The 55,862-nt window shown below is 59.9% G+C and carries 44 protein-coding genes, 1 rRNA gene and 1 other annotated feature; of the genes, 13 read left to right on the top strand and 32 right to left on the bottom strand.

The window, feature by feature from the left end; translation table 11 throughout:
* Positions 1 to 101 precede the first annotated feature (101 nt).
* The 10 genes from pglX to F8C90_RS06265 all read right to left on the bottom strand — a co-directional run bounded on the left by pglX (position 102) and on the right by F8C90_RS06265 (position 11,676).
* On the bottom strand, positions 102 to 2,171 hold the full coding sequence (pglX, locus tag F8C90_RS06310; protein ID WP_158049618.1) for a BREX-1 system adenine-specific DNA-methyltransferase PglX: 2,070 nt from the start codon (positions 2,169 to 2,171) through the stop codon (positions 102 to 104).
* A 12-nt stretch (positions 2,172 to 2,183) separates the two neighbouring features.
* Complete coding sequence (brxC, locus tag F8C90_RS06305; protein WP_158049617.1) at positions 2,184 to 5,945, bottom strand: BREX system P-loop protein BrxC; 3,762 nt, start codon at positions 5,943 to 5,945, stop codon at positions 2,184 to 2,186.
* Between the two features lie 9 nt (positions 5,946 to 5,954).
* Entirely contained in the window at positions 5,955 to 6,683 is a 729-nt protein-coding gene (locus tag F8C90_RS06300) for a DUF1788 domain-containing protein (RefSeq protein WP_158049615.1), read from the bottom strand.
* Complete coding sequence (locus F8C90_RS06295; RefSeq protein WP_246155827.1) at positions 6,684 to 7,262, bottom strand: DUF1819 family protein; 579 nt, start codon at positions 7,260 to 7,262, stop codon at positions 6,684 to 6,686.
* A 335-nt stretch (positions 7,263 to 7,597) separates the two neighbouring features.
* On the bottom strand, positions 7,598 to 7,801 hold the full coding sequence (locus F8C90_RS06290; RefSeq protein ID WP_158049612.1) for a cold-shock protein: 204 nt from the start codon (positions 7,799 to 7,801) through the stop codon (positions 7,598 to 7,600).
* A 197-nt stretch (positions 7,802 to 7,998) separates the two neighbouring features.
* Entirely contained in the window at positions 7,999 to 8,400 is a 402-nt protein-coding gene (locus F8C90_RS06285; protein ID WP_158049610.1) for a hypothetical protein, read from the bottom strand.
* Positions 8,401 to 8,439: 39 nt separating this feature from the next.
* Positions 8,440 to 9,519 carry a Holliday junction branch migration DNA helicase RuvB gene (ruvB, locus tag F8C90_RS06280; protein WP_158049608.1) on the bottom strand — a complete coding sequence of 360 codons (1,080 nt, stop codon included), beginning with the start codon at positions 9,517 to 9,519 and terminating at the stop codon, positions 8,440 to 8,442.
* Between the two features lie 14 nt (positions 9,520 to 9,533).
* Positions 9,534 to 10,130, bottom strand: coding sequence for a Holliday junction branch migration protein RuvA (gene ruvA / locus F8C90_RS06275; RefSeq protein ID WP_158049606.1), 597 nt, complete (start codon positions 10,128 to 10,130; stop codon positions 9,534 to 9,536).
* Positions 10,131 to 10,139: 9 nt separating this feature from the next.
* Entirely contained in the window at positions 10,140 to 10,658 is a 519-nt protein-coding gene (gene ruvC / locus F8C90_RS06270; RefSeq protein ID WP_158049604.1) for a crossover junction endodeoxyribonuclease RuvC, read from the bottom strand.
* A 214-nt stretch (positions 10,659 to 10,872) separates the two neighbouring features.
* Positions 10,873 to 11,676 carry a YebC/PmpR family DNA-binding transcriptional regulator gene (locus F8C90_RS06265; protein WP_158049602.1) on the bottom strand — a complete coding sequence of 268 codons (804 nt, stop codon included), beginning with the start codon at positions 11,674 to 11,676 and terminating at the stop codon, positions 10,873 to 10,875.
* 183 nt (positions 11,677 to 11,859) lie between these two features.
* Between F8C90_RS06265 and F8C90_RS06260 the strand changes: the two genes are divergently transcribed.
* Both F8C90_RS06260 and F8C90_RS06255 read left to right on the top strand, forming a co-directional pair.
* The gene (locus tag F8C90_RS06260; protein WP_158049600.1) at positions 11,860 to 12,159 is read left to right on the top strand and encodes a type II toxin-antitoxin system RelB/DinJ family antitoxin; all 300 of its coding nucleotides are present in this window, start codon (positions 11,860 to 11,862) and stop codon (positions 12,157 to 12,159) included.
* Positions 12,160 to 12,161: 2 nt separating this feature from the next.
* Positions 12,162 to 12,626 carry a PIN domain-containing protein gene (locus F8C90_RS06255; RefSeq protein ID WP_158049599.1) on the top strand — a complete coding sequence of 155 codons (465 nt, stop codon included), beginning with the start codon at positions 12,162 to 12,164 and terminating at the stop codon, positions 12,624 to 12,626.
* Between the two features lie 143 nt (positions 12,627 to 12,769).
* Here F8C90_RS06255 and F8C90_RS06250 read toward each other — a convergent pair whose 3' ends face one another.
* From F8C90_RS06250 to F8C90_RS06230, 4 genes are all read right to left on the bottom strand, one after another.
* Entirely contained in the window at positions 12,770 to 13,243 is a 474-nt protein-coding gene (locus F8C90_RS06250; protein WP_158049597.1) for a low molecular weight protein-tyrosine-phosphatase, read from the bottom strand.
* 232 nt (positions 13,244 to 13,475) lie between these two features.
* Complete coding sequence (gene moaC, locus F8C90_RS06245) at positions 13,476 to 13,988, bottom strand: cyclic pyranopterin monophosphate synthase MoaC (RefSeq protein WP_158049595.1); 513 nt, start codon at positions 13,986 to 13,988, stop codon at positions 13,476 to 13,478.
* A 105-nt stretch (positions 13,989 to 14,093) separates the two neighbouring features.
* Positions 14,094 to 15,095, bottom strand: a complete 1,002-nt coding sequence (gene moaA / locus F8C90_RS06240; protein WP_158049593.1) for a GTP 3',8-cyclase MoaA — start codon at positions 15,093 to 15,095, stop codon at positions 14,094 to 14,096.
* Between the two features lie 329 nt (positions 15,096 to 15,424).
* Complete coding sequence (locus tag F8C90_RS06230) at positions 15,425 to 16,600, bottom strand: MFS transporter (RefSeq protein WP_246155824.1); 1,176 nt, start codon at positions 16,598 to 16,600, stop codon at positions 15,425 to 15,427.
* Positions 16,601 to 16,781: 181 nt separating this feature from the next.
* Here F8C90_RS06230 and F8C90_RS06225 point away from each other — a divergent pair, with 181 nt between their 5' ends.
* Positions 16,782 to 17,717 carry an AEC family transporter gene (locus F8C90_RS06225; RefSeq protein WP_158049588.1) on the top strand — a complete coding sequence of 312 codons (936 nt, stop codon included), beginning with the start codon at positions 16,782 to 16,784 and terminating at the stop codon, positions 17,715 to 17,717.
* Between the two features lie 204 nt (positions 17,718 to 17,921).
* Here the strand turns inward: F8C90_RS06225 and F8C90_RS06220 are convergent, their stop codons facing one another.
* The 4 genes from F8C90_RS06220 to F8C90_RS06205 all read right to left on the bottom strand — a co-directional run bounded on the left by F8C90_RS06220 (position 17,922) and on the right by F8C90_RS06205 (position 22,658).
* Positions 17,922 to 19,046: a sulfate/molybdate ABC transporter ATP-binding protein gene (locus tag F8C90_RS06220; protein WP_158049587.1), complete on the bottom strand. Its 1,125-nt coding sequence runs from the start codon at positions 19,044 to 19,046 to the stop codon at positions 17,922 to 17,924.
* Positions 19,047 to 20,498 (bottom strand): molybdate ABC transporter permease subunit, encoded by a 1,452-nt coding sequence (modB, locus tag F8C90_RS06215; protein WP_246155822.1) that lies wholly within the window; start codon positions 20,496 to 20,498, stop codon positions 19,047 to 19,049.
* Between the two features lie 105 nt (positions 20,499 to 20,603).
* Positions 20,604 to 21,509, bottom strand: coding sequence for a molybdate ABC transporter substrate-binding protein (locus F8C90_RS06210; protein ID WP_158049584.1), 906 nt, complete (start codon positions 21,507 to 21,509; stop codon positions 20,604 to 20,606).
* Positions 21,510 to 21,827: 318 nt separating this feature from the next.
* Entirely contained in the window at positions 21,828 to 22,658 is an 831-nt protein-coding gene (locus F8C90_RS06205; RefSeq protein ID WP_170264574.1) for a DegV family protein, read from the bottom strand.
* A gap of 123 nt (positions 22,659 to 22,781) precedes the next feature.
* On the opposite strand from F8C90_RS06205, the gene F8C90_RS06200 reads away from it, so the two are divergent.
* A complete protein-coding gene (locus tag F8C90_RS06200) occupies positions 22,782 to 23,417 on the top strand; it encodes a TetR/AcrR family transcriptional regulator (protein WP_211361046.1) in 636 nt (211 codons plus the stop codon).
* Between the two features lie 129 nt (positions 23,418 to 23,546).
* Here the strand turns inward: F8C90_RS06200 and F8C90_RS06195 are convergent, their stop codons facing one another.
* From F8C90_RS06195 to F8C90_RS06185, 3 genes are all read right to left on the bottom strand, one after another.
* Positions 23,547 to 24,068, bottom strand: coding sequence for a GNAT family N-acetyltransferase (locus tag F8C90_RS06195; protein WP_158049581.1), 522 nt, complete (start codon positions 24,066 to 24,068; stop codon positions 23,547 to 23,549).
* A 21-nt stretch (positions 24,069 to 24,089) separates the two neighbouring features.
* Positions 24,090 to 24,566, bottom strand: coding sequence for a universal stress protein (locus tag F8C90_RS06190; RefSeq protein ID WP_158049580.1), 477 nt, complete (start codon positions 24,564 to 24,566; stop codon positions 24,090 to 24,092).
* 88 nt (positions 24,567 to 24,654) lie between these two features.
* Positions 24,655 to 25,032 (bottom strand): RidA family protein, encoded by a 378-nt coding sequence (locus F8C90_RS06185; RefSeq protein WP_158049579.1) that lies wholly within the window; start codon positions 25,030 to 25,032, stop codon positions 24,655 to 24,657.
* A 115-nt stretch (positions 25,033 to 25,147) separates the two neighbouring features.
* Between F8C90_RS06185 and ilvA the strand changes: the two genes are divergently transcribed.
* Complete coding sequence (gene ilvA / locus F8C90_RS06180; protein ID WP_246155820.1) at positions 25,148 to 26,380, top strand: threonine ammonia-lyase; 1,233 nt, start codon at positions 25,148 to 25,150, stop codon at positions 26,378 to 26,380.
* A 119-nt stretch (positions 26,381 to 26,499) separates the two neighbouring features.
* Positions 26,500 to 27,423: an AEC family transporter gene (locus tag F8C90_RS06175; protein ID WP_158049578.1), complete on the top strand. Its 924-nt coding sequence runs from the start codon at positions 26,500 to 26,502 to the stop codon at positions 27,421 to 27,423.
* A gap of 93 nt (positions 27,424 to 27,516) precedes the next feature.
* Here the strand turns inward: F8C90_RS06175 and F8C90_RS06170 are convergent, their stop codons facing one another.
* The gene (locus F8C90_RS06170) at positions 27,517 to 28,899 is read right to left on the bottom strand and encodes a sodium-dependent transporter (RefSeq protein ID WP_158049577.1); all 1,383 of its coding nucleotides are present in this window, start codon (positions 28,897 to 28,899) and stop codon (positions 27,517 to 27,519) included.
* A gap of 291 nt (positions 28,900 to 29,190) precedes the next feature.
* On the opposite strand from F8C90_RS06170, the gene F8C90_RS06165 reads away from it, so the two are divergent.
* Positions 29,191 to 29,907, top strand: coding sequence for an ABC transporter ATP-binding protein (locus F8C90_RS06165; RefSeq protein WP_158049576.1), 717 nt, complete (start codon positions 29,191 to 29,193; stop codon positions 29,905 to 29,907).
* Positions 29,908 to 29,914: 7 nt separating this feature from the next.
* The gene (locus F8C90_RS06160; protein WP_158049575.1) at positions 29,915 to 32,581 is read left to right on the top strand and encodes an ABC transporter permease; all 2,667 of its coding nucleotides are present in this window, start codon (positions 29,915 to 29,917) and stop codon (positions 32,579 to 32,581) included.
* Between the two features lie 74 nt (positions 32,582 to 32,655).
* Here F8C90_RS06160 and F8C90_RS06155 read toward each other — a convergent pair whose 3' ends face one another.
* Complete coding sequence (locus tag F8C90_RS06155; protein ID WP_158049574.1) at positions 32,656 to 34,413, bottom strand: ABC transporter ATP-binding protein; 1,758 nt, start codon at positions 34,411 to 34,413, stop codon at positions 32,656 to 32,658.
* A complete protein-coding gene (locus F8C90_RS06150; protein ID WP_170264572.1) occupies positions 34,414 to 36,258 on the bottom strand; it encodes an ABC transporter ATP-binding protein in 1,845 nt (614 codons plus the stop codon).
* Between the two features lie 120 nt (positions 36,259 to 36,378).
* Between F8C90_RS06150 and F8C90_RS06145 the strand changes: the two genes are divergently transcribed.
* From F8C90_RS06145 to F8C90_RS06130, 4 genes are all read left to right on the top strand, one after another.
* On the top strand, positions 36,379 to 37,377 hold the full coding sequence (locus tag F8C90_RS06145) for a helix-turn-helix domain-containing protein (RefSeq protein WP_158049573.1): 999 nt from the start codon (positions 36,379 to 36,381) through the stop codon (positions 37,375 to 37,377).
* A gap of 418 nt (positions 37,378 to 37,795) precedes the next feature.
* On the top strand, positions 37,796 to 38,080 hold the full coding sequence (locus F8C90_RS06140; protein ID WP_158049620.1) for an ArsR/SmtB family transcription factor: 285 nt from the start codon (positions 37,796 to 37,798) through the stop codon (positions 38,078 to 38,080).
* 54 nt (positions 38,081 to 38,134) lie between these two features.
* On the top strand, positions 38,135 to 38,353 hold the full coding sequence (locus F8C90_RS06135) for a cation transporter (RefSeq protein ID WP_158049572.1): 219 nt from the start codon (positions 38,135 to 38,137) through the stop codon (positions 38,351 to 38,353).
* A 66-nt stretch (positions 38,354 to 38,419) separates the two neighbouring features.
* On the top strand, positions 38,420 to 40,333 hold the full coding sequence (locus F8C90_RS06130) for a heavy metal translocating P-type ATPase (protein ID WP_158049571.1): 1,914 nt from the start codon (positions 38,420 to 38,422) through the stop codon (positions 40,331 to 40,333).
* A 66-nt stretch (positions 40,334 to 40,399) separates the two neighbouring features.
* On the opposite strand, the gene F8C90_RS06125 is transcribed toward F8C90_RS06130, so the two are convergent.
* Positions 40,400 to 41,293 (bottom strand): DUF4013 domain-containing protein, encoded by an 894-nt coding sequence (locus tag F8C90_RS06125; RefSeq protein ID WP_158049570.1) that lies wholly within the window; start codon positions 41,291 to 41,293, stop codon positions 40,400 to 40,402.
* Positions 41,294 to 41,533: 240 nt separating this feature from the next.
* Positions 41,534 to 42,970 (bottom strand): helix-turn-helix transcriptional regulator, encoded by a 1,437-nt coding sequence (locus F8C90_RS06120; RefSeq protein WP_158049569.1) that lies wholly within the window; start codon positions 42,968 to 42,970, stop codon positions 41,534 to 41,536.
* Between the two features lie 323 nt (positions 42,971 to 43,293).
* Here F8C90_RS06120 and F8C90_RS06115 point away from each other — a divergent pair, with 323 nt between their 5' ends.
* Positions 43,294 to 50,109, top strand: a complete 6,816-nt coding sequence (locus F8C90_RS06115; RefSeq protein ID WP_170264571.1) for an S-layer homology domain-containing protein — start codon at positions 43,294 to 43,296, stop codon at positions 50,107 to 50,109.
* A 240-nt stretch (positions 50,110 to 50,349) separates the two neighbouring features.
* Here the strand turns inward: F8C90_RS06115 and rplL are convergent, their stop codons facing one another.
* From rplL to rrf, 6 genes are all read right to left on the bottom strand, one after another.
* Positions 50,350 to 50,724, bottom strand: coding sequence for a 50S ribosomal protein L7/L12 (gene rplL, locus F8C90_RS06110; protein ID WP_158049567.1), 375 nt, complete (start codon positions 50,722 to 50,724; stop codon positions 50,350 to 50,352).
* Between the two features lie 84 nt (positions 50,725 to 50,808).
* The gene (gene rplJ / locus F8C90_RS06105; protein ID WP_158049566.1) at positions 50,809 to 51,330 is read right to left on the bottom strand and encodes a 50S ribosomal protein L10; all 522 of its coding nucleotides are present in this window, start codon (positions 51,328 to 51,330) and stop codon (positions 50,809 to 50,811) included.
* A 55-nt stretch (positions 51,331 to 51,385) separates the two neighbouring features.
* Positions 51,386 to 51,530: a sequence feature (ribosomal protein L10 leader region), on the bottom strand.
* Between the two features lie 37 nt (positions 51,531 to 51,567).
* Positions 51,568 to 53,472, bottom strand: coding sequence for a Tat pathway signal sequence (locus tag F8C90_RS06100; protein ID WP_158049565.1), 1,905 nt, complete (start codon positions 53,470 to 53,472; stop codon positions 51,568 to 51,570).
* A 118-nt stretch (positions 53,473 to 53,590) separates the two neighbouring features.
* Positions 53,591 to 54,682 (bottom strand): isocitrate/isopropylmalate dehydrogenase family protein, encoded by a 1,092-nt coding sequence (locus F8C90_RS06095; RefSeq protein WP_158049564.1) that lies wholly within the window; start codon positions 54,680 to 54,682, stop codon positions 53,591 to 53,593.
* A gap of 108 nt (positions 54,683 to 54,790) precedes the next feature.
* Positions 54,791 to 55,393 carry a hypothetical protein gene (locus tag F8C90_RS06090; RefSeq protein WP_158049563.1) on the bottom strand — a complete coding sequence of 201 codons (603 nt, stop codon included), beginning with the start codon at positions 55,391 to 55,393 and terminating at the stop codon, positions 54,791 to 54,793.
* 361 nt (positions 55,394 to 55,754) lie between these two features.
* A 5S ribosomal RNA gene (gene rrf / locus F8C90_RS06085) occupies positions 55,755 to 55,862 on the bottom strand; the annotation flags it as partial.

The raw sequence follows: 55,862 nt of genomic DNA, 5'->3' as shown, positions 1-55,862 counted from the left end.
TATCCATATGCGGTTATTGCCTTTCCACGAATCCTAACTTCAGCAATTAAGATTCTAGGCGATAACCGCTTCCTGCTTTCTACGGACAGGGAAGCGGCCCCTTACACCAACATTCGGCACGCGATCCATTCGAGTGATTCCTTAATGCTTTTGCAATCGAACTTCTCACGATCAAGCCCAACTTCCCACCATTCGCGGACAAAGCGAGCGTTCTCGCCTGTAGCGAGCCCTTGCCGAGGTTTTCCGATGTCAGATAGCTTTTTCCCACCTTCAAAAGCATTCAGCAAAGCGTCACTTGCCCAGTAGGCTATGGGGGTGCCGGGGATTTGGGTGAAGGTTTTTGCGTTTCTGCGATAGAAGTAGCCGCAATCGGGGTTTGCTATTGCTTCTCGTGTTTTTGGTGCTTGGACCGCCGCTCCAACAAAATCCGACAGGCGAACGTATCCGCCCTTATATCCGTCAACATAGCCGTTATGGAACGTGAAAGTGCAAATGGGAACCGTAGCGCCCGCAAAACCCGAGTATTCGAGCTGAACCAGCGAGGTAATGGTCTTCTCGTTAATCATCTTTTCGCGGAGTTTTTCATAGCTGCCGATGAACATCCAAACGAAGGGGCACATGATGCCAGCCTCGCCGTGTTCGCTCGCATAGTCCATAATGCGGACGATAAACGAAGAGAACAAATCGCTTTTTACGTCGGGATAGTTCTTCTTGATCCATTTGCTCATGAAGGGGCTGAAGCTGCTCGATCCCATGTAGGGCGGATTGGCCACCACGCAGTCGAACTTCCTCGCAAGCGCCTCGCACACCCGAAGTGCATCTTGCAGCTTTACGCCCAAGCCCCTCCCAAAAAGACTGTCGCTCTCCACCTCGGCGGCAAAACGGGCCGCATCCGCCCGCAGCGCCTCCAGCTGGGCTTCCGTCGGATTGAGCAAGCTCCCGACTTCGTCTAGATGCTCCAGCGCATCGATGAACTGCTGATCAGCCATAATCGCCGCATCTTCGGGCAGCTCGATAACGCAGCCAGCCTCGTCGCGCTGAAACTTCGTCGGAGCAACCACAAGCACATCCGCCTGCACTCCGCGGCCGAAGAAGCGCCTATCGTGCTCGCGCGCGCACATGGCCAGCGCCAAGTTGGCAATCTGCGCCGCGCGCGGGTCGATTTCCATACCCGACAAGTTCTTCTCCAAAATGAGCTGCGGAATCTCGCGCTCGCGGTATCCACGTTCCACATACATGTCGAACAGCAGCTGAAACGCGTACACCAGGATATGACCCGAACCGCACGCCGGATCGCACAGCGTAATGTCCTCCGGCCCATCGATGCGGATGAAATCCTCGTGTTCGGCGTCAGGTGCAATGTAGTAGTCCCACTTTTGGCACAGCGCGCTTTCGGGGAAGTTCAGCATCCACAGCCGCCCGAGCGAGTTCTCCACCATGTAGCGCACAATCCATTCAGGCGTGAACAGCTGCGTCGCAGGACCTATGGTATCAGGTGTCTCCTTCGCCTTCGACTTGAAAAACGCGTCTTTGACCTCGGCGTTGTAATACTGATACATCCACCCCAGGATTTCCACGCGCTCCCAATCCTCTTCAGGGATAGACGTCACCAGCCTGTCGATCACGCTGTCTTGCCGCAAAAGGCCATCGGGCAACAGCAGCTCCATGGCGCTTCCCACCCGGTCGAACACGCCGGGGATGCAGCTCGAAAGCTCGTCGCATTGCGCCAGGAACAAGCATCGGAACAACGCCTCGTCGTCACCCGTCTGCATAAGTTCCATCACGCGCGACGCGTCAAGCCCCTCGATCTGCACGTCGAGCGCGCACTTCAACACCTGCGGAGCGAACGAGCCGTCATCCGCCGAGAGCATGCGCACGCGACACGGCAGGTAATCACGCAGCTCCATGAAGCGAATGGCCACCAATCGGTTGAACCACGTGTACGCAGCGCGCTCGGCAAGCGCCGCGTGCCCCACCTCGCGCTGCAGCCGAAGGAGCTCGGAGCGCTGGCGCTGCTCGTCGGGCGACAGAGGCATGCCATCCACGCTCGTAGCGTCTTCGGGCAGCGCGTTCGCTTCCACCACCGAGAAGCGCCTCATGCGCGTTTCCACCTGCTCGATCAGGGTGTTTCGAGCCCACGTGCAGAAGTTCTTGATAGCGGTATCGTTCATGGCGGGCTCCCTTTAGCTCAGGCGGACGGAATCGTTTTCGACAAGCGCTTCGAGGAGCGCCTTGCGCACCGAGGCAAGATAGGCGTCAACCTCGGCCTCGTTCGTCAGCACGGCGCGATCGAACGCCTCGTCGCGACGCAATACCTTGCGCTTGAGGGGCTTGGGAGCTGCCTCGGCCGACTTCTCGGCGACGATAACCCTAGTCACCTGCCCCGATTGGCTAACGCCGCAACCGCCTTGGGGCATTCCCTGCGAAGCGACATTGCTCGCGGCGGCAGGCTGCGAACTTGCGGGCTTGGGGCTCACCCGAGCCTCCGCAGGGACGGCGCTTGCCTCGCGCTCCGTCAGCTCGCGCTTCAGGCGAATCTCGCGCTCGGCTTTCGCGCGGGCTTCGTCAACCGCAGCATCGACAGCCTGGTAGCCCTCTTCAATCAGGTCCTTGAACTGCATCCTCAAAGTGTCGATGACGCCTGCCGCCTTCGCGCTGTGCACGCGGCTTTTAACCGATGCGATTTTGTGCTCGGTGCCCGCAATCGCCAAATTCGCAGCCTGCTGATAGGGGTCCTGATTGTTCGCAAACTCCTTCAGCTCTTCGACCGCGCCATCAATCGAGCTTAGAAGCTCGTTTTGCTTGCTGCGCACGATTTCGCCATGCATAGCCGATAGCATTTTCGTGAGGCCGGGCAACTCGCTCACCCGTCGATACGGCTGCGGATCGCGCAGAATGCCCTTCATGTCCGCAATGACCTGCTGAGCTTCCTCGTTATCGCCGAGATAGAACGATTCGCGATCCATAAGCGCAAGCGTCTCCACTGCCCCATCGAACAAGCGCTGCTGGTTGGGGAAGAACCCATCGACCGGCTCCATGTCTTCCGCGAAGTCGAGCAGTTTGTCGCCATTGGCGTTGAATGCGCGCAGGAACGCCTCGCCATCGGCCCGATCGGCGAGGACTTCACCAATCACATGGAGCCCGTCTTCGACAATGCTTTTGCCAGGATACGGGAACTCCGGTGCAAGGCCCGTGAAGTGGTCGTGCATGAGGCTTTGGCAGTGCTCCTGCGTTTCCTCGAGCTTTGCTTGGATGCAGTCGATCAGCTTGTCCTCATCCTCGGGCACGGCACTCGTGTCCGCAAAATCGCGAAGGATGCTGCGCGCTTTGCTGAGCAGCGCGTCCGACATCTTTTCGCGAATTCGAATCTCGACCTTGTCGGCATGTTTGCGCAAGCAATCGATCATGTTCTTGTCATCCGCGCGCATCGCCTGCCCGCCGTAGAGGATGGTCGCATCTTGAGCGGCGACAAGCTGGGCGGCAACGGCGGCGATGTCGATATCGCGCCACCCGTATGGATCGGCCTGGTATTTCCGCTGGATGTCGCCCATCGCGGTTTGCACATGCAGGCGTTTTTGCAGCTCGAGGAACGTTTTCATGTCAGCGACCGCGCGCTCGTTCGCGCTGCCCATGCCCGCCATCGCCGATTGCTCATTCGTGTGACGCAGAATGCGAATGATGTCCCCGTCGCCTTCCACAGGGTCGGAAATGTAGTCCGCCTTGGTGAAGATGCTGTCGACCAGCTTGTCGAGCACCGTTTCGAACAGCTGTTTCGCACTCATGGCGCGTACCGTCACCATACTGCCGTTGACGGCCACGCGCGCGTTCACCACCGCGTTTTCGATGAGCGTCTTCGCCTCTTTTTCGTCGTGCTGCGCCTGGTTCATCTTCCCCTTGATGATCTCCTGCGTGCTGGGCGGAAGCTGGCTCTTGTTGATGGTTCGCGCGTATTTCCTGGTCCGCGCCACGTTTTGCATCATCTCGAAGTAATCAGCGTCATCGGAGAGCACCACGAGCGCCTGCCCTTGCGACTTCACGGCAATTTCGCCATCGGCAGCCTCGTAGAGTCGGCCTTCGTTGGCGATTGTTGCCACGTTAAGCTTCATGCCGCCCTGAGACGGGCCGTAGATGGATCCGTCGACGTAATGGTCGAACGGGAAGTTGTTGGCACCGCGGCTGAGCTTGCGCTGCGGGAATATGCCCTCGAACAGCACCTTCTTGATGTTCTCGGTCACTTCCGCGACATCGATGGGCACCTGGGAGATCTCTCGCGCGATGTCTTGCTCTTCGTCGGTGAGGAAATTGTACGCATCGCCCTGGCGCGCCACGTAGTTTTCACGCACCAGGCGATCGAGCGACGCCTTCAAACGTTCGCGCAGGGCAACCTTGTCCACGCCCATGTCGTCGACCATGAGCGTGGCGATGTTGTTCAGCGTACCCTTAAGGTACGTGATGTAGCGGATAAGGTAGAGCAGCTTCAGCACGCTGATATCCTCGGGCCGCAGCACCTGATGCGCCTCGGCAGCACGCGTAGCGCGGTCAACCACCTGCAGGATGCCGTGCTCCAAATCCTTCGATATCGTGTCGAAGAACCGCCAGAACGGGACAAGCGCGGTGGTCTGCTCGCCTTGCACGACCTGCGCCGACTCCTGGAACGCCGACAGCATCGAACGCTCGCCTGTCGACATGTGCTTCGCCTTCACGCCGTGCTTGCGAATTTCGGTCATCACGTCGGGGAGCACCTTGAATTGATAGGACACGAATGGATAAGAATCGACGAAGTCGCCTTCCGATTCGTAGCCCAAAAGATCGCCGCGCGAGCCTTCGAACGAGAAGAGATTGCGCAGAACCGCGCTTTGATCCTCGTATTCGTCTTGCAGGGTCAGCTGCGCCACCTGCGTTTTGTCGAGGACACGACGCTTGATCACCTCGTCGACCGACGAGCTGGAAAGCGACAGGCGCGTCGTGAATCGTCCCTGGATTTTCGAGAAGTCGTCACCGACGATAAGTTGATTGCCGTCGATGGATTCCTGGCTCGTTACCATAACCCACACGCGCCCGGCGCAACGCGCGCCGATTTCCTCCACCAGCGTTTGCAGGCTCAGCATGAGACTTACGTCATCGCCGATGAACTGGCCCACCTCGTCGACCATGAACAGCAGGCGGAAGCGCCCGCCTTCCTCATCCGCACGACGCGCCGCATAGTCGCCTACCATGCCGACAAAGCTGTCGACCGCGATCACGTCGTCCTCAGTGCCGTTGAACCAGTTGCGCGCGGCGGCTTCGCTCATGCCGAGCGCGCTTTGAAGAGCCTCGACTACGTCGTCTTCGAAGTAGGCGTACGTCTCGCGGCTTTCCACCCACGGCATGCCGTTCACCTGCTCGAACGTTGTGCGGAACTCGTCGGTTTTGCCCCGCGACTCGATGAACATCTCGAGCTTCGCGAGCTTCAGGTCCTCACCGCAGAAGCCCAAATGCTCGAAGAACACGCGCTCGAACGCGCGCAGAAGCGCCGTTTTCGCCGTGTCGCCTTCCTTCCACTGCCCGCCCTTCGTGTCGATGTTGAAGAGGATCGCCTCGGTGGGCACACCGGCGCAACGGCGCATCTTGGAATAGACCATCTCGTCTTCGAGCTTGCCGTCGAAGTAATCGATGGCCGCCCTGCCACCGACCACCTTGTTCGCCAACAGGTATGACAGCATTTTCAGGAAGTGCGACTTGCCCGAGCCGAAGAAGCCCGAAATCCATACGCCGATTTTGTCGGTAGGTATATCGAGGGCGGTTTCGTAGTTTTCGAAGAAGTACGCGAAGTGGCGCTGCAGCTCGCGCGTCACCACGTATTCGGAAAGTTCCTGCTGGATGGACTCCTCGTCGCTTTGCGAGACTTTGATGACGCCGTTGATGGAACGGTTGATGTCTTTGCTGAAAAGGTCCCTAATTACCATGATAATCCCCTAAACAAGGTCGAAGGCCCGATAGTAATTCCCATCGGATAAGCTATTGAACAGGCTGAATGAATGTCCTGTGTACGAACCTGGGTACGCGATGACCACGGGTATATCGCTGAATCTCACGTGCAAGTTGTCGAGCAAGGTATGAATTCTAAGAAACGGGTACACCTCGCCCACCCCTGTGAGCACCAGCACATCCCCGCGCTCGTGCGGTTCGTAATCGATCGCCTCCGCGAACGCTGCGGGCGTGCATATCTTCGACAGCTGCTTAAGCTGGCTGGCTGTGCCATGTTTTGCTTCCTGCACCGGAATCGCCTTGAGGATTCGGCGCTTCTCGCATATGTTGAGAAAGACGTCGTAGAGGTTGCGCGAAACGATGCGATACGGCTTGTCGCCTGCTTCAGATTCGCGTTCAAGGGCGGCGAAGAAAGTCCGTGCCTGCATTTCGAGGGCGGGGTCGTAGCAGAAGGTGAAAAAGCCTATCTCGTTTCCGATGCCCTTGTTTTCCAAAAAGTTGACGTCAAGAAGATGAGCCCGAAGTGCTTCGCAGCAATGCGAGAAATCGGCCTGCGCACGAGCGGCTCGGGAATGCTCGGCAACGATGTCGCGCGTGGCCGTTTGCTTCCCGCGAGGCGATTTTGCCCCTTGCTTTGGTGTAACCGCTAAGGGTTCTGATTGTTTGGCACCTTTTAAGTCAGTTGATGAAGGGGGGGGGGTCATTTTCGAAGACAATTACATCACCGTCGATCCATCGAATGCGAAAAGTAACTCAGCGTCGCCGTTGTCGCGAATCGCCTGTTCAACCTCGTAGTCAAGAAATACTGGTTGCAGCTTTTCAGAAGACGCCGTTTCCAGAAACCCAACCTGCACGAGGCAATACGAGAGCACGCCCTTCAATCGCATGATGGTTTCGTCACTCCACTTGTCGGCACCAGGGTACTCGAGTTGAAAGCGCGTAAGAAACGCCCCCAAATCAGCCTTGGTAAACGACGAGTCCATCGCCTCGATACGCGCCCCGATTTCCTCGATCATGAACGACCGCATGAGATCGAAACGAATCATCAGGAGGTAGAGATTTACCTGAGCAGCCTGGTCGAACGAACCTTGCGCAAGAATTCTCACCAGACGATCGCAGGCTTCATCATTCGCGCAATCCCCCTCGCGAAGCGTTGCGAGGCGAGCAATGCAGTCGCGAGACCGTTCCCGCAGCGAGCGTGCACTGGCGCATTGGAAGAGATTGTCGCGAACGACATGTTCAACGATCTCGTCGAGGCTTTCCCCTTGCAACGCAAGCGACGCGACGATGCGCATTTCTGGAAGCATGAATTTCTCGCGGGTCAGGGTGCCGCCACTATGTTTGGCTCGACGAGGGCTCACGCCGACGAACAACCCCTTTCGCAGTTGGATTCAAAAGGCATCAAATGATTGGCCTGTCCTCATTCTATATCAGTACTTGGGAATAGGGACAAAACGATGTCGGAAATTACTCAGCTAGGTTTCGAGGCTGAGACAGATATTTCGCCGAGCAGCGCGTTCCCAGACGCCTGCAATGCTCTGAGAACTGCCGCATCGCATCCTGCATGCGAGCAGAAAAAACGACCCCGCTTTCGCGAGGCCGTTCAGCATGTATGAATGTAAAAAAGGATTTACAGCTTCACCACATTGCTTGCCTGGAGCTTGCCGTTCTGACCCGTGGTCACGTCGAAGGAAACAGCCTGGCCCTCATCGAGCGTCTTGAAGCCGTCCATCTTGATCTCGGAAAAATGAACGAAAAGGTCTTCGCCATCCTTCTGGGAGATGAAGCCGTAGCCTTTTTCCGGGTTGAACCACTTAACAGTACCTTCCGCCATTTTAAAATCCTCTTCTCTTCCCCTTAAACCGGGGAGGTAACTCTGCGCGTTGCATGGCGGCAACACTCGCCCTCACTTCGAGGGCACATGAATACTATACGCTATCGCGCTGCGAAACCGTTCCGAAATCGCAGGAATTCGAACCATTTTTCCCAAAGCACGCGATGCGGGAAGATGCCGACGGAAGCGGCTTGCACTCAATCCTGAGTCGCCTCGAGATAGTCGAGCCGCTCAACCGGCGTGCCCTCGGCAAGCTCAAGCCCATAGGCCGAGGCGAGCGCCCGCGCTTGACCCGCGCGAACCTCTGCAAGTTCGTCGTTCCCCGCACTACGCAGGAACTCGGATTCAAGCTGCAAACTGTTCGCGACGTATTCGGTGACATGCGGGTCGACGCCCGACACCTGGAGCACCGATGCCATCGATTCGGGGGCAAGCGAAAGAAGCATCGACCCGTCGAGGTCGGTTGCGTCGCCGATAGCGTTCTCGAGCATATCGGCCGCAGCCGCTGGGTCGCGACCATCGTCGGCACGCTCGATACTGCGGCGCATCGCCTCCATGAACTGCATGAGCAGACGCATGAGATAATCTTGTTCGAACATAACCCTCCCCGTTCGCTACAGGTTACAGTCGGTCCTTCATCAGTCGGCCTTCGGCGGCACGATTCCCAAATGCTCGTAAGCGCGCTCAGTCGCCTGACGGCCCTTCGGTGTGCGCACGATAAGCCCTTGCTGCATGAGATAGGGCTCGTACACGTCCTCGATGGTGTCGGTATCTTCCGAGAGTGCCGACGCAAGCGTGGTGAGGCCCACAGGACGCCCGCCGAACTGCACGGCAAGCAGCTCTAAAATGCGATTGTCGACCGCGTCGAGGCCCAAGTTGTCCACTTCGAAGAAGCTGAGCGCCTGCGCCGCAACGTCCTCGTCGATAACGCCATCGCCCCTCACCTGCGCCCAGTCGCGCACGCGCTTGAGCATGCGGTTCGCCAAACGCGGAGTTCCGCGGCTGCGGCGGGCAATCTCGAGCGCACCGTCCTCGCTGATGGGAACATCGAGGATGGCAGCCGAGCGCGCAACAATCGCTGCAAGTTCCTCGGGCGTGTAATACTGCAGGCGGAATGCAATGCCAAAGCGGTCGCGCAAAGGACCTGTGAGTAGGCCCGTTCGCGTCGTTGCACCGATGAGCGTGAAGTGGGGCAGATCGAGGCGAATCGATCGCGCGGCCGGCCCCTTCCCCACCACGATATCGAGCGCGAAATCCTCGAGCGCGGGATAGAGAACTTCCTCGACCATACGGTTCAGGCGGTGAATCTCGTCGATGAAGAGAACGTCGCCCTCTTCGAGGTTCGTGAGAATCGCAGCCAAGTCGCCCGTTCGCTCAATAGCCGGCCCGCTCGTCGTGCGGATGTTTGCACCGAGCTCATTGGCGACCACCGTGGCAAGCGTGGTCTTGCCAAGCCCCGGAGGCCCGGAAAACAGGATGTGGTCGGCGCATTCCTTGCGCTGCTGCGCCGCCTCGATAAGGATAGCGAGCGACTCCTTCACCTTGGTTTGCCCCAAGTAGTCGCAAAGCTTCTTCGGGCGCAAGCTGCGGTCGAGCGCGAGGTCGTCCTCTTGCAAGTTGGGCGCCACCGCGCGATCGCTTGCAGACGGGGACGCTCCCCCCTGCATTGCAGTTGCCGCCTCGAAGACCATTCCCTCTATTTGAACACCGTCCGCCATTGCGTCCTTTTCATCTAATGAGCCGTACCCAGTCGCTTAAGGGCATATTGTAGCAGCGCCGCCTCGGTCGCACCCTCGGGAGCCCCCTTCAACGCCAATTCTGCCTCCTGCGAGGTAAATCCCATGGAGAGAAGCGCTTCGGTTGCGCCTTTCAGCCTGTCATCGAGAATCGTTTGCGTGGAAGGCTCGGAGAGCAGGCTTTCGAAGCTCGCGTCGAAGGAGCCTTTCAGCTCGAGGATAATGCGCGATGCGCTCTTCTTGCCCACGCCTGGGATCTTCTGCACAAGCGCGACATCCTGCGCGGCGACAGCGTCCGCCAGCGCGCGCGGGGAAAACGTGGAAAGCGCCGCCAGCGCGACCTTCGGCCCGACGCCGGTCACTCCAATCAGGCGCTCGAAGGTGGCCTTCTCCTCTTCAGAGAGGAACCCGTAAAGCGCAATGCCTACATCGCTCACCTGCAGATACGTGAGCACCGTGACGGCGCCGCCGGATTCCGGCAGCTTAGAGAGCGCCGTTGCTGACATGAAGACAGCGTATCCCACGCCATTCACGTCAATATAGGCGACTTGCGGCGTTTTGCCGGCGAGCTTTCCCTTGAGAAACGCGATCATGCTTGCTCCTTACTTCGCAAGTCCGCCGAAGCCTTCGTGGGTGGTGTAGCAGATGGCGGCAGCCAACGCATCGGCGGCGTGGTCGGGGCTTGGAACCGAATCGAGCGAGAGCAGCTGGCTTACCATGTACTGCACCTGCTCCTTGTCGGCAGAGCCCGTGCCCACCACCGCAAGCTTGATCTGACGAGGCGTAAATTCCCCCACGCTGAGATTCCCCTCCGCGCAGGCGACGAGCGCCGCGCCGCGCGCCTGGCCCGTTGCGAACGCCGCAGTGATGTTCTGCCCGAACCACACCGTTTCGATCCCCACGCACGTGGGTTTGAAGCGATCAATCACCGCGCCGATCTGCTCGTGGATCTTGCGAAGACGCAAGGAGAGCTCGACCTGCGCGGGCGACGATACGCAACCGTATGCGATGCACGAGAGCTTGCCGCCGCGCTGCGACACGATTCCCCAGCCCGTGTTCGCCAGGCCTGGGTCAATCCCGAGTATGATGCGCTCGCGCGTTACCACTGTGCTCCCTTGCATTCCCAAACGTTTGTTCGGTATTGTATCATACCAATTTGAGATGCGAACATCCTTTCGCGTTTTCCTTCGCAAGAAACGCAAAAGGCGGCCCCTTTCGGAGCCGCCTTGCAATTCAATTCCCAAAGCTGGAAAGCTTCCTCACTCTGCCCGACGCTTCGCCCGAGCAGGGCGCGCCCGCTCGGGCGCCTAGATGGGGAAAGAATAGTCCACAGGACTATTCTTCTTCCAAAGCCTCGGCGATCTCGTCGGTGATGTCCATCGTGTGATAGACGTTCTGGAGGTCCTCCAGCTCTTCGAGTCGATCGATGAGGCGCATGACCTTCTTGGCGTCCGCCACGGACACCTCGGTCGGCGTGGACGGAATCATGGTGAGCTCGGCGCCCTTCACCTGAACACCCTGCTCCTCAATAGCCTTCTTCACGGACATAAGGTCGGACGGCGAGGTGTAGACGATCCACTCCTCGTCGGCATCCTCGTAGTCGTCTCCGCCAGCCTCGGCGACGGCCATCATGAACTCGTCCTCGTCAGCGGCAGCACCGTTCGGGCCGATGGGGTTCTTCTTGTCGCCGGTCTCAATTTCCTTGGCGACCATGATCTGGCCCTTGCGCTCGAACTGGAACGACACGGAACCGGAAGTGCCGAGCGAGCCGCCCGCATGGGTGAACGCGCTGCGCACATCAGCCGCGGTGCGGTTGCGGTTGTCGGTCAGAGCCTCGCAAAAGATAGCGACGCCAGCCGGGCCGTAGCCTTCGTACTGAACGGTTTCGTAGTTCGCAGCGTCCTTGCCAGAACCGAAAGCCTTGTCGATAGCGGTCTTGATCTTGTCCTTCGGCAGAGAGTAGCCCTTCGCCTTTTCGATAGCAGCGGCGAGCGACGCGTTGTTCTCGGGGTTCGGGTCGCCACCTTCCTTCGCAGCAACAGTGATGTTACGGGAAAGCTTGGAGAACAAAGCAGAGCGCTTAGCGTCCTGGGCAGCCTTGCGGTGCTTCGTTGTAGCCCATTTTGAGTGACCTGACATATACGTCCCTTCCGATAATGCAAATACCAGCCGCATAGTTTAGCACAGAGGGCAAGCTACACAAATACCCCACGCCCCACCCGCACGCAATTTGCAGAAGAGAAAATTGTCGCCATCGCGACGAATCCCCTTGACATTCTCTATGTTGTACAGGTATTGTTGTACAAAAGCGAGGAGGACGTTATGCCAACATCGATGGTTACCGGAAGAATGGACGACTACAAGAAGGAACGTGGGGCGCAGGTGCTCGCGCAAGCTGGGCTTACTGCCTCGCAAGCCATCAACCTCATGTACGACCGGATCATCAGCGAGCAAGACGCCACGTTTCTTCTCCCCGACGCGCAGGCAACTCCGCCAGCCGAGCGCATCCAAGTCGCCGCCCAGTTCGTCGATTCGCTTTCGCGTAAGACAAGCTCAAGGTTCGACGACATGACCAAAGCCCAAATTAGGGCCGAGCGTCTTGCGTCTCGCGGATTGATGTAGCCATGGGCAAGATTAAAGCGCTTCTCGATACGAACATCGTGATCGATTTCCTCAACCAACGAGAACCGTTTTACGAGCAAGCGCGACTTCTCATGATTGCGGGGAAAGTCGGGGAATTCGACCTATGGATCTCGTCATCCCAGGTGACGGATTTGATTTATATCCTTTCCGAAGGAGGAAAGCCCTCCCTTATCCCCGAGACGCGCGAAAGAATTCAAGGCCTGCGAACATTCGCGAACGTATTCGCCGTAAGCGAGCGGGAAATCGACAGAATGCTTGCATCTTCGTGGAAAGATCCCGAAGACAGGCTCCTCTTCGAAGTTGCACTGAACATACAAGCCGACTGCATCATCACCCGGAACAAGGAGGACTTCGAAAGCAGCCTCGTTCGTGTGCTCGACTGCGACGATTTCTTCACCTGGCTGAGAACCGACTTCAACCTCGACTACGATTCGATAGCGATTTAAGCAAAGCGAGGCATGGGAATCCGCTCGCGAATCCCCATGCCTCGCAACTATTTCGCAACACCCGGCAGCGCAGGCTGCCCCAAGATGCCATTCCGAAGACGCGCAAGCACCACGGCCGCATGCTTGCGTTCCCGGCACAGCCTCTAACGCTCGCCTTCCAGCTTCGAGAGCAAACCGCGACACCCGGCGACGACGTCTCGATAAGTCGCGTCGAAATTGCCGGTGTACCACGGGTCGGCCACGTCCTTGCCGTGGCGGAGGTCGTCATCGGGAAGGAAATCGAGCAGGCGCACGAACTTCTTCTGAGGATCGCCGCCGAAGATAGACTCGAGGCCGTGCAGGTTCTCCCTGTCCATGTAGACGAAAAGGTCCCACTCTCCGTATTCGGTTGCCCGCACCTGCCGCGCATGATGGGCATGTGTGGAAATCCCCTGTTCGCGAAGCTTTTTCAGCGTGCCCGGATGAGGCAGTTCGCCGATTTCCTCGGTGCTCGTTGCTGCGGAGTCGATCGAGAACTTCCCGCCAAGACGAGCTTTGCGCACCATGTCTTCCATAACGAATTGCGCCATGGTCGACCTGCAGATATTGCCGTGGCATATAAATAGGATGCTATGCACGAGCCCCCCTTCGCCAATTCTTCGAGATGCCAGCCAAGACCAATACGGCTCGGCCAGCAACACTTAATCATAAGAGTCTTCCGTTGCGAGAAGGTTAACAAGCCGAGCGCGAAGGAGAGCCAGCAACCAGGCATGCAGGCGCAAATAGTACGGGCCCGAACCGCGCGAAAAAGCACGGACGGGCCCGTCAGCCGACAACTCAGTTAAGCAGTCAGCACCGCTTGCACCCTTGCTACTCGGATTCTCCGCGAAGCCACAAGCCCGTCTTGCCGCCATCCTTCTTGAGAAGGCGAATCTCGGAGATTTCCATCCCGCGGTCGACCGCCTTGCACATGTCGTACACGGTGAGGCACGCGACGCCCGCCGCCGTGAGGGCCTCCATCTCGATGCCGGTCTTGCCGGTGACGCCCGTCGTCGTGGTGATATGAATACCCACGCGGCCGTCTTCGCGCTCGCCCTCGAGCACCGGCGTGCATTCCACCTTGGCTTTCGTGATATTCAACGGATGACACATCGGGATGAGCGTGCTCGTCTGCTTGGCCGCCATCACGCCCGCCACGCGCGCGCACGCCAAAACGTCGCCCTTCGCAGCCTTGCCTTCCACGATGAGCGCCAGCGTCTCGGGGTGCATGGAGATGAAGCCCTCTGCGATCGCAACGCGCTCGGTGTCCGGCTTTTGGGACACGTCGACCATGCGGACGTCGCCCTTCTCGTCGATGTGCGTCAAATGAGTATCGCCACTCATAGTGAATTCCTTTCGAAAAGCGTCCGTTACGCCCGTGATTCTAAACGATATGGCAAGCTGGCGAAAGCCGTACGGCCCCGAAGTGCCGCACGGCCTTCGGAAAACCTAGCCGCCGATCTGGCTCATACCACGCTCGGTGCCCACCTTGTCATGGTGCTCGTCGGGCTTCGCACCGAGGGCCTGCAGAAACACTGCACGCTGGTCTTCCTCGGTGCCTTCGCGCAACGCGGTTCGCAAGTCGTATTCCACATCGGAGAACAGGCACGGGCGCAGCTTGCCGTCGGCCGTCAGGCGCAGGCGGTTGCACTTGCTGCAGAAGTGGCGCGAGAGCGGGCTGATGAAGCCCACCGTGCCCGCGGCGCCGGGGAAATGATAGTACTCTGCGGGACCCCAGCCGATTGGCTTGTCCTCCCCCGCCGGAACGAGCTCGCCCAAACCTTGCGCGCGAGCGCCCTCGTTGATGATGTTGAACACTTCCTCGCAGGAGATGACGCCGTCCTTGCCCCAGCTGATACCGTCGACCTCGGAGACATCGCCAATGGGCATGTGCTCGATGAAGCGCACGTGCAACGGGCGGTCGATCGAGAGCTTGGCGAAATCGAGGAAGCCGTCCGCAAGCGAGCGGAGCGCGACCGCGTTGATCTTCACGGGGTTGAATCCCGACTCAAGCGCTGCATCGATGCCGCAAAGCGCGTCGTCGAGCGATCCGCAGCGCGTGATCTTGTGGAACTTCTCGGCGTCAAGCGTGTCCAGCGATAGGTTCACGCGCGAAAGCCCCGCCGCCTTCAGGTCTGCCGCCATGCGCGGCAAGAGCACGCCGTTCGTGGTCATCGAGACATTTTCAATCTCGGGCATCGCCGCGATGTTTCGCACCAGGTCGACGAGACCCTTGCGCACCGTCGGTTCGCCGCCCGTCAGGCGCACGCTTTTGATGCCGATCGTTGTCGCAACGCGAACCGCCTGCTCAACCTCTTCGATTCGCAGAATATCGAAATGGGAGAGCTGCTGCACTCCCTCTTCGGGCATGCAGTACACGCAGCGGAAATTACAGCGGTCCGTCAACGATATACGCAGGTAATCGATTACGCGGCCATGGCCGTCCTTCATATTCCCCTCCTACAAGTTCATTCACAGTTGCCTAGTATACTCCAAGAAGGCAAGGCACCGCGCAACTGTGGTCGGAGCGCTACCATATAAGACGATTCGAGAATTCTTGTCACGCAGCAACATTATTCCGAGCGCCCGCCCCCAACCGCATGCCCCCTGGTCGCGGCGACGTGCCCCGCGCGCAGTTCCGCAGCGCAGCGAGGACTGTTTGAGCACGGGGCATGCCGCCGCGACCAGGGGCGTCCTCGCAGGCCGAAGCTGCCCCCGACCAGGGGCGCCGCCGCAGGTTGAAGCTGCCCCCCGACCAGGAGCGCCGCTGTGGGTAGAAGCTAGCCGATTGACGGATGACGAACCTGGCGCAGGAGTCCCACAAAGCGCAGGCAACAGTAGGCAAGCCCCGCCAGCGCAAGAACGCCGCCCACATACCCGATGAGCCCGATCCCCACGTTCGCAGTAACCATACCGCCAAGCCATGTTCCCGTGCCGATTCCAAGGTTGTAAAGCCCCGAGTACATCGACATGGCTACCGAGCTCGCACCCTCTGGCGCGCACTTGATGACAGCGGCGTTGAACGACACGTTGAACAGCGACGCCGCAAGCCCCCACAGCACGCACACGAAACACGACGACACCTCGCCGCCCGTCGCCGCGGGCGCCATGAGCAAAAGCGCCGCCGCGATGCCGGCGCACGCGAAGCGGATGAACGTCGCGAGCGTCACGTGTCCCAGGCGGGCGAACAGCAAGCTCCCCACCAGGCCCGCCGCGCCGAAAAGCACGAGCGCGAAGGTGATCGCGTCGTCGGGCAGGCCCGCGACCTGCTGGAAGAACGGCTCAATGTAACCGTAGCCGGTGAAGTACGCCGTGATCACGATGATGGTGACGAGGTACATGCTCAGAAGCGAGCGGGTGCGCAGAAGGCTCGGCAGCTTTCCCAGCGTGAAGGGTTTCCCCGCGTCGAGCTTGGGGAACACGAACGCAAGGCATGCGACGATGGCAAACGACACGATTCCGACGGTAAGAAACGTCGCGCGCCACCCGATGGCAAGGCCGAGCATGCGCCCGCATGGCAGGCCGAAGATCATAGCGACCGACGTCCCCATGCCTACCATGGAAAGCGCGAGCGAGGCTTTCGAGGAGGGGGCTACACGCACCGCGAGCGGCGTGATGATCGACCAAAACACCGCATGAGCTGCAGCAACTCCGATGCGCGCCGCCATAAGCATCCAGAAGTTGACCGACGCCGCCGAGAGCAGCTGGCAAATGCCGAACAGGACGATCACGCCGAGAAGCAGGCGCTTCGGCGGCACCTTCGTCACGCAGAGCATAAGCGGCAGCGACAAAATCATGACCGCCCATGCGTACACGGAGATGAGCATGCCCGCCGCCGACTCGGTCATGTTGAAATCCGCGGCAATGTCGGTGAGCAGGCCGATGGGCATGAACTCCGACGTGTTGAACACGAAGGTCGAAAGCGTCATCCCCACAAGCGGAACCCAAAACCTCATCGACACGAGCACCCACTTCCTTTCCGAGGGCGTCCCAAAAACGTCCATCTTCACTAAGCCGACACAGCTTACTCCATCCACCGAACAGGTCTGCATATTTTTCTTGTGGCGGCGCGAGCGGCGTTATTATCGTGCGGCACTTTTTCTAGAAGCACATCACCTGCACGGAGGCACAACTGGTATGGACGGCGAATTTCTCAGCATTCTCGGCACGATGGTCATCTTATTCTTCGATATATCGATTGGATATATCGCGAAGAAAGCCCATGTCATGGACAAGACCATCGACAAAGGCCTGTCAAAACTCATCTTGAATACGGCGCTGCCGGCGATGATTCTAGGCTCGGTGCTCACCGCCGATTCGCTTCCCGAATCGACCGAGATTCTCATCACCATGGGGCTGTCGATCGTAAGCTTCGCCATCATGACCGCGCTCGCGTTCCTCGTCACGAAGCTCCTCGGCGTCCGCGACGGGCACAGGGGAGTATTCCGCTTTATGCTCACGTTCGGCAACGTCGGCTTCATCGGGTTCCCCGTGTTGTCGGCCATCTTCGGGCCCTCGACGCTCATCTACGGCTCGATCTTCAACCTGCCGTTCAACTTCCTCGTGTTCACGATGGGCGTCTGGTTCATCGCGCAGGACTCCGGCCGCGGCGCAAAAGTGAAGATGGGGCTTAAAACCTTCCTCACCCCGGCGAACATCGCCTGCGCGATCGCTATCGTCCTCACGCTTTTGAACGTGCACAGCGTGCCCATCATCGGCGACGCCGCCGAGACGCTCGGTTCCTTTACCACGCCGGGCGCGCTTCTGATCATCGGCTCGTCGCTTGCCGACCTGCCGGTTTCTAAGCTCATCGGCGGTCCGCGCCTGTGGATCGCGTCCCTCGCGCGCCTCATCGTCTCGCCGCTCATCGTGTGGGCGCTCTTCCGTCTCGTGCCGGTCGACCCGATGCTCATCGACATCATGGTGGTGCTGTGCGCGATGCCGGTAGCCACGAACGGCACGATGCTGTGCTACCAATACGGCGGCGACTCGCGCACCATGGCTCAGGGAACCTTCGTCACCACCGTGCTGTCGATCATCACGATACCGATTCTCGTCATGGTCATCGGGTAGAAGACGAAGCAAGGGAAGGCGAGGTCGTCCCCCCCCCCGCTTTCGGGCGCGGGGCATATCCCGTGCTCAAACAGTCCTCGCTTCGCTGCGGAACTGCGCGCGGGACACGCCCTGCGCCCGAAAGCAAACCACCGCTCCTCCGAACGCAAACGGAGCCGCCCCTCGTAGTGAGAGACGGCCGCGCGCGCTCGGTTCAAGCGAACGCTACCGCGACACGAGGTAGACGCGGTCCTTCGGGATGCGGATCCACAGCTCCTCGCCCTCGCTAGGAAGGCTCGCCTCATCGGCCCGCAGCTTGTCCACACGCCAGAACATGTGCTGATGCAGGTACTTCATCTCATCCTCATTACGATCGAGGATTTCCCGCTCGTCGCGGCAAGCGTCCACGAAACCCAGAAGAGCCGTGCGCTCGAAGCGCGAGTCGCTCACGCGATCGACGCGCGCGCGGTAGACGTTCTCGCCAGGGCCGTCGACTTGCTCGAGATAGAAAGCGCGCACACCCAGACACTTGACGTCCCGGGACACCTCGCGGGAAGTCTCCACGGTGATGCCCCAACGCGGCAGGCGCACGTGATGGGCGTCCACGTATTCCGCCCGCGTCGCGTTTTTGCACCCCGAAAGCTTAATACCCGCCTGGCTCTGCGGGTTGTTCACCAAGTCGTCACCCGTGCCGATCTCCATGACGTGGCCATCCTCCACCACAGCGATACGGTCGCAGAAGCGAAGCGCCTCGTCGATGTCGTGGCTCACGTACAAGATGGTGCCGTCAAACGCGTCGAACAGGCTGACGAGGTTCTGCTCGAGCACGCTCTTCAGGTGCGCGTCGAGCGCGGAGAACGGCTCGTCGAGCATGAGGATCCCCGGACGCGCCGCGAGCATGCGCGCCAGAGCGACACGCTGCTGCTGACCGCCGGAGAGCTGCGCCGGATAGCGCTTGTCGAAGCCCTCGAGCCCGAAGCGCTTGAGCTCACACGCCACGGCGGCATCGCGGTCGGCCGCACTCACGTCCTTACCGATGCCCGCCGCCACGTTCTGCGCGACGGTCAGGTTCGGAAACAGCATGTAATTCTGGAAGAGAAGCGCGGTCTTGCGCTGCTGCGGCGTCAGGTCGACCTTGGGTTTCTTCCCCGGCGCCCTGTCGAAAAACACCGTGCCGTTCACGACGATCTTCCCCGAATCGGGCCGCTCGATTCCCGCAATCGAGCGCATGGTGAGGCTCTTGCCGCAACCGGATGCGCCCAAAAGGCCGAGCGTCTCCGTCCCGGCGGAAAACGCGTTATGCAGCTCGAAGCCCTTGAACTTCTTGCGGATGTCTACTTCAAGGCTCATCTACTTCTGCTCTCTCTTGCGGTACTTCGTGGTGTGGTTGGACCACAGATTGATGAACACGATGACGATCAGACTGAACACGATGATGACGAGTGTCCAGAACCACGCGGTGGAATCGTTGCCGTTCATCCATTCGAAATAGATGGCGATCGGGATGGTTCGCGTGATGCCGATGTAGTTGCCCGCCATGAACAGCGTCGCGCCGAACTCGCCAAGCGCGCGAGCGAAGGCGAGCACCATACCTGCCGCAATCGAGCTCCACGACAGGGGCAGCATCAGCTTGCGAAAGATCTTCGCGTTCGACCAGCCAAGCGTGCGGGCGGCGTCAAGCATGTTGCGATCAAGCCCCTCGAACGCGCCGAGCGCATTGCGGTACATGAGCGGAAACGCAACGACCACAGCCGCGATGACGCAGGCTACGGGACTGAAGATCAACGGGAAACCGATGTCGATCCAGAACTGGCCGAACGCTGTGTTCGAACCGCATACGAACAGCAGGATGAAGCCGCACACGGTTGGCGGCAGCACCATCGGGATGGTGAAGATGGCGTCAAAGATGCTCTTCAGGCGCGGGGAGAGGTTCAGGCAGAAATACGCCGCCAAAAGACCTAAGATGACGATGAACACGATGGCGATGCCCGTGGTGCGAAGCGAGACCCACAGAGGGCTCCAGTCAAGGTTCGACAGGAACTCGCCCACGGCAGCAAGCCCCTCGGGAGCCTTCTCGATGCTCACCGCGTCGGACGAGGTTAGCTTGCCGAAGTCCCCGAACGACGGCTTCATATAGAGGGGGCTCTCCGAATCGGTGAGGTCAGACCCATCGACGCCGATGACGCTTGCGTAGACATTGCCATTGATGACCTGGTCAAACGTGAAGCGAACGCCATCTTTGTCGAACGTCGTGTCGCTTGTGAAGTACCATGTGTCGTACTCGGAGAGCTTGGCCGACCCCATGGCCTGCCCCTCGTCGAGCGCGACGAAGTAGCTTTTCAGCTGCGCCTGGTCGGATACGCTCTGCACGTCGAGGCCAAGCTTCGCAGCCGCGGCAGCGGGAACGTAGGCAACAACGTACTTGTCGGCCGCAACCACCTGCGCGAATGAACCCTCTTCCTGGCCGACCAGGTAAGAGTACCCGTAATACGTGCCGTCGATCGCGCGGTTCGAGCCCTTCTGAGCACGTGAGAAATCGCCTATCGCAAAGCTTGCCCCGTCCTTCAGGGCCGCCGAGCCCTCCCTCGACACTTCGACGCCGTCCGTCGTCGCCTCGGCGTCCGACGCGGACTCATCCGAAACCGAATCGGCAGCGCTCGACGTCGCCGTAATCATTGCCGTCGGCGTCCGCGGGCTGTCGACATCGCCGAGCGCGTCGTCAGCGAACGCCGCAGCTGGCAGCGCGCCAACCGCGAGCGTGGCCGACAGAACAAGACTTGCGATAATCATTCTCGCGCGCATGGAACCCCTTCTCCTTGCACCCATGGACAAGAAAGGGGATGAGCGATTCGCGTCGCCCATCCCCAGATTGCTACTTCAAGACGAACCTTCTTAGCGAAGATTATACTACGCCAACTCGAAGCCCCAGTCCTGCCAAATCTTCTGAGCTTTCTCGCTGTTCAGGCACCAATCCAGAAATTCCTGGGTCGCCTCAACATTCGTGCAGTCCTTGGTGATGGCACCAGGGTACACGATATTCTTGTGGGTATCGGCCGGAACGGTGCCGACGACCTGCACGCCACCGAAGCGATACACATCGGAGGTGTACACGAACGCGATGTCGACGTCGCCAGACTGCGCATGCTTGCAGACGTTGCCGACGGAGGTGTCCAGAACGACCTTGCCGTCCTTCACCATATCGGTGTTGTAGGAGCCGCCCTTACCGGTGATGTCCTTGCCGGTCTTGCCCGCATCGTCGCCAGCCGGCGCGTACACGCCAACGGTGGAGAGAGACTGGGCAGCGTAGTTGCCAGCCGGAACGGAGTCATCGCCGACGCAGATGGTGTACTTGCCATCAGCGATGTCCTGCAGCGTGACATCCTTCATCTCGGCGCCTTCTTTGGACACCATCACGAGATCGTTCTTGAACATGTCGACGCGCGTGGACCCATCCACATAGCCCTTGGAAACCGCGGTGTCCATGGAGCCCTTGGAAGCGGAGATGAGCAGGTCAGCATAGGAGCCGGCACCAAGCATCTCATTGAGCTCGCCGGAAGACTTGTACTGGGTGTCCTTGAAGGTGACGTTGTCGTGGCCGTCCTCGATGTAGGCCTTCTGGATGTCTTCCATGGCCTTGGAGAGCGAATTTGCGGCGAAGACCTGGAGCTCAACCGGCTCGGCCTGTTCGGTCTTGGCGGTATCGTCCTTCTTCTCCGTGGTGGTGTTGTTGCTAGAGCAGCCGAACATCGCAAACGCCCCGACGAGCGAGAGCGCGAGCACAGCGGACAGCGCCAAGCGTACCTGCTTCTTCATGTGTTCCTCCCATTAAGTGGTCGAATACGAGCCCCGCCGGAAGGCGAAGGCCCGCAGCACATCGATTTGCGAAGCGGCTCTAGCTTGCGCGAATTCAAACCAAGCATGCATCGCCCTATCCCTTTTCGATGTGCCGATACTTAGATTATTTATTTGTAAGTATATAGTCAAGGAAAATCGTTGTCGTTCAGCTATATTCGCGAATATTTTTATTCTGAACGATGGGAATCGACAACATTATGGAACATAAAAGCCCCGCTTGTCCCATATTCCAACGAAGGACAAGCGGGGCTGCAGGCATCGCGCAATCGCGATGGGCTACCCTTCGAACCCTACGAGAACGCCGCCGGGCTCGCAGTAGTAGGAGCACAGGCCGCGGTTGGCGCCGATGCGGATGTCGCACGAAGGCCAGATCTCGCGAATCTTCGCCGCGAGCGCCTCGGCCATCTTCGGGTTCTCGGTGTGTCTGATGCGCACGCGGCCGCCGACGAAGCCCACGGTCTCCATATTCTCGAAAAGCTGCTTGAGCGCGCGCTTCTCTCCGCGCGCCTTGTTGAGCACGCCAAGCTCGCCTTCCTCGCTCGCCTGCCCGACGATGCGCACGCCGAGCACGCCCGCGACCTTCGCGACAATTGGGCTCACGCGCCCGTTGCGCACGAAGTTGTCGATGCGCTCGAGCGAGAACATGAGGTGCGTACGCGAAGCGTAACGGCGCAGCTCATGCGTCAAATCGTCGAAGTCCATGCCACTTTGCGCGAGCTCGTTGGCGTGCTGAGCGAGAAGCTCCAGCTCAGGGCCGGTCGTCAGAGAATCAAGCACGAACACCTTCGCCTCGGGGTGGTCGAACAGGTAGTGCTTCGCGGCGGCCTGCGCTGAGTTGAACCCGCCCGAAATCTTACTCGTAAGGGCAAGAGCGACAATCTCGTCCGCGCCCGCGAACGCGGACGTCCATTCCGCGATGTTCGGGCACGACGTACTCGATTCGGCCGCCTCGTCCGAGAACGCCTCGATGAGCTCCCCCACGTCGAGGTTCGCGTCGTCGGGAAATTCCCGCTCCCCCACGCGCACCTTCATCGGCACCGACACAATATCCTGTGTACCTGCGACGAACAAATTCGCCGAAGAGTCGACGACGACCCTGCGCACCATAGTTCCCCCTTGCCGCCCGTGCGAGCCCGATGCCGGCGACGCTCGGCGGTTTTCCGTAGCTTGTCTGTTTCGCATTAAAGGTACGCCAAGCCGATTGCCGTAACAACTACAATGCCAGACAGAATGTCAGTTACTTATACAGTTATGGCGCAATGTGAGGTCGATATGGATAAACGCGTCGTGAAGACAAAGCGCACCATCAAACGCACGCTCGTCGAACTGCTCGCGACCATGCCCTTCGAGAAAATCACCGTCACCGAGCTGTGCCGCGCCGCCGACGTAAGCCGCATCACCTTCTACACCTATTACGACGACAAGTATGCCCTCGCCGACGAGCTGTTCCGCGATGACATGGCGAAGGCCGAGGAACGCTATCGCGCGCTCCAGGCGGAGAACAATCCGCGCAAGATTCCCACCAACAGCTATCGCAACCTGCTGACCTGCATCTTCAGCGTTTTCGAGCAAAGGGACGGCATCTTCATCCACTGCTCGTCGACGAAGAACCCCTACCTGCATTCGGCATGCTTCAACCACGTGGTGCGTGTCGTGGAAAATTACGTGCAGAATCACCGCAACGCACTCGAGCCGAAATACCCCTCGCCGCTCACGGCAGCGCTCGTGTGCAATGGGTTGTTCGGCATGTTCAGCCAATGCCGCGCCCAGGGGATGTCGCTTCGCGAAACGAAGAAGGTCGTCTTCGCCGCGTTCGACGACCTTCTCAACTCGACCCTGTTCTTCCACAGCGCCCTCATCGGGTAGCGGGAGGGGTCGGGAATTTGCCACCCCTCGCGCAAGAGCCCCGAAACGCGCAGCGGCGATAGGGGCCCAACCCCTATCGCCGCATGAAGGCTCAGTTCGCAAACGTCAGCCGTGCTCGGTCGGCAATCTTTAGTCGGCTTCCACCTCGATCGTCATCCTGAAGCGATCGGAGGCATGCTCGTAGCCGGTCTTCTCGGCAACGTGGCGCATCGTCGCGTTGCGCGTCTCCACGTAGATCGCATCGACCCCCGCGCGCATCGCAACGAGCGGCCACGCGCTCAACATAGCAGCCATATGCCCGTGACCGCGGAACTCGGGGCGCGTGTAGCAGGCGACCACCGTCGCCGTGCGCTGCACGCCGGACACGCCGCCGAAAGTCGGCAGGCGATCGAACACCTCGACGCCGGACATGGACGCAATCTCGCCGTCCTCCTCGACGAACAAGAACATCACGCGTTCGCCGAGCGTGCGTCTGAGATGAGCCTCGGTCTCGCTTCGGAAATGGGCAAGCTCCGACTGGCCGGGGTTCACCCCCCAGTACTCGAGCGATTGGGCGACGCGCAGGTCACAAATGGCGGGAATGTCCTCTTTGGTGGCGAGGCGAATCGTTGCTCCCTCACCCGCGAGAGTCGAGAAATCAAGTGCAGTCATGAAAGTTAGAATCCTATTTACCTATTTTACCGTCAGAACGGGAACATCCGTCGAGCGCAGAAGTCCGAAGCTCACGCTTCCGAGCATGCCGCGAATGGCGCCCAGGCCGCGTCGGCCCATGACGATCAAGTCGCAGCCGTTCTTGTCAGCGTAGCGCGCAAGCGCCTCGGCGGGGGCGGTTCCTGCGACAACATCGATAGTCACGATGTCGGCGATGTCCTCGACAAGGCCCGCCAGGTTCTCCGTGACCTTCTCTTTCGCCTGGTCAAGCGCTGCCCGAACCACGCCCTCGTACTGCTCGTAGTTCAGCATGCCGAACGGGACGCCGTCAAGGGACCCCTCCGTGCCGATCTGGTCGACGCCCATGACGCCCGAAGGCACCACGTGCACGATTGCGATCTTCGCATCGGAGATCGCCGCGAGGCCCTTCGCATATTCGAGGGCATGTTTCGCGTGCTCGGAACCATCGTAGGGAACCATAATCTTGCTGTACAGCATGAGGTGCTCCTTTCAAACGACCGTTCGCGCAATGCTCGCACGCGAACCCTGCAGCACCATTATACGCCGAAGCGCTTCCGCAAGGAGGCTAGTTCACCTCAGCGATCACTTCGACTTCGACAAGCGCGCCTTTGGGAAGCTTCTCGACCGCCACGGCCGAGCGCGCGGGGCGCACCTCGCCGAAGGACTTCGCGTACTCGGCGTTGAAGGCGGCAAAGTCGTTCATATCGTTTAAGAAGCACGTCGTCTTCACCACGTGGTCGAAATCGGTACCTGCCGCCTCGAGGATCGCAGCCACGTTCTTCATGACCTGAGCAGTCTGCTCCTCGATGGTCGAACCCACGATCTCGCCCGTCTCGGGGTCAAGCGGAATCTGGCCGCTCGCGAACAGAAGACCGCCCGCGATGTTGCCCTGGGCATAGGGACCGATTGCCGCCGGCGCGCTTGTGGTGGAGATGGTTTTCATATTGTGCCTTCTTTCTTGAAGTTCACCATATTCGGAAAAAGTTGCGCAGATTTCTCGCATGTGACGATTATAGTGATGGACGCTTATGAACCATTGAGAAATGCAAGGAAAAACGATGTCGGACGAAGTTCAGGAAATGCTCACCCTGCCCGCCTTCGAGCAGGCGGCCCACAAAGTTCGCGAGGTCACCCAGGAGACCAAGCTCATCGAGAGCCCGCACTTCAGCGAGATAGCGGGCAACCGCGTCTTCTTCAAGCCGGAGAACATGCAGCGCACCGGCGCCTACAAGGTGCGTGGCGCATACTACAAGATCAGCACGCTCTCAGACGACGAGCGCAAGCGCGGTCTCATCACCGCGTCGGCCGGCAACCACGCGCAGGGAGTGGCCTACGCGGCACAGCGCTACGGCGTGCCCGCCACCATCGTCATGCCCGCAACGACGCCCTATATCAAGGTGGAGCGCACCAAAGCGCTCGGCGCTGAGGTCGTGCTCGCAGGCGACGTGTACGACGAGGCCTACGCCCGCGCGCTCGAGTTGGCCGAGGAGCGCGGCCTCACCTTCGTGCACCCCTTCAACGACCTGGGTGTCGCGACTGGGCAAGGCACCATTGCGATGGAAATCGTGCAGGAGCTACCGCTTGTCGACTACATCCTGGTCCCCATCGGAGGCGGCGGGCTTGCCACGGGCGTCTCGACCCTGGCCAAGCTCTTGAACCCGCACATCAAGGTGATCGGCGTGGAACCTGCGGGGGCGGCATGCATGAAGGCGTCGCTCGAGGCGGGGCATGTCGTGAAGCTTCCGCATGTGAGCACCATCGCCGACGGCACCGCCGTGCAGGAGCCGGGCGACAAGATCTTCCCCTATCTTCAGCAAAACCTTGACGGGATCATCACGGTCGAGGATGAGGAGCTCATCGTGGCGTTCCTCGACATGGTGGAGAATCACAAGATGATCGTGGAGAACTCGGGGCTTCTCACCGTCGCCGCGCTGCGCCACCTCGATTTCACGGGAAAGAAGGTCGTGTCGATCCTCTCGGGCGGCAACATGGACGTCATCACCATGTCGTCGGTCGTGCAGCACGGCCTAATCCAGCGCGACCGCATCTTCACGGTCAGCGTGCTCCTGCCCGACCGCCCCGGCGAGCTCGTCAACGTTGCCCAGGTCATCGCCGAGAGCAAGGGCAACGTCGTCCGACTCGACCACAACCAGTTTGTCACGACCAACCGCAACGCCGCCGTGGAGCTGCGCGTGACCATCGAGGCGTTCGGCACCGCGCACAAGCAGCAAATCGTCGAGGCGCTCGAGGCAAAGGGCTTCCGCCCGCGCCTTATCCAGGCGCACCTGTAAGCGCAGGTCAAGCGGGCGTTGTGTCCCGCCCGCAAAGCACAAGGCACCACCCCACGACAGGGGCGAACCTCTCACCGGTTCGCCCCTGCTTGCTTTTGGAAGGACAGTGATTCGAAAGCATGGAAGAAGTCATGTTGAAGGTGGCGGCGTTCGTCGCCATCATCGTTGCCGGCCATCTTGCGGGACGGTCGCGAACGCTTGGACCGCGCCCCGAGCAGTGCGTGAGCAAGATCGTATTCACCTTCACGCTGCCCTGCGCGATCGTCCACGCGTTTGGCGCGGCGGAGTTCACCCATGACCTGCTCATCCTCGTGCCGCTCGGACTTGCCTGCGCGCTTATCCCCTACCTTGCCGTGCTCGGGCTCACCCGCCGCTCCGAGCGCCGCGACCGCGTGTTCTACCTGCTCAACTGCTGCGGCTTCAACATCGGGTGCTTCTGCTTGCCCTTCGTGCAGACGCTCTTCCCCGCGCAACTCGCGGTGACCACCTGCCTGTTCGATGCGGGCAACGCCATCATGATGACAGGCGGCTCCTACGCGCTCACCGGCCTCGTCGCAGGCAAAGAGCCCGTCGAGCATCCGGTGAGGTTCGTCGCGAAGAGGCTTGCGAAGTCGATCGCCTTCGATGCTTACATTATCCTCATCGTGCTCGCGGTGGCGGGAATCCACATCCCTGACGCGATCGTGCAGTTCACCGCGCCCATCGCGAATGCGAACTCCTTCCTCGCGATGTTTATGCTGGGGCTCATGATCCGCTTCGAGGTCGACCGCAATAAGCTCGCGAAAGTAGCACGCCTTATCGGGCTTCGCGTCGTCGTGTCGGCCGTGGCGAGCGCTCTCGCGTTCTCGTTCCTGCCCTTCGACGCGACCACGCGCATCGTCATCGTGATGCTCCTGTGGGCACCGGCAAGCGCCATGGGGCCGACGTTCACACTCTGGTCGGACGGCGATTTCGGCCTGGCGGGGCTCGCGAACGCGCTCACCATCATCCTCGGCGTCATCGCGACGACGACCATCGTCCTCGCGAGCGGCGTCGTGGCATAAAGAAAGCGCCCTGCCGACGGTAAGGTCGACAGGGCGCGGGGGAAGGCAATGCGCGGGCGACGCTCAAGCAGCGTGCCGCAAAGCGAAGCGCCGTTAGAACTTCATGATGCCGAGCGACTGGGCGAGCGCAGTCACGAGGATAACCACCACGAGCACAGGCGCCACGTACTTCACCATGACCGACCAGGCTTTGGCCGCCTTGAAGGGCGCAGAGATGCGCACCTCGTCGATAATCGTCTTCGGCTTGATAATCCAGCCAACGAACACGCAGGTCAGAAGCGCAACAATCGGCATAATGACCGAGTTGGAGATGAAGTCGGCGAAGTCGAGCAGCGAGGAGCCTTCGCCCAGGGGCTGGATGAACGAGAGCACGTTGTAACCCGAGTTGATGATAAGCCCGGCCACCACGATGAACACCACAGTGATCACCAGCGACTTTCGGCGAGAGAAGCCCGCACCGTCCTGAATGATGGAGACGCAGGTCTCAGTGAGCGAGATCGCGCTGGTGAGCGCCGCGAAGAACACCAAGAGGAAGAAGACGAATCCCACGATGGTCGCCACCTGCCCCATGTCCGCGAACACTTCGGGCAAGATGATGAACATGAGCGAGGGACCGGAGTTCTGAGCGACAGCGTCGCCCGAGCCCATCGCGACAAACGCGGCAGGCACGATCATGAGGCCCGCAAGGAACGACACGCCCAAGTCGAAGCAGCCAATGCGCGTGACGGACTGCGTCAGGGACGCCTTCTTCTCAAGGTAGCTGCCGTAGGTGATCATGATGCCCATGGCGAGCGACAAGCTGTAGAACATCTGCCCGAGCGCACCGATGACCAGCTCCGGGGAGAACTTCGAGAGGTCGGGCTTCAGGTAGTATGCCGCGCCGTCGAGCGCCCCGGGGAGCGTCAACGTGAAGATGGCGATTGCGATGGCCATCACGATAAGCGCAGGCATCAAGATGAGGTTCGCCTTCTCGATGCCGCCCTTCACGCCGCGCGCCACGATGATGAACGCCGCGGCCATGAAGATCAGCATGAAGATCGAGCTGTCAACGCCGTCGGTGATAAAGCTCGAGAAGAACGTGCCGCCATCCGCCATAGCCGCAGGTCCAGCTGCAATATAGGCGAAGGCATACTTCGTCACCCAGCCGCCGATGATGCAGTAATACGGCACGATGATGAAGGGCACGACCGACGCCAGCACGCCGATGAACATGAACTTCTTTCCGAAATGGCGGAACGCGCCGATGGCCGAGAGGCCCGTCTTGCGGCCGATCGCCGTCTCAAGCAGCAAAAGCGACACGCCGAACGTGAATACCAGCACCAGGTAGGTGATGAGGAAGGTGCCGCCGCCGTACTTCGCCGCCAGATACGGGAAACGCCACATGTTTCCCAGGCCGACCGCCGAGGCGGCAGCGGCCAAGATGAACGCCCATTTGCCCGACCACGACGAGCGCGATCCGGTTTTCATTGATGCCATACTGTTCCCTTTTCCGATCAAGAGCGCAAGCAAAAGCGTTGCGCAGGCTGAAGCCCTCCAATTCGCGTTATTTTACCTGAATGAAACGAATTCACGCACGAGAGAAGGGTATTCGGCTGTCCCCCTTCGCCCAGCTGCGGTATAGCAAATGCGAAAGAAGAGCCCGATAGGTCCCTCGAAAAATGACGGGAACTTGGCAAAGCGCGTTGCATATGGCTAACTTTTACGCTATAAGTTAGCTGAATGCAACCTTAAAGAGCCACGTGGGCCCTTTTTCGAGAAAGAAAGACCATGGCCAAATCAAATACCCCCTACCTCATTGTCGAGGGTCTTGCCAAGCACTACGGCGACGGGGAAGCCCGCGTGCAAGTGCTCGACGGCATAACCACCACCGTGAACCGCGGCGAGATCTGCGTCATGCTCGGCCCCTCGGGCTCGGGAAAATCCACCTTCCTAAACCTCATCAGTGGTCTCGAAGGAGCCGACGGCGGCACGATCTCAGTCGGCGGCTGCAAGCTCACCGCCCTCTCAAGCAAGGACCTCGGCGAGTACCGCCGGCGCGAGCTCGGCTTCGTCTTCCAGTTCTACAACCTCGTGCCCGACCTCACCATCAAGGAAAACATCGAGGTCACGGCACACCTCTCGAGCAATCCCCTTCCCATGGAGGAACTACTGCGCTCGCTTGGCCTCTGGGAGCACCGCAACAAGTTCCCGCGCCAGGTCTCCGGCGGTCAGCAGCAGCGCTGCGCCATCGGCCGCGCGCTCGTGAAGAACCCGGGCCTCATCCTGTGCGACGAGCCCACGGGCGCCCTCGATTACAAGACCTCGAAAGAAGTGCTTGAACTCATGGAGCGCGTGAACCGGGAGTACGGCTGCACCGTCGTGATCGTGACGCACAACGCCGCCATCGCCCGCATGGCCGACCGCGTGCTGCGCCTGCGCGACGGGCGCTTAGCCGAAGACGAGGTCAACGAGTCGCCTGTGTCCGCCTCTAAGCTCGATTGGTAGGCGCGCGATGACTCCTCTGGCCAGACGGCTCCCCCGCGAGCTCAAGCACAACATCGGCAAATACTTGGGAATCTTCCTGCTCATGTGCGGCGCAATTGCCCTCACGTCGGGCTTCCTGCTTGCCGCCCACTCCATCGGCAGCATCATCGACGAAATGCGCGATGAGTACACCATCGAAGATGGCCGCATAGTGACGGCGTTCGAGGCGACCGACGCCCAGATCGACGCGGCCGAAGGCGCCACGGAAGACGTCGGCGGCGCTACCTTCTACAGGAATTTCTCCATAGACGCCACCATAAAGAAGCCCGTCGGCGACGACGGCACCAAGCGCACGCTGCGCACCTACGCCCACCGCACCGAGGTCGATATCGCGTCCTACTGCGAAGGTACCGAGCCCCAAGAAGACGACGAAGTCGCCATCGACCGCGTCTTTGCCAAGAACAACGGACTCGCCGTGGGCGACACAATCGAGCTCTGCAGCCGCACCTACACCATCTGCGGAATCATGACCCAACCCGATAGCCAAGCCCTCTTTCCCAACAACTCCGATTTCACGGTAAATACCATCACTTATGGCGTGGCCGAGGTCACCGACGCCGGCTTTACCGCCCTCGAGGACGCCGGCGGCGCGCCCACCTACACCTACTCGTTCGTCTTCAACGACCGAGATTTCTCCGTTGCCGACCGCACCGATGCCGAGGAGGACATAGTCAAGGCCTTAACGGACGCTGACGCACGCGTGGACGACCTCATCGACGCCGACTCCAACCAGGGCATCGGCTACGCGCGCGACGACGTGGACGGCGACTCCGCCATGTGGACGACACTGCTCGACATCATCATCGTGATCATGGCCTTCGTCTTCGTCGTGCTCACCAACGCCACCATCGAAGAAGAGAGCGCCGTCATAGGTACGCTGCTCGCCAGCGGCTACCGCAAGCGCGAGATCGTCCTCCACTACCTCGCGCTTCCCGCCATCGTGGGCATCCTCGCGGCGGGCTTGGGGTGCGCACTCGGCGTCGCCTTCTTCACCGAGCCCATGCGCAACCTCTACTACGGCTCCTACAGCCTGCCGCCTTTCCATGTGTACTGGAGCTGGGAGATCTTCGTCAAATGTGCCGTGGTGCCCGCCGCCGTGCTCATCCTCATCACGCTCGTGGGGCTTCTTCGCAAGATGGGCAAGACGCCCCTGCAGTTTTTGCGCCACGAGGCCAGCGGAAAGTCAGGCACCAAGCGAGGCCTGCGGCTACCCGAGCGCATGGGCTTCGTCGCGCGCTTTCGCCTGCGCGTCTTTCTGCGAAACCTCGGCAACTTCGCCACGCTCTTCGTGGGCATCGCCTTCGCCTCGCTGCTTTTGCTCTTTGGCCTGGCGATCCTCCCCACGATGACGCACTACGCCGACAACCTCGAGACGAGCCTCGTGGCGGAGCACCAGTACACGCTCAAGGCCCCGCTCGAGCTTGAGGGCAGCGCCGAGGAGCGCGAACAGTGGGCGGCGCTCGACCGCCTGCAGTCCGTCGACGGCGCCCTTCTTTCCGCCGCCGAGGACGCCGAGGACGAGCTCGACGCCGCGGCCGACGCGGCCCAGGCGGCGGCCGACGCCCTCGCGACCTCGCCTAACGCCGTTAACATGCAGGCCGCAAGCGACGCGCTCGAGGAGGTCCAGGCCAAGAAGGACGCCCTCTACGCGCGCCTCGACAACATCGCGGGCGCCCTCGGCTGCGACCGCGACGAGGCGATCGACCTTATCGACGAAGCTTCCAACATCGACGCCGACAACGACGACATCCATCCCATAAACACCACCGACAACGGCGCCGAGAAGGTCGCACAGGCTGAGAAGTACGCCATTTACCAGCTGCAATACGACCGCGGCGAAGGCAACGGCACCGAAACCGTGACCGTCTACGGCGTCTCGCCCGACTCGCGCTACTGGAAAGACCTCGACGTCGGCGACGGCCGCGTCGTCTTCGGCCGCGGACTTCTCGACAAGTTCGGCTGGAAAGAAGGGCAACAGGTCGACTTCCACGACAAGTACGAGGACAAGGACTACTCCCTCGTGTACGCCGACGACGGCTCCGCCTGGGGCTCCAAGTCGGACATGAACGTCTACATGGCCATCGGCGACTTCAACGAGTTCTTCGGCAACGACGCCTCGTACTTCAACGGCTACGCGAGCAACGAGACGCTCGAGCTCGACGCGCGCTACTTCGCTGGCGACACCACGCCCGACGACATGCGCGCCGTCGGTAACCAGTTCGTCGACATGATGAGCAGCCTGATCGGCATGATGGTCGGACTCGCCGTGTTCATCTTCCTCTTATTCATGTACCTGCTGACCAAGGCCGTCATCGACCGCAGCGCCCGTTCAATCAGCTACATGAAGGTCTTCGGCTACCGCAACGGCGAGATCTCGCGCCTCTACATCCGTTCGATCACGCTGTGCGTGGCGGCCTCGCTCGTGCTGAGTCTGCCCGTGATCATCGGCTCGCTCACCGCAATCTTCCGCGCGATGCTGCTCTCCTACAACGGCAACATCGAGATCTACGTGCCGTGGTGGTCGATGGCCGAGTGCGCAGGCATCGGGTTCGCGACCTACCTCGTCGTGGCGCTCCTGCACACGCGTTCCATCAAGCGCGTGAGCCTCTCCGAGGCGCTGAAGGTCCAGGAATAGAGAACCGCGTGCGAGGGGCGTCTTCCTCAAAGGAGGCGCCCCCGCACATGGGTCGTTTTCAGGGGGAGGCGACCCTACAACCGCCAGGCCGCCGCCTCCTTCTGCAGGGACAGCATATGAGCGAACTCGCCGCCCGCCGCCTTGAGCTCGACGGGCGTTCCCTGCTCGGCGACCACGCCATCCCTCAGGACCACGATCTTGTCCGCATTCTCGACCGTGCGCATGCGGTGCGCGATCACAATGACGGTCTTGCCCGCGAGCAGGCGGGAAAGCGCCTCCTGCACCACGGTCTCGTTCTCGACGTCCAGACTCGCCGTGGCCTCGTCCAAAAGGACAATGGGAGCGTCCTTGAGCAGCGCACGAGCAATGGAGATGCGCTGGCGCTCGCCGCCGGAGAGCTTGGAACCGTTCTCGCCGATCATGGTGTCGTAGCCCTGCGGCATACGGCTCACGAACTCATCGCAGTTGGCGGCATGTGCGGCGGCCAAGACCTCCTCGTCAGTGGCGTCGCGACGGCCAAGGCGGATGTTGCCCATCACCGTGTCGTCGAAGAGCAGCACGTCCTGGAAGACGATCGCGTAATCGCGCAGAAGGACCTCGGGGTCGACGCTCGCAACATCAACGCCGCCCACGGAAACCGTGCCCGCAGTTGTATCCCAGAAGCGGGCGGCCAAGCGGCTCACCGTCGATTTGCCCGAGCCGGATGGGCCAACAAGTGCCGTGACCTCCCCTTCCTTCGCGGTGAAGCTCACATCTGTCAAGACCTTCTCGCCAGCGCGCCCGTCGTCGCCTGCGCCGTAGCTGAACGCCACGTGATCAAAGACCACATCATGGCCCACGGGCTCGAACGCCTCGCTGCCTTGGGCCACAGGCTCCTCCATGATGGAGCGCATGCGCTTGGCCGATGACTCTGCGGCAAACAGCTCCGACACGAGCATAAGGGCCTGATCAAACGGCGCGTAGATACGGCTCACCATAAGCAGGAACGCGAACATCACCATGAAATCGACCTGACCGGAGACGACCATCGCGGCGCCCGTGGCCAGCGTGGTGGCAATTCCCAGGCGTAGAATGGCGAAAGCGGAGTTGACCAGAAGCCCGTTGACGAGCTCACCGCGGGTTACCTCGCGCTCCTCGCGGTCGATCACGGCGTTCAAGCCCGCCAGGTAGTGCGCTTCCTGGTTGGTGGCACGGACCTCGCGCACGCAATCGAGGGTCTCCTGGATGGCCTCGGTGACCCTAACCTTCTCGGCACGGATGCGGTCGAAGACCGGCGTCATGGGACCACGGGTGAGATACAGGATGGCAAACGCCACGGGCACGCTCCAAAACGCCGCGACGGCCAGCTGCCAGCAGAAGAAGAGCGACCCCACGAACACGACGGCGCTCGCGATGACGGCGCCCCACAGCTCGCTCAGCACGTGACTGTAGGCATGCTCCATGGCTTGGACGTCGCCCATGATGGTCTCGGTGAGGTCCGCGAGGTCACGACGGCCGAAGAACGAAAGAGGAAGCTTGCGCAGACGCTCGGCGATGTCGATGCGTTGGTTGCCACACTCCTCGTAGAAAATGCAGTAGCAGTAGTAGTACTGCTGCCAGTTGGAGGCAAAGAGCAACACAAGAAAGACCACGAGCCCTCCCGCGATCGGAAGGACGGAGGGCAGGTCCGCGCCCGTCGTAAGACGGTCGATGAAACCCGCCATGGTCAGGAACAGAAATCCCATGCCCGCCATGACGACGAGGTTGGTGAGCGTAGTCCAGAAGATGCCGCGCTTGGCACCTGCAATGCCCTTATCGGACAGGAAGTACTTCTTCTTGAATGAGGCGAACATCTAGGCCTCGCCTCCCTTCGCGGCGGCGACCGCGGCGGCATCAGCAACCGCGGCGGAAATCTTCCAACTGGCCGCTTGCTCGTAGTCGGCCCACATCCTTGCGTAGAGGCCGCCCTTGGCAAGAAGCGCCTTGTGCACGCCACTCTCCGCAACGCGACCCTGGTCGAGCACCACGACCTTGTCCGCGCCCACGACGGTCGAGAGCCTGTGGGCGATCATGATGACCGTACGCCCCTCGGCCAGGCGCGAAAATGCGCGTTGGATGAGGGCCTCGTTCTCGGGATCGGCGAAGGCGGTCGCCTCGTCGAGCACGACGATGGGTGCGTCCTTGAGGATCGCGCGGGCGAGCGCCACGCGCTGGACCTCTCCACCGGAAAGATACGCTCCGCCGGCGCCGAGCATGGTATCGATGCCCTGCGGCAGCTTCGCCACGATGTCGTCGCACTGGGCGGCGGCGAGGGCCTCGCGCACCTCCGCATCCGTGGCGTCGGGCCGCGCGGCGCGCACGTTGTCTGCGAGCGTCTGGTGGAAAAGCTTGTTTGTCTGGAACACGAAGGCGACGTGATCCATGAGCTCGTGCGGGTTAATGTCGCGCACGTCGACGCCGCCCACGAGAACGCGGCCCGAAGTCGCGTCCCAGAAGCGCGGGATGAGCGAGGCGCACGTGGACTTGCCACCGCCCGAGGGGCCGACGAGCGCAAGCGTGGTGCCGGCGGGGACGTCGAAGCTCACGTGGTCAACGGCGGGGACCTCGGCGCCCTCGTAGGTGAAGCTCACGTCGTCGAAGCGCACGCTGTTTCCCGACGGGTGCTTGGGCGCAGTCGAAACGGCGAGGGGCTCGATCTCCATGACGCTCCTGATGCGATCCAGTGAGTCGGCGCTCATCTGCGAGGCCTCGCCCACGAACATGAGCTTGGTCATCGCGGTGGGCACCACAGCCGAGAAGATCGAGTAGAACGCGAAGTTGGCCACGAACCGGGCAAAATCCGACTCCCCAGGGGCAAGCAGCAGCGCCACGGGCAAGAAGAACGCCACGAGGCCGTTCAGGGCCGTAAGGTTCGCGACCTGAGGCGCCCGGCAGAACGTGCCGGCGTAGTCCTGCGCCATGCGCGCGTAGTCGACGATGGCGTCGTGAAACGCCTTGAACGAGTGGACCGTCTGCTGGAACACCTTAACCACGGGGATGCCGCGCACGTACTCGGTGCCGGTTTTGTTCATACGCACCAGCGCGCCCATATAGGCCTTCATGAACTCACCGCCCTTGCCGCTCATCATGGTCGCCATGGCACCAAACGAGATGACAACCGAGATGAGGCATGCCGCGCCCAAACGCCAATCGAAGGCAAAGAGCAACACGAGCAGGCCTGCAACCATGGCCGCCGCACCCGAGATGTCGGGCAGCATGTGCGCAAGCAGCGTCTCGGTCGAGGCGGCGCAACCGTCCACGATGCGGCGCAGCTCGCCGGTAGCGTGCGTGTCGAAGTAGCCGAGCGGCAGCTTGAGCAGGTGCTCGCTCGTGGCCTTGCGGATGTTGGACGCGCAGCGAAACGCCGCCAGATGCGTGCACATAAGACCCGCGAAGTAGACCACGATGCTCGCCAGGGCAAAGCCTACGGCCCACCAGCCGTAAACCGCGATGTCCGTAGCCTCGCTCCAGTTGGGCGCCGCGGCGATGAGGTCGCGAGCCACAAACCAGATACATACGTAGGGGCCGAAACTTAAGAGCTGAGACACCGTCGACAAACCCATCCCCAGGTACGTGAGGAACTTCCGATTACCAGCGTACGCAAGGAGCTCGCCGATGCCCCCACCTTCCTTTTTCTTCTCCTTCTTCTCCTTAGCCATGTAAATCCTTTCTAATGGCTTGATAGTTAACCTGAATAAACTTATCATTCAGATGTTAGCCTCGGTTCATCATGGGGGCAGAGTTGGACGATTTCGTAAAGAAAAGGGACACTTTCGCAAATGTCACGGTCGCCTACCGACATAACTGAGCTTTACGCACCGCAGTTCGAGCAGTTCGGCCTTGAGCTGAGAAGCAAGGGACCCACCTTCACGGGTGAAGTGGCGAACGACCGAGCGAACGGCCGAGCATGGATCATGCCCATCTCCCCCACCTGCCTTGTGATGGAGCACTTCATCACCCCCACGCATGACATGCACCTTACGGAATACACCCCCGAGCCCTACGCCTGCGTAAGCGAAATCAGCGGGTCGACGCTCGCATGCATGCCCGACGCAGGCATCACGCCCGCGAACCTCAAACCGCTGCGCGGCCCATGGCCGAACAGCGCGATGTGCAGCTTTATTCAGGACAATTGCGGCGAAGAGCAGAGTCCGCTCTTCGCGGGACAGCTCTATCACTCGCGTTCCGTGCTCTTCTTGCCTGGGTTTTTCAACGAGCTAGAGAGTCGCTATCCCACTGAGTTCGCACGGCTCTTCGAAGCGTTCGCCGAGCCGTGGCACGAGGAAGCGGCATCTGCCATCTGCCGTACGCTTCGTCGGCTCAGCGAGGAGCGCGCCCGCGCGGTGGGCGGACAGGTATATATGCAAGGCATTGTGGAGACGATGGTCGCCGAACTCGCCTGTTCGCACGCGGCCTGCGAACAGGCTCGACAGGCAGCTGGCACGCGGGCAAGCACCGATATCGCCAAAGAGGTAGCCGCAACCGTAGAACGCGCTCTTGACGCAGGCAAGCGTATGGGCGTCGACGAGCTCGCCGATCGCCTGTACACGAGTCGGTCAAAGCTCTGCGCCGCCTTCAAAGCCGAAACGGGCGAATCCATAGGAGCCTATGTACGCAGGCGACGCACTGAGCGGGCATGCGATCTACTCGCCGGCAGCTCGCTTCCCGTGGGGCAAATCGCCGAACGCCTTGGTTATCCGCAGCAAGCCGCCTTCGCCCAAGCCTTCAAACAGGAGATGGGGCTCTCGCCCACTGCATGGCGCGCCGCAAAGCCCTAAACCGCGACGACAGAAAACTTCTCGGGGAACCGAACGCGCTTTTGGCCCCGCGACCGAAAAAGCCCCAACTTGCCAGAAACCGACCCCCGCCGTTCGCCTTGCCCTCAAACGCTCGCATTGCCCTCTCAAAAAAGCACATAGGTTTTGCCGCGCTCCCCTTGACAGAGCGAGCGGCATTCCTATACTTATGAACAGTTGCTCATATGTTTACATGAATGAGCAAACAGAAGTTGCGAAAGGATCCATCATGACGGAAAGCCCCAGCCACATCGTGCAAGAGGCGGAGTCTATCGTGAACGCGGCAAACGTACCTAGCGCGAACTCTGAGGAAACGACTCGCGCAAACACGCCCTCCCCGTCCGAAGCAGCCTGCCCCTGCGGTTGCAATCGCGAGGAGACATCCTGCCTGTTCGACGAGATGCCCGACGAAGAGCTCCTCTACGACCTGGCCGATCTGTTCAAGGTGTTCGCCGACACCACGCGCATCAAAATCCTCTATGCGCTCATGGGGCACAACCGCTGCGTCGCGGACATCGCCGAAATCGTCGGCGCCACGCAAAGCGCCGTGTCGCATCAGCTGCGCACGCTGAAGCAAGCCCGCCTCGTGAAATTCCAGCGCGACGGCAAAAACGTCATCTACTCGCTTTCCGACAGCCACGTCTACACCATGCTCGCCCAGGGCATGACGCACATCTGCGAATAATAAGGAACCGACCTAATTTCGGCTCACATAAACCCCAAGGAAAGGACTCCCCCCATGCGTAAGTCGTTCAAGCTCGAAGACCTCGATTGCGCCAATTGCGCCGCCAAGATGCAGGACGCCATCAGCAAGATGCCCGGCGTCGAGAAGTGCACCGTCAACTTCATGATGCAGAAGATGACACTCGTAGCCGACGATGCCCGTTTCGACGAAATCCTCGACGAGGCGCAGAAAACCATCCACAAGTTCGAACCCGACTGCAACATCGTCCGCTAGCTCGCGCAGCCAAGCAGCAGACCCGCTCGCTTTCAAAGCAGCTCCACACCGAGAGGCCCATCACCCATGAACAAAAAGCAGATCAAGTGGCGCAGCCGCATCATCATCGCGCTCGTCATCTTCTTCATTGTCTTCGCGGCAACGGAGTTCCTCCCGCTTGGCGCGTGGCTCGGCAGCGAGACGAACGCCGTCTACCTCGAGTTCGCGCTCTTCCTCATCCCCTACCTCATCGCCGGCTACGACGTCGTCATCAAAGCCGTCAAGAACATCGGCCACGGCCAGGTCTTCGACGAGAACCTCCTCATGACCATCGCGACCGTCGGCGCGTTCGCCATGGTGTTTTTCCCTGAAACGGGGCCGCACATGGCAGAAGGTGCCGCGGTTATGTTGTTCTACCAGGTGGGCGAGCTATTCCAAAGCTACGCCGTCGGCAAAAGCCGCAAGTCCATCGCCGATATGATGGACATCGCGCCCGACTACGCGAACATCATGCAGGACGGCGAGCTTATCGAGGTCGACCCTGACGAGGTGGAAGTCGGCGACGAGATCGTCGTGAAGGCGGGCGAGCGCATCCCCATCGATGGCGTCATCGTGAAAGGCGCGTCCCAGCTCGACACCGCGGCACTCACCGGCGAGGCCGTCCCGCGCGTCGTCGAGGAGAGCGCCGAGGTATTCTCCGGCTGCGTGAACTTGACTGGTGTGCTCACCATCCGCACGACGAAGCCCTTCGGCGAATCGACGGTCAGCCGCATCCTTGAGCTTGTCGAAAACGCCTCGGAGAAGAAGGCGCGCACCGAGAACTTCATCACGCGATTCGCCCGCTACTACACGCCGATCGTCGTCATCGTGGCGTTGATTCTCGCCGTGGTCCCGCCGCTTCTCGGCGCGGGCGCCTGGTCGGATTGGATCTTGCGCGGGCTCACCTTCCTTGTCGTGAGCTGCCCCTGCGCGCTCGTTATCTCCGTACCGCTGTCGTTTTTCGGCGGCATCGGCGGCGCCTCGAAGTGCGGCATCCTTGTGAAGGGCGCTAACTACCTTGAGACCCTCGCCAAGGCCGAGACCGTCGTCTTCGACAAGACGGGCACGCTCACCAACGGCACCTTCAACGTTGTCGCCGTCCATGCGGAGGCGGACGTCGATCCCGATCTCGTCCTTTCCTTCGCCGCATATGCCGAGACGTACTCCGACCATCCCATCGCATTGTCGGTGAAGGCCGCCTACGCGGGCGAAATCGACCGCGCGCGCATCAAAGACGTCAAGGAAGAAAGCGGGCATGGCGTTCGCGCCCAGGTCGACGAGCACATCATCGCCGTTGGCAACGAGAAGCTCATGATGGCCGACAACGTCGCCTGGCACGAGTGCGAGCTTACGGGAACCATCCTGCATGTCTCACTCGACGGTTCCTACATCGGCCACATCGTCATCGCCGACGTCGTGAAAGACGACGCCGCGGAGGCCATCGCAAGCTTGAAGGCGGCCGGAGTGAAGCGTACCGTCATGCTCACCGGCGACCGCGACGACGTTGCGCGCGCCGTCGCCGAGAAGCTCGGAATCGACGAATACCGCGCCTCGCTTCTCCCGCAGAACAAGGTCGAGGAAGTCGAGCGGCTCATCAGCGGCACATCGAGCAAGGGCACGCTTGCGTTCGTGGGCGACGGCATCAACGACGCGCCGGTGCTCACGCGCGCCGATATCGGCATCGCCATGGGGGCGATGGGCTCGGATGCCGCCATCGAGGCCGCCGACATCGTGCTCATGGACGACAAGCCTTCCAATATCGCACGCGCCATTCGCATCGCGCGCAAGACAATGGGCATCGCCTGGCAGAACATCATCTTCGCACTGGGAGTGAAGCTCATCGTGCTCATCTTGGCTGCGCTCGGCATCGCCAACATGTGGCTCGCCGTGTTCGCCGACGTGGGCGTCGCTATCATCGCCATCCTGAACGCGATGCGCTGCATGAGCGTGAAGAACATTTAGGAACCAAAGCAGTTCAGCAACTCAACCAGGCGCGGGTACCCTCGGGGGCATCCCGCGCCTGCAAAGTTATCCCTTAGTCTGAGCGCCCTTGAGCTCGAACGGCATCGGGTCGTCCTGCCCGCGCCAGTTCGCAACATCGAACTGGCAAGTCCAGTGCCCCACTGCACGTATGGCGAGGGCGCAGGCCAGCACGCCGAGAAACGCTGCGAGCAGAGCGATCGCCAAAGCGACCAGTATCAAAATCATCGCTGCCGCCACGATGAGCAAGAACGAGGCGTCGCTCGCAGAAGCCCCCATGTTCGCGAAAAACGACACGCAGAGGATGCCAGCGAAGATCACGACGGAGATCGCAAGGGCAATGGCGACGCCCACGACGAACGAGACGATCAGCCACATGCCGAGTATGCGAAGGATTCCCTTGAAATCGTGGCGCATCATCGCCCAAATTCGCGAAACCTGGAAGCCCGCAGAGAGGCGTCCGTAAATCGACATCCGCATCGTGCCGACCCACTTGAACAGGGTGACGATGAACGAAACCGCGCACAGCACGGCAAACGAGAACAACGACAAAAGCCCCGACACCAAGCCGAGGGGCGCAACCGTCTGGTAAATCGAGTGGATGTCTCCCCAGACGAACGCCGAACCAGCGAAACTTCCCGACGAAATCAGGCCACCCGCGCTCTGGAGCACGCTCATCACCACAGCGCACACCACAGCGATCACTGCCGCAAAGAAACCTCGCGAATACAGCGTCCCATCGGCGTTCTCGAAGATTCTTTCAGGAAGCGGGGCGTGCACGCCCCACGCCATATCGCGCGCCCATCCCCACAGATAGCCCGCGATCACAATCCAACCGAACACGGGGATGAAGGATAAAAGCGCCAAAAGGAGAATGCGCGTCACCCAATGCGGCGACTGCGTGATGTCGCTCCATGCCATCTTGAAATACCCTCGCTGCATCGGTTGCTCCTTTCTCGGTCGGTCCCACTATAGGACATCGGCATGACAAAGCCGCGCGCCCGTTACCAGGGCGTAACCGAGAGAGGCGCAACAGAAAGCGCATCGCCGCCATCTCCCCGATGCAATCGAAGGAGAAGCCTCGAAGAAAGGCGCGAGGGACATCAAGGGGAAACGGCAGCCGCCAGATCAGGCTCGCCTCGCCGCCTCTTTTTCGATACCGAAGACAACTGCGAGCAAAAGCTATGTCAGGAACTTCTTCGTCAGGCCGGCTCGTGTTTGCGTATCGGTCTTCTTGTAGATGGAAGTTAGGTGTTTTTGCAGCATGCGGAGTGAGATATCCATTTCGGATGCAATTTCCTTGAGAGCCCGCTCGTCGGCGGTGACAAGAACAAGCACCTCGGCCTCGCGCGGCGTCAAGCCGTATTCCTCCACGAACGCCGCCAGGTCGACCGCAGAACGCGCCTCCTCTTCAAGCGCCGCGTCCAAGCGAAATGCCCCCGACGCGAAAAACACAACGATAATCGCCACGAACAAAACTATGCAGACCGCGATCATGAGGATGAGGCCCCCCGTCTGGATAAGGGCGAGGGAAGGCGCGACTATCACGAAAGCGCAAGCGTTGTTGATCGCGCGGCCCATTCCCGCCCACAGGGCAGGCCGCCGCGTTTTCGGCGCCATAAGCATGAAACTCGCCGTGAAATAGGTGACGAAGAAGCCGGAAGCGAGGTAGAACAGGACAAGTCCCCAGAACAGGCCGCCGCTCGTTTCAGCCGCCAAGATGGCGATGGTCGAGAGCAGAAGCACGCAGAACATGATGAAGTTCATATAGCGGCGCTGCCGTATATCGAATAGCGCACCAGCCGCGATGGCGCTTACCGCAAGGAGAAGCCTTGGCCAGCTTCCCACGTCAAGATCCCCACCGGCGTCCGCGAGCGTAACGATGTTGTCGAGCGTTACGAACATGAGCGAGACGAGCGCCACGATTACCGAAAGCCAGAGGGCGCCCCGAAGGGAAGCGCTTGGGCAAGTCGCTCGCGCGCCTAACGCGTTCGGCGCGTTTTTCCCGCCCAGATCGCTATGAGCATCCCGCCCGCTTGACATCGGCTCATCCGTGGCCTGGGTCGCACCGTCGCAGCATCCGCTCGCAAAGCATCGGCGGCAAACCGCAAAGAGCGCAGCCGCGCCGACGGCGAGGGCGATCGATGCCGCAAGGCGATCCGAGAACGCCGCGTTGGCGACGAACTGCATGGCGATTCCCGCGGCGTAGGCAATCCCAACCAGCAACGCGGCATGATCGAACCCCGCAATCTTGCGAGACGCCGCCCAATGGACAGCTCCTCCCAAGACTCCCAGCAAATAGAAGCAAATCACACCGATGACCTGCATCAACAGCAGGCTAGGCTGGGCGAATAGGACAGCGATGCCGCCAAATCCCACAACCATAGACGCAATCGAGCAACTCAAACGCACCCTTCGCGGCGTTCGGGAAAAAGGCTCGAAACAGCAAAAGCCCACAGCGCTCGCGCCGAGTATCATGCCCTGGTTCAAAACGACATCGGCCGGGGACATGAAGCTGGCGAGCGTCGCATCGAAGAAGTACTCACCGCCGAGAAAGACGAAGTAGAACAGGGCAAGCGCCATCAATTCCCAAGCATGTGTTTTGAGGCTGGCGGTCATGAGCTCCTGTGCGCGAGGCGATAGTTGAAAACTGCTTCCCCATTATACCAATGGCGAGCGAATATCGAGGAAGGACGGGGATGCTATCCGCAACTGGCGCCTCGATCGTCGGAGATACTCATTAGCTTCCTATAAGTCTATGAGAACCCCGAGTCAAGCCGCACCCACTTCCCGTCATTTTCCTATTTCTGAATACCGCCAGCTCAGAGGTTTGCAAGAACGCCTGGTTCGCATAGACGAACCTTCCCGCCTGATGCCTGTCAAGGCAAACTTGATTATGTATGAGCAGGACCACGCGCGAACGTTCTCGGAGAGGAGCAATCATGCCGCAGAAGAGAAGAAGACACTCCCGGCCCCTTGCCAAAATCGGAGCCTCGGCGCTCTCCCTTTTGCTCGTCGCGAGCATGTGGCCCGGCATAGGGTTTGCCGACGACGTCCAAGCGGGAAGCGGCGAACCGGAGAACGCCCAGCAAGAAGCAGCGCCAAGCGAGCCCTCCCCCCTTGGCAAGGTCGCCATTCCCGAAAACTCATTCGGATACGACAGCCAAATCAGCCTAGCCAGCCAAAACGAGGGCGAGGAGGGAGCTTCGACAACCGGCGAAGGCAACGCATCCGCCGATGGCTCCGCCCAAGCAGCTGGGGAAGGTGTCGCATCCGAAGCGGGCGTAACCCCGGAAGAGGCCGACCCCATCATCCCAAAGGGGGATACCGGAATCGGCCCAAACCCTTTCAAAGCAGAGGCAAACGCGCAGCCTGTCGCCAATTTCCCGAACTACGAGAAGTACGACGAGACGTCCTACCCCGGCCTAAACGCCACCCTGTGGAAAACGTCCACCGGCTGCGAGGGAATCAAGAAGTGGGCAGGCACGCTCATCGAGGATAACGGTTATTGGGACCAGCCAGGATGGAGCTTCGAGTGCGGATGGAGCGCACCGGATCCCCCTCACCCAGCAGAAGTCTACGGACGCGTGGAGCACGGTTACTCCAACACCGTTGACGGCACCGAACAAGATGTGGTCTTCGCAGAAGGCGATGCTGGCCTCACCTCGCTCGATCTGAGCGCTGTCTTCGACGGCAGCTATGACGTGTACATGAGCTATGGGGCGTTTGAGTACAACCAAATCGAGTCCCTCACGATCCCCAGCTTCGTGAAGTCGCTCGGCGAAAGCAGCTTCAAGCAGGACGGCACGTTCCCCCGCCTCTCGTCCCTCACCTTCGAAACCGACGCGCAAGGAAACGGCATCGAGGAGATTGGGTATGGAGCGTTTCAGAGCTGTGGCACCTTGGCCGGGCAAGAGATGATCGCACTCCCGTCGTCGCTCAAATATCTTGACGGCGGGGCATTTTCGTATTGCGGGGCCCTCAACGTGAGGCTTGACAATTCCGACATCCGCTTCGGTGACAAATCTTCAGACGGCGAGACCCCCGGCTGCCCCTTCGACGAAGGGACGACCATCTACGCCTATAAATACAAGTCGGACGGCACCGAATCAGATCCTTACCGGCTCTCGCAAAGCCACAGCGGCAATATCTACCACTACGTTTGGATCGACAAGGTCGCCATCGAGGGAGCAATCGAGCTTCCTGCCGGCGTAAGCGCGCAGGATATCGCGATTACGCTCGAGCAAGGGGAAACCACCCCTATCACGTTAAACGACGACGGCACGTTCTTATGCAATAGCGCTCTTCAGGCAGTCGAAGCCGTCGTGTCCATTCGCATCCCCGGGTATTACGAAGCGACGTTCGGCAGATCGGCATCGCTTATGCAAGGCGCCTGGAACCTCGGCACGATTTCTGCCGACACTTTTAAGGAAGTTCCCGCAACTCGCTCCTTCACCCTGAGCATCACGCAGAAGACGGGCCAGAAGGACGAATACGGCAACGACACGCTCGCCGCCATCACGGACCAATCGAAGCTCTCATATACCCTAAAGCGCAACGGCGTTAATCTGACCTGCGGAGAAAACGGAGACTATGAGATTCAAGGCGGCAGGCTCGTCCTATCCGAAGCCCTTGCCGGCGAAACGGGAATCCTCGACCAGCTCTCCTTGGAAATCGTGCCCGACGACTCGCTTAAACTCTCGTCCGCGGTCGCCGAATACGATGCGGAGTTGGGAGGCTTCAAGGCAACCCTCCCCTCGTGGGGAGACGTCGCCATCACCACCAACGCATCGTTTATCGGTCGAAGTCACGTCATGGTCTTCGATGGCATCGACGAGAATTCTCGTTGCGTCTTCGACGACTACTCCTCGGTCAGCTGGCAAAGCAGCCAAACCGGCCCAAGCTGGATTGCGCAAACTGGGAAATTAAAGCAAGGCACCTACACGATTGTCGCCTTCAAACCAACCGACACAGAGTTCAGTGCGCCGAAGCTTCGCTCGATCGACGGGCTTGGCGTCCCTTATGCGCAAACGACTGTCGAGGTCAACGACGATGAAACGACGCATGTCGAGCTCGGTGTCCCTGACTTCGATATGCAGTATGCGCTCGCGAAGATGGGCATTAAATCAGCAAGCACGAAGGTGCCCACGAGCGCGATCGTCGTCGGTTTAGAAACGATCGTCGAGGTCAACTTCGAGATAGAAGAGTGGGCAGGCGCTCGCATCTCGCTCGATATCTCCTCCTCGGACTACTCTTCCGCTTCCGCCAGCGCCGCCTTCAAAGACGGCGGTCAGGCATATGTCGACAGCCAGCAGGAATGCCTCTACATCGATATCCCGCAGGAGGTAACGTCCGATACACTCTATATCGCCCTTACCCCGGAAAAGGAGAAATCGTACTCCATTCCCGTTTCCCTATCCAACAACGGGCGCACAACCCACATCGGCAATCTCTTCTTCCAGGCATTGGGAACCTACGTCCAAGTACAAGGCGATTGCGTGGCCCTGACAGGAAACATCGCCACCGCATATGCCGCGCCCTATTCCGACGTCGAGCTCTTCATCGGCGGACAGAGCGTCGGAATGGGAACCACCAATTCCCTTGGCCGCGCAAACATCTCGTTCGATATCCCCGAGGACACAGCGAGCGGCCTTTTGCACGGCGACAACGTGAAGATCGAGATAGCAGCAGGAGAATCGACCAACTACACGAACTGCGCTTACCGCCCCGCAGCGCAAATATGGTCCTTCAAGATCACGAACAAGGGGGAAACCCAGAATCGAATCACCGAAGGAAAGGAAAACGACGAATACCTGACAGTCCGGCACCAGCTCCTTTCGAGCCAGTGTGCATACTGGACGTTCGATGTCACGGTGAAGACCAACGGACAGGACATCAACGCAGAAAAGATGCTCATGATGTACGTTGAGTGCGCAGACGGGAACACCGTGCTCGTCCCGCTCAACCTGAAGTCAAGCTCGGGCGATGAGATACGCTTTGCTGGCGAATACGTCGATGAAGCCTACCTTAACTTCCTCGACACCTATTCGGGATCCAGCATCGCCGCGACCTCAGAGCTAGAGCAGGCAGGCGTTTTCATCCCCGAAAGCTACCATTTCAGCAGCTTCTCCCTCTCCTACAAAGCGAACCTCGACGACCTCGATGACGAGGATTACCAGAAGCGCATCAAGGAGCGCGCCGAGCAGGAAGCAAGCGAGCGCCAGGCGTACCTGACAGCGATTCAGGAAGAGTACATGAAAAACGGCGGCAACAGCGAAGCCGAGGCGATAGCCGAGCAGACCGACGCCATGCTCGGCGCGATTGTCGATACCCTGAAATCGCGCGACGACGCGAACAGCGCCGAGGTGCAGGCGGCCATCGCGGACATCGAGGCCTTGCGGCCCAATTTTCAAGACATCACCGGCCGCCTGTTCGAGCCGACGGAAGATGACTGGATTCCCAACATCGAAAAACGCTTCTACACAGGAGAATTCGTGAGCCTTGAGACGCCCTCACTACCTTCCGATGAGGACATCGCAGCCTGGGCGGAGGCTTTAGGGACAACCGAGGAAGAGCTTAAAGCCGACCTCATCCAGTTTGATCAAGCAATGACCCAAGACGCAGCGATCGCCAGGGAAACGCAGCGGACGTTCTCCCGCGCAATCGACAACATGAGCGAGAAGCTCGGCGTCGGCAAGCCGAGCGAGTCGGGGTCTCCCTACACCTTCATGGACGATAACCTCGAAAATCACCTGAATGGGTCCTTGACCGTATCCGATAGCGACACGACCAAGGGCGACCTCATCTTCTCGTCGACGCAGGGTCGTTTCACCGGGGAGATGTTCGTAACCGATTCTCAGAGGAACGGCACGGGCGGGAAAACCCCCGGCATCTTTACGGGATTCTCCACACGCGTGACGGAAACCGCCCCCGAAGGCGTGAGCGCGAGCCCAGGAACCAGAGGGATTTCCCTTGAGGGCAAGCCAGGCGACAATACCCGTGTGTCGAGCTATACCGCCGACTTCGACGCCAACCACGAGCACCACGACGGTGCAGTAGTCGATGCTCTTTGGGGTGCAGGCTTAAATGTCATAGGGGCAGGATTGGACGAAATCTCGCAACCAGCAGGCGAATGGGCAGCAAGCAAGCTGGTCGGCAAGGTTCTTCCGAACCAGCTGTTCCTGAGCAGGCATATCGTCAACTGGAACCCCATCATCAACAAGATCAACACGTACTCCAACCTGAACCTCGCCCGAATTGAGGCGCAAACGACCGCCTCCGCGGCGAGCATCTCGCAGCAGATTCAGGGCAGCATATCCGCGATCGCCCTCGCGGGAAATATCGTGGGAATGAATCGCACGACGGACTCCTGGTGCTCTTCTATGAGCGAGCTTGGCGACATCGAGTCCGATATCGAGCAGATCAACTCGTGGATTCTCTACTACAAGCAGGTCAACCCCTGCGACAGCGACTGCACCCGCTGCCTCAACGCGCTCTTCGCCGAGCGGGACGCGGCCGAAAAGTACCGCGATTACGTGAAGGCGGAAGACGACCACAACTGGTTCGATATCAAGACGAACCTCTGGTCCTCCTTCCTCAATGCCGCTGCCAGCGCCTGCTCCATCAGCAGCTACTCCGCAGGAACCGGCAAGGTTGCAGGCGTGATGAACAAGGGATTCGTCGCGCTGGACGTCACGTCCACGAGCGTGCATCTATACCGAGCGCCCTGGATGGATGCAGCAAAGAACGAGTACCTCGAGGCAAAGGCCTACCGCGAAAGCGTCTGCAAGAGCACGAAGAAGAAGATTCAGGATGAGAAGGAAGAGATTGCAAGGCTTCGCAGCCTCATCGACTGGGATCGCTTCTACGGATCGAAGATCATCATCGACCCTTCGGGAATCGTCTACGAGGGCGTGACCTCGAATACCGTCGAGGGCGCAACGGCCACTATCTACCACGCCGACGATGCCCAGGGCACGGGCGCCGCCCCTTGGAACGCAACCGATTACGAGCAGGTAAGCCCGCAGGTGACCCGCGCCGACGGCTGCTTCCAATGGAACGTCCCCACCGGCTACTACCAAGTCCGCGTCACGAAGGACGGCTATACGGCCGCCCAGACCGAATGGCTCAGAGTCCTACCCATCAGAACAGGGCTCGAGATTCCTCTTGTATCGACTGCGGCGCCGGAAGTGAGCGCCGTCCGAGCCTACCCCGATCGAGTGGAGCTTGAGTTCAGTCAGTATATGAAGACGAGCTCAAAGGTGAGTATCGACGGTTTGGGCGATGCGGTCCGCGATACCACCTGGTCGGGCGTAGAGACATCCCCTGAGGGTGTTGAGCTCGCAAACATGCTGACCATCTATTTGAGCGAGCCGCTCGAGGAGGGGGCGACGATAACGCTTACCCTGCAGGGCGCAGAAAGCTACAACGGTCAGATGCTCGGCGGGCAATCCGGATGGACGCAGGATCTGACCGTCGCAAAGCACCCTGCGAAGTTGTTCGCCAACTACGAGAACGCGATATCCGTGCAAAGCGGCGAGACTGCCAACGTCGTCGTGAACGTGGCATATGCCGATGGCTCCCCCGTCGAGATGCAGGGCGTCACCGTCACCATCGGCTCCGACAGCATCGCAACGCTCTCGGGAGCGCAGGCCGGATCGCGCGAGATTCACTTGACAACCGACGCAGAGGGTAAGGCGACTTTCCTCTTAACCGGAGATTTGCCTGGCCTTACGCAACTGGCCATCTCCGCCGACGGCACGCCGCTCTCCAAGACGCTCGACGTCCGTACAACCTCGGAGGAGGGTCAGCCCACAAGGCCAACCGCCGAAATAGCATCCTTCACGTTCGGTCCCACGTCCCCGAAGGAGAACAGCGCTACGGTGCCGATGGGCTCGATGCTTATTCTGTCAACGCCGACGGAAGGCGCAAGCATCTACTACACCACCAACGATACCTGCCCGTGCAAGCCGGAGGGCTCACGAAAGCTCTACACCGGGCCGATTCCCGTGAACAGCAGCGCGAAGTATCGTATTGCCGCATATAAGGATGGCATGTCGTTCGACAACTACAGCGAACGGCTCAACCTGACCCTGACCGTCGTGAATTCAGGACCCGTAACTCCTCCCACGCCCGATCCCCCCGACGTGCCTGTATTCCCCGATGTGGATTACAGCGAATGGTACGGTGACGCGGTGACCTTCATCGCGAGCAAGGGCCTCATCACTGGCTACACCGACGGTCCACAAGCGGGTCTTTTCGGCATAGGCGACACGCTCACCCGCGCACAATTTGCGACAATCCTGTGGCGCAACGCCTGTCCCGACGAATATGCAACGTACGACCCCACGACAGCCGTGGACACGACGGGAATTGAGGGATCGGCCAGCGGAATGTACTACACCGCAGCCGCTAACTGGGCAGTCAGGGAAGGCATCATCACCGGCTTTGAGCAGCCAGATGGCACGTTCGACTTCGCCGCCGACAAACCCGTCTCCTTCGAGCAGATGACGACCATCATCGCGCGCACCTATGCCTCCTTAAACGATCCCGCAGCAGAAGGCGACCTGTCAGCTTTCGTCGATGGAGATGAAGCAAGCGAGTGGTCGTTCCGAGCCCTCGCGTGGGCACACGGAAGGGGCCTTGTTACGGGATACGACGAACCTGATGGCAAGTACCTGCGCCCTGGCGAGCCCGTCAAACGCGAGCGCGCGGCGATGGTGCTCATGCGCGCCTTCCAGCTTGGCATCATGGGGTAGAGCGTCCTTAGCCCCCTCGGGGAGGGATTGCCCTCCCCGAGGATCGACGCTCAACTATCGATGATGCGGTGAATACAAGTTTGCCTGAACGACATCAGCAGCAGAGCCAAGCCAGTCCCATGTCGAGCGGCACGCTCGCGGCTAGTCGATTTCAACCCGCACCCCCAAGCCCCATTTTCTGCGCAAAAAAGACCCTCCCGAAGGAGGGTCTTTCTCACTGCGAATCTAAAAAGAGTCGAGTTACTTGAGGGTGACAGCAGCGCCAGCCTCTTCGAGCTTGGCCTTGATTTCCTCAGCCTTGTCCTTGGCAACGCCTTCCTGGATAGCCTTAGGAGCGTTCTCGACAACTTCCTTGGCTTCCTTGAGGCCGAGACCGGTGATCTCGCGGACAACCTTGATGACAGCGATCTTGTTGTCGCCAAATCCCTCGAGGACGACGTCGAACTCGGTCTTCTCCTCAGCAGCAGCAGCGCCAGCAGCCGGAGCAGCAGCAACGGCAACAGGAGCAGCAGCGGACACGCCAAAGGTCTCCTCGATGTCCTTCACGAGTTCGGAAGCCTCGAGCAGGGACATCTCCTTCAGAGCCTCAATAATCTCTTCGCGAGTAACAGCCATGTTAGTTTCCTTTCAAAGGGGCCAGGATCTTCCCGGCCGAATAGTTTTCGTTACGCGGCGTCTCTCAGGCCGCATGAGCTGATGCTAGGCAGCTTCCTTCTGGTCGGCCACAGCCTTGGTGACCTGAGCCAGACCGCGCGGCACGCCAGCGATGGCGGTCGCAAGACCCTGAGCCACACCGTTGATAGCAGCAGCGATGTGAGCGTAGAGCTCTTCGCGGGAAGGCAGAGAAGCGATAGCCTCCACCTCGGCAGCAGAAACGGCAGCGCCGTCCATGATGCCGCCCTTGATCTCGAGAACGTCGTTGCTCTTGGCGAACTCCTTGACAGCCTTAGCAGCAGCAGCCACGTCGTCACCGCAGAACACGAATGCGCTCGGACCCTGGAGCATGTCGTCGAGCGTCGGCAGCTCGGCGTCGGCCAGAGCGATGTGCATGAGGGTGTTCTTGTAAACCTTCATGACAGCGCCAGCCTCGCGCACGCTGCGGCGAAGCTCCTGGATCTGCTTCACCGTAAGGCCGCAGTAATCCACGACCCACACCGCAGAAGTAGCCTCGAGGTCCGCCTTGACGTTGGCGAGCATTTCTTGATTCTTTGCGTTGGGCATTCGTACACCTCCTTTTCCTCAAACTCGAGTTCCGCCCCTTGGGGTGGAGCCGCGTTCGAAGAAACGAAAACGACCCCCACCGTCACAGGACAGCAGGGGTCGTCAAAGCTCAACGCTTAGATAACCACCTCGGCGGGCCGCATTTTCATGCGATTAAACCTTTCGGTGCCTGCTGTCTTGGGCAGCGGAACAATTTCATCTATCACTGCTTTTATGCAGCTCTTATATGATACGCATCTACACCGTAGTGTCAACGTTTTTCTGCTCAGGCCCCGCCGTCTTCACACTGTCGATAGATTGAGCGGGAAATGCTGTCGTGCCAGCATCGATGTAGGTGAAGGAAATCTCATCGCCAGCCGAGTAGGCAACAATCTCGAGCATACCGGGCAGGGGGAAATCGTAGATTGAAGGATCGCCCTGAAGCGTCACATAGTAGTGAGAATTCCCCTCGATGACCGCCTGCGCCATCGTCGCGATGATGCCCTTGGCCTGCTTCACGTCCGACGGCGCAGAGTCGCCCGTGTCGACGCCGTTCGTTGCGAGAAGGGCCTCGTAGGACTTCTGACACTCCGCGACCGTGTCGCCAACCGCCACGTTCTGGTAGCGCTGGATGTCGATCATCGCGAACTTCTTCACGAGTCCCGCGCTGTCCTTGAGCGCCATGAAGTACGTCGGTTGGTTCGCCACGTTGATGAGCAGCGGGAAGGTGGCCGTGTAGCGCAGATTCTGAACCTGACCCTCGGCGGATTGCATCGCTGACTCTTCCGTAGCGCCCGCAACCGAATAGAAGTGCGACTCGGCCGTACGCTGATTCACCAGCACGAACCCGACGATGGAGTTGTCGGCCGTCGCCGAAGTGACGCCGGTGTAGACCCACACGTCGTCGTCTTTCGCGATGTAGTTGTAGCCAACGTTTCCGTCGGTACCGGGGGTGGTTTGGACCACGTTCTTCTGGCCGAGCCAGCTATTAAGCCAACCGTCCTTGTAGGCGCCCGACCAGTTGTACTGCTCGATCAGAAGCTCTGCAGGATATGCGCGGTCGACCCATTCTGGCACCTCATCGATAGAGATGTCGGTGCACTCGCCCGTCGTCGCGTTCACCATGACGACGCGGTCGATGGTCGTACCTCCGAACAGGCCGATCGTACGCTTCTGCACGGGGCAGATCCACCACGGGTGGCCATCCTCGTCGATCTCGAACGACTTCTCGTCAAACATGTAGAAGGGGTACTTCAGCTGCACGTAACGGTCGATGTTGCGCGCAAGCGGCTCTGACTGGGAATAGAAAATGGCGTTGTCGCCGAGCGTCACGATTTGCGCATCCTGCGTCGTCATGTCTACAAGCGCATATGCGGGAATGCCCGTGCCACGATTGGTGAACCACTTGAACAGGTCGGCGTAGCCGAGCGGGCTCACACGAACCGGCGTGCCCTGGTAGTTGATCTGGCTGTAAAGCGACGAGATCTCGAACTGGCTGACGTACTCGGGAATCGAGCCCATCTCGCGATTGCCGAGAAGAATCGCAGAATCACGGTCGATCACCGGAATCTCGGAGTAGTTCACCTCTTGAATGTCGGAGGCGAAATCATGGTCGACGGTATTGAGCACCGTGGCGTATTTCGCCGCGTTGCCCGGGAAAAGCGACAGCGACATCAACGCACCGATAATGCCCACGCAAGCGACGGCGACAGGGATGAAGGAGAGCACCTTAAACGTCTTCGCCTTGCCCTCGTTGCGCTCGGCGCGCTTGCCCTTCCCCTCCTTGTAATTCGAGGAGCGCACGCGGAAGAACAAAAACGTCGGCAGCAAGATGAACACCGCGATGAAGAACCAGGTGTCGACGCTATGGATGTTGATAGGTGGATGGAACCACCAATAGGCAGCAAGAATAACGACAACGAGTACGATGATCGCAACGATAATTGCCTTCTTGCTCCACGATTTCATGTTCTCGATGATGTGCGGCATCTCGACATGCGGCGCCTTTGGCCCACCAGAACCGCGAGAAGATCCCGCATCGGCAGCCTTGGCCGAGTCATCCGCATCGGAGCCGCCGCCGAAAGGCGAGCCGAACGAATCGGTGTTCATGCCGGATTGCTTAAGCGCCTCGAGCAAAGCGTCAAGTCCCGATGATTGCTTCAAACGTATCCCTCCTTGATAAGGTAATTTTCCTCCACTATACACGAAAATGCCCAGTCCCTCGCGAGACCGAGCATTTCCGTTACCGTCCTTTTACCATCGAGAAGATGGCGAATGCTATCTACTTCGCGAGAGCCGTGAGCAGCGCATCGGTGAACTCCGTGCAGCTCGCCGCAGGCTTATCGGAGCCCGTCAGATTACGAATATCGCCCGTCAGGCATTCGCCAGCGGCGTAGACTTCGGTGACCGCGCGACGAATACGGGCCGCAGCTTCGAGCTCGCCGAGATGGTCAAGCATCATCGCGGCAGAGAGTATCTCCGCCGTGGGGTTCGCCTTGTTCTGCCCCGCGATATTGGGAGCAGAGCCATGAACCGCCTCGAACACAGCATATTCTTTGCCGATATTCGCACCCGGGGCAATACCCAAGCCGCCGACAAGGCCCGCTGCCAGGTCACTTGCAATATCGCCATACAGGTTCGGGAAGACGGCGACATCGAACTGCGAGGGGTCGGTGACCATGTTCATGCAGAAGGCGTCAATGATGCGGTCGTCGAAGTCGACGCGACCCTCATATTCCTTGGCCACCTCACGCGCGACGCGAAGAAACAAACCATCTGAGTACTTCATGATGTTTGCCTTGTGAGCAGCGGTAACCTTCTTGCGACCGTGCTTCAGCGCATACTCGAACGCATATCGAACAATATCCTGCGAGGCAGTAACCGAAATCGGCTTGACAGAGATGCCGGAGTCGGGACGAATAGTGCCCGCACCCTCTTTCGCGCAAAGGTCGATCAGCTTCCGAGCGCCTTCGGAGCCTTCCTCGAACTCGACGCCAGCATACAAATCCTCGGAATTCTCGCGAACGATCACCAGGTCGACGTTGTCGTAACGACCACCAGCACCGGGAAGCGAAACGACGGGGCGCAGGCAAACATAAAGGCCGAGCGTCTTGCGAAGCGCAACGTTCACGCTACGAAAACCAGTGCCAACGGGAGTCGTGATTGGTCCCTTGATGGCAACTTTGTTGCGCTTGACGGCTTCAATCGTGGAATCAGGGAGCGGCGTGCCCTCGGTTTCGAGGCAATGCGCGCCAGCCTCGGCGATTTCCCAATCGATTTCCGCACCACAAGCCTCGACGACACGCTGCATAGCGGCCGAAGTCTCAACGCCGATTCCATCACCGGGAATCAAGGTCACCGTATGACGAGCCATAGCTCCTCCTCACAAACCCGTCGCAAACGCGACTCAAACGAATACGTTTCAAGGATACGCATAGAAAAGAGCGTCAAATGTTACATTGTAGTCGACGGCACAAATAGGCTAGGACAGGTTCTCAACGATGGTCGTCGCCTTTCGCCTCAAGGCGCCGCGCCCATTCTTCGAGTCGAACAACATCCGCTCAGCAAGCTCGGATTTCACCGGCTCCGAAAGATGCCCCGTAGAGAAATCGACAAGCGAATTCAACATATCCTGGAACTCAAGGTCACCATGCCAGCATTGAATGCCCTCATCAACAAGCGGCCAGACACGTTCAGAATTTTGCTCGGAAATCGCGCCGAACTTGCAGAGGAATCGCATCGCAGCAAGATGCAGCGGACCGCTCTCCTCGTCGAAAAGCGCATTCTCCGCCCCATCGATAGCGTCAACGCAAAGCGAGGCATCGACATCGCAGAGACGAGTCAGCACGTCAAGGCATTCCCAGCGCGTCTGCGCCTCAGGACGAGATAGTGAACCAACAAAAATCTGGCTATAGCCGGAAACCGCAGCGGCGTCGGAATGGGAAACCGCTGCGAGGACCTGTGCAGCCTGCTGTCGAGATCGACGCGTCCCGTTTGCCAATGCATCTGCAATCTTGTCAAGCGTCTCATGATCGGAGACACACGACGCAGCAAGGTTCAGAACAGTCTCACTATATTCAGCCACGAAAAGTCAGTCCTCTCAAACATACACATCAAAATTAATTCATATTGTACCTGTAGATATACAAGTAAATGTAAATGAGCGAACAAACAACATGGTGAAACAGAGAAATTCAATGATAGAAAACGAAATAATGCTTGAAGAAAACCTGGCGACCTTTTCGGAAATTGACAAACTTGCTGTCGCAGCACAGCAGACTCGCCGTATAGCCGCATGAAGCGCGATTGATTGTCCGCAATAACTCCCGCAAATAGCGCAAGACCCGCCCAGGAGGCGCACGTACGCCCGGGCGCAAAAGGAAAGGGGGCCGCGGCCGGGTCCCCCCGGGCCGCGGCCCCCTGCGCGAAAGAAAAAGCGCCGCCCATGAGCGGAACGCCCTATCCTCCCACGGACTTCCTCCGCAGTACTTTCGGCGAGGAGGGGCTTAACTTCCGAGTTCGGAATGGGATCGGGTGATCCCCCTCTCTACGGT

Source organism: Ellagibacter isourolithinifaciens, from assembly GCF_008831035.1.
Lineage (GTDB): Bacteria > Actinomycetota > Coriobacteriia > Coriobacteriales > Eggerthellaceae > Ellagibacter > Ellagibacter isourolithinifaciens.
Note: the sequence above shows the minus strand (reverse complement) of the source record. Positions and strands in the feature narration are given on the sequence as shown.

Coding starts and splice junctions, on each gene's coding strand:
- F8C90_RS06195 (WP_158049581.1), bottom strand. CDS start 24,068: ATGACTGCACTTGATTTCTCGACTCTCGCGGGTGAGGGAGCAACGATT.
- F8C90_RS06265 (WP_158049602.1), bottom strand. CDS start 11,676: ATGTCAGGTCACTCAAAATGGGCTACAACGAAGCACCGCAAGGCTGCC.
- F8C90_RS06170 (WP_158049577.1), bottom strand. CDS start 28,899: ATGGCATCAATGAAAACCGGATCGCGCTCGTCGTGGTCGGGCAAATGG.
- F8C90_RS06290 (WP_158049612.1), bottom strand. CDS start 7,801: ATGGCGGAAGGTACTGTTAAGTGGTTCAACCCGGAAAAAGGCTACGGC.
- F8C90_RS06225 (WP_158049588.1), top strand. CDS start 16,782: ATGGACGGCGAATTTCTCAGCATTCTCGGCACGATGGTCATCTTATTC.
- moaA (WP_158049593.1), bottom strand. CDS start 15,095: ATGAAGGACGGCCATGGCCGCGTAATCGATTACCTGCGTATATCGTTG.
- F8C90_RS06150 (WP_170264572.1), bottom strand. CDS start 36,258: ATGGCTAAGGAGAAGAAGGAGAAGAAAAAGGAAGGTGGGGGCATCGGC.
- F8C90_RS06130 (WP_158049571.1), top strand. CDS start 38,420: ATGAACAAAAAGCAGATCAAGTGGCGCAGCCGCATCATCATCGCGCTC.
- F8C90_RS06120 (WP_158049569.1), bottom strand. CDS start 42,970: ATGACCGCCAGCCTCAAAACACATGCTTGGGAATTGATGGCGCTTGCC.
- F8C90_RS06175 (WP_158049578.1), top strand. CDS start 26,500: ATGGAAGAAGTCATGTTGAAGGTGGCGGCGTTCGTCGCCATCATCGTT.
- F8C90_RS06285 (WP_158049610.1), bottom strand. CDS start 8,400: ATGTTCGAACAAGATTATCTCATGCGTCTGCTCATGCAGTTCATGGAG.
- F8C90_RS06165 (WP_158049576.1), top strand. CDS start 29,191: ATGGCCAAATCAAATACCCCCTACCTCATTGTCGAGGGTCTTGCCAAG.
- F8C90_RS06095 (WP_158049564.1), bottom strand. CDS start 54,682: ATGGCTCGTCATACGGTGACCTTGATTCCCGGTGATGGAATCGGCGTT.
- F8C90_RS06140 (WP_158049620.1), top strand. CDS start 37,796: ATGCCCGACGAAGAGCTCCTCTACGACCTGGCCGATCTGTTCAAGGTG.
- moaC (WP_158049595.1), bottom strand. CDS start 13,988: ATGAGTGGCGATACTCATTTGACGCACATCGACGAGAAGGGCGACGTC.
- brxC (WP_158049617.1), bottom strand. CDS start 5,945: ATGGTAATTAGGGACCTTTTCAGCAAAGACATCAACCGTTCCATCAAC.
- ruvB (WP_158049608.1), bottom strand. CDS start 9,519: ATGGCGGACGGTGTTCAAATAGAGGGAATGGTCTTCGAGGCGGCAACT.
- ruvC (WP_158049604.1), bottom strand. CDS start 10,658: ATGCAAGGGAGCACAGTGGTAACGCGCGAGCGCATCATACTCGGGATT.
- F8C90_RS06135 (WP_158049572.1), top strand. CDS start 38,135: ATGCGTAAGTCGTTCAAGCTCGAAGACCTCGATTGCGCCAATTGCGCC.
- F8C90_RS06155 (WP_158049574.1), bottom strand. CDS start 34,413: ATGTTCGCCTCATTCAAGAAGAAGTACTTCCTGTCCGATAAGGGCATT.
- F8C90_RS06160 (WP_158049575.1), top strand. CDS start 29,915: ATGACTCCTCTGGCCAGACGGCTCCCCCGCGAGCTCAAGCACAACATC.
- F8C90_RS06295 (WP_246155827.1), bottom strand. CDS start 7,262: ATGCGCATCGTCGCGTCGCTTGCGTTGCAAGGGGAAAGCCTCGACGAG.
- ruvA (WP_158049606.1), bottom strand. CDS start 10,130: ATGATCGCGTTTCTCAAGGGAAAGCTCGCCGGCAAAACGCCGCAAGTC.
- F8C90_RS06260 (WP_158049600.1), top strand. CDS start 11,860: ATGCCAACATCGATGGTTACCGGAAGAATGGACGACTACAAGAAGGAA.
- F8C90_RS06115 (WP_170264571.1), top strand. CDS start 43,294: ATGCCGCAGAAGAGAAGAAGACACTCCCGGCCCCTTGCCAAAATCGGA.
- ilvA (WP_246155820.1), top strand. CDS start 25,148: ATGTCGGACGAAGTTCAGGAAATGCTCACCCTGCCCGCCTTCGAGCAG.
- rplJ (WP_158049566.1), bottom strand. CDS start 51,330: ATGCCCAACGCAAAGAATCAAGAAATGCTCGCCAACGTCAAGGCGGAC.
- F8C90_RS06230 (WP_246155824.1), bottom strand. CDS start 16,600: ATGAGGTTTTGGGTTCCGCTTGTGGGGATGACGCTTTCGACCTTCGTG.
- F8C90_RS06190 (WP_158049580.1), bottom strand. CDS start 24,566: ATGCTGTACAGCAAGATTATGGTTCCCTACGATGGTTCCGAGCACGCG.
- F8C90_RS06210 (WP_158049584.1), bottom strand. CDS start 21,509: ATGAAGAAGCAGGTACGCTTGGCGCTGTCCGCTGTGCTCGCGCTCTCG.
- F8C90_RS06220 (WP_158049587.1), bottom strand. CDS start 19,046: ATGAGCCTTGAAGTAGACATCCGCAAGAAGTTCAAGGGCTTCGAGCTG.
- F8C90_RS06205 (WP_170264574.1), bottom strand. CDS start 22,658: ATGGTGCGCAGGGTCGTCGTCGACTCTTCGGCGAATTTGTTCGTCGCA.
- F8C90_RS06185 (WP_158049579.1), bottom strand. CDS start 25,032: ATGAAAACCATCTCCACCACAAGCGCGCCGGCGGCAATCGGTCCCTAT.
- F8C90_RS06200 (WP_211361046.1), top strand. CDS start 22,782: ATGTCAGTTACTTATACAGTTATGGCGCAATGTGAGGTCGATATGGAT.
- F8C90_RS06255 (WP_158049599.1), top strand. CDS start 12,162: ATGGGCAAGATTAAAGCGCTTCTCGATACGAACATCGTGATCGATTTC.
- pglX (WP_158049618.1), bottom strand. CDS start 2,171: ATGAACGATACCGCTATCAAGAACTTCTGCACGTGGGCTCGAAACACC.
- F8C90_RS06125 (WP_158049570.1), bottom strand. CDS start 41,293: ATGCAGCGAGGGTATTTCAAGATGGCATGGAGCGACATCACGCAGTCG.
- F8C90_RS06145 (WP_158049573.1), top strand. CDS start 36,379: ATGTCACGGTCGCCTACCGACATAACTGAGCTTTACGCACCGCAGTTC.
- rplL (WP_158049567.1), bottom strand. CDS start 50,724: ATGGCTGTTACTCGCGAAGAGATTATTGAGGCTCTGAAGGAGATGTCC.
- modB (WP_246155822.1), bottom strand. CDS start 20,498: ATGCGCGCGAGAATGATTATCGCAAGTCTTGTTCTGTCGGCCACGCTC.